Origin of the sequence: Pseudomonas sp. WP18, from assembly GCF_036689585.1 — a bacterium.
Lineage (GTDB): Bacteria > Pseudomonadota > Gammaproteobacteria > Pseudomonadales > Pseudomonadaceae > Aquipseudomonas > Aquipseudomonas chlororaphis_E.
Window position 1 is genome coordinate 4,277,147 of the sequence record NZ_CP144758.1, and the last position, 57,671, is coordinate 4,334,817.

The window sequence follows — 57,671 nt, forward strand, 5'->3', positions numbered from 1 at the left end:
AACCCATCGGCACCGTGCTCAGTTATTCCTACCCAACCTTGCAACCGCTGTTCGACAGCGGCCAGCTACGGCGGGACGACGCCCGTAGCCAGGACCAGGTGCTGGCGAAACTGCTGGCCGGGCGGTATCGCTATGCGGTGAGCAACCAATGGGCGCTGGACTGGTTCAATCAACGGCACGCCGCAGAACGACAATTACAGGAGGTAGCGGTGCTCCAGGAGCGGGAACTGAGCTGTTATGTGCGCAACGATCCGACAATCCCCGCCCAACGCATCCTGCGTACCCTGTTGAAAATGAAACTGTCAGGGGAAATCGACGCGATCATCCAGCTCTACACCGGTCGCGACGTGGAGTCGGCGAGCGACACCCGATCGCCTTGACCGTCCGGCCGCTGCCGCCATTGCGTCGGTGGACTGAAGCCCGTCACCCAGCCCGGCACCCGTTCGGCCGGCATGGGCCGGGCAATGAAGTACCCCTGGGCGACCTCGCAGCCCAGGCGCAACAGCAGTTGCCCATGTTCGAGGCTGTCCAGCCCCTCGGCCACGACCTCGCGGCCAAACGCCCGGGCCAGGCCAATTACCGCTTCGGTCAGCGCCAGGTCATCCTGATCATGCAGTATGTCACGGACGAACGCCTTGTCGATCTTGATGGTTTGCGTGCGCAAGTGCTTGAGGTCATTGAGCGAACAAAAACCGGTGCCGAAGCCGCCCAGTGAAAACCTTACGCCCAGCGCCTGGCAGGCCTGGAGGCAGGCGCTGACATTGACGAGGTTTTCCACGGCGACGGACTCGACGATCTGCAGGTCCAGCAAGCGCGGCGATACCGCCGGATGCCGCTCCAGCACCTGCCGCAGCCGCTCGACGAAGTCCGCTCGCTGGAAATGCCGGGCCGAGATATTGATGCTCACCGGCCACCCCTGCCCCGCTTGCTGCCACTGTTGCAGTTGGGTCAGGACCTGCCCCATGACCCATTCGCCGATCTCGACGATCAGGTCGGTTTCCTCCACCAGCGGCAGGAACTCCCCAGGCGGCACCAGGCCCCGTTGCGGATGCTTCCAGCGCAGCAACGCCTCCAGGCCGACCACGGTGCCACTGCGCATGTTGACCTTGGGCTGGAAGTGCAGGCGCAACTCATCGTTCATCAGTGCCTGCCGTACCCGCTCGACCGTTTGATAGGTGGCGCGCACTTCCTTGTCGCGGGATACATCGAACAGGTGGAAACGGTTGCGGCCGCTTTGCTTGGCCACGTACATCGCCTGGTCGGCGTGACGCAACAAGGTCTCGGCGTCTTCGTCATCCCACGGGAACAGCGTGACGCCGATGCTGGCGAAGACCTTGACGCTCTTGCCATCAATGGCATACGGCATGGAAACGGCGATCAACACCCGGTTCAACGCCGCGTTCAGTTCATCGATGCCGCGCACATGGCGCAACACCAGCACAAATTCATCCCCAGCCAGCCGCGCGACCACGTCCTCGCCACGCACAATACTGCGCAGGCGCCGGGCGACCTCCACCAACAGTTGATCGCCACTGGCATGGCCATGCCCGTCGTTGACGGCCTTGAATCCATCGAGATCGAGCATGCAGACCGCCAGGGGCAGGTTTTCCGCCCGGGAAAACGCCAGGGCCTGGTCCAGCAGTTCGGAAAGGTAGGTGCGATTGGGCAAGCCTGTCAGCACGTCATGGCCGACTCGCCATTGCAACGAGTGCAGCAGCCGGCGCTTTTCGCTGACGTCAAAGCGAATCGCCAGGTAGCGCTCGATCTGCCCGGTATCGTCGTCGATCACCGGCACCAGGGTGGTATCGACCCAATGCAACGTACCGTCCTTGGCCCGGTTGCAGATCTCGCCTTTCCAGACCTGCCCCAGGGTAATGGTGCGCCACATGGCACTGAAGAACTCGTCAGGGTGCTGGCCGGAATTGAGCAGGCGATGGTTCGCCCCCAGCAGCTCGTCACGCGAATAGCCGAACAGTTGGCAGAACGGCTCGTTGACGTAGGTAATGCGCCCGCTCAAATCGGTTTCGGAGAAAATCGCGGCAGCGTCAACGGCTCTGCGGTACTTCTTATCCATCGAAGCAGTCATCCATGAGTCAGGCTCATTTGGCGCGCGCGGTTGCCGCCCTCGCAGAGGCGAAAATCAACTAGGCTCAAAGACCTTGAGGTAAGCTTGATCCGGGCCCTGGCAGCACGATCCGGGGGACCAACCCCCATGCCGTTGGTCACGAGCAGACGTGCATGGCGCATTCTTTTCGCGCATGCCGACCTCTGCAGCAGGTCACCAAATGCCCATACCAAAGGCCGATTCTACGAAACGCATCACATTTTGCAAAGCAAGGTGATGAATCATGCGGTTGCCTAATGCAAAAATCTATCGTTAAGTTCTTGATTCTAAATGGGAATTAAGCGATGCAAATTTCAAGTTTGGGTCCAGCCATCAGACGCTATCGCAAAGTAGCGGGGCTAACTCAGGCTGAACTTGGCGAAAAAACCGGTTTTGACCCCAAAACCATCAGCCGTTTCGAAACCGGCACCTACACCCCCAGCGTCGAAGCCTTGTTCATGCTTGCCGACGTACTGGATGTGCAGTTGAAGGCCTTTTTTAGCGACATGGCCGATGAAGAAGAACAGCGAGCGTATCTGTTCGGTGTCATACACAAAGCCACCCCGAAGGATCTGGGAAAGCTGATCGCAGCGGTTGACCAGGCCATGTCCAAGCCTTGATGCAGTTATGAAACACAAAAAAGCCTGGTTTGCCGGCGAGACGGCAGCCAGGCTTTTGCGTGGGCAATCGGTTGCCCTGCCAGCCGATGTCCGGGCAGCAGAAAGCAGCGACCTGTCGATCGGGCAACTAAAAAAGGGAATTTTACGAACCTTGCGAACGAAGGCTTGAGAGCGTTATGGAGGCAACCCCACCAGCCACACCCCGGCACACAATGTTCCCGCTGTGGCTGCTTCCTTCCGGATCTGACCAGGTTCACGGGTAATCGTTGCGGGGGGACCGATGGGGTCACCATAACGACGCTGCCTGACGGCGAGCCGCGCCATTGTACCTATCTGGCGAGAAGTTACAACCGTTCGCCATGGATTAAAAATCGAAGGGGCTCAAGCACTTGCTGGGGGAGCGGTTGGCGCTTGGGAGGGTGGAGGCGGGTTCGGCATCGGGGTCGCCTGATAGGGGCTTTCGCAAGCGGGGGCTCGCTCTCATGGGGCTCGGGGCCTACAAGCCCGGAACGGGAGCGAGCCTGCTCACGATGGCTCAGGCATATTCGACCTTGAAGGAAAAAGGCCCCTCGCTGTCGCGAGCAAGCTTTGCTCCCCCAAGGCAATGGGACAAACACCTGAAGAATCCATCAGCTATTCAATACGCACGCTTAGGTTGGCGTTCTAAGCTATTTCGCACACACCCTAAACTGCAGTGGAACAGATTAATACCGGACAGTAAGGACCATACTCCGCATTAAGCGCCTGAGCCCTGACTTGAACATTGAACTTAACAGGTTGCGCACCTCCACTGACTTCGATCGTATGCGCATACTGGCCATTACTGTCCGGTTGTATTCTGGCGGCAGGTACGAATTGTTCCTGGCCATTTTCTGTCTTGGTCACTTTAAACGTGTGACTGGCAATTTCATCGGGCCCGACGTTGTCCGAAATCAGCCAGCTCAACATGATGGTGTATCGACCTGCTCCGGCTTGAGCAAGGTTGCGAGGTGCGTTGGGGATGGTTGCACGTTTACCGGGTGTAGCGGGCTTATCTGTTGCCTTATCTTTCATAACACTCTCCCAAATATCTAAAACCGCCATTCACGACTCGTCTCAGAGTAAGGGAAATTTTGTGAGCGAGATACTATCAGAACAGATAGTAACAATTGCCAGCAGTCGCAACACCGACAGGTTATATTCTGCGTCTTTATTACAAAGTTTGTTACACCCAAAAAGTTCGCAGGCTACAACAACACCTCATCCGCCCGACCACCCTCCTCCTGAATCACCAGATGAATGAAATGCAACTTGGTGATGACCGCAGCCGGCACGACGAAGGGGTAGAAGTCCGGCTGGCCCATGCTGCGGGAAAGTTCGTTGAGCATGCCGGCCAGTTCGATCCAGGCGTTGACGAACGAGAGAAAGGCCGCGCCCCCGGCATGCCCCGGGTCATACAGGGTCTCGGGCGGGAACGGCTGGTAGTCGAAATCCATTTCCCGGGCACTCATGCCGAAGCCTAGCGCGGTGTCCACGGCGTCCATCATGTGCAGGTAGTGCGCCCAGGTCTCGGCCCAGTCTTCCCAGGGGTGCATAGTGGCGTAGGCGCTGACGTAGTGCGTTTGCCAGTCCAGCGGCGCGCCCTGCTGGTAGTGGCGATCCAGGGCTTCGGCATAGCTGGCGCGCTCGTCGCCGAACAGCGCACGGAACGCTTCGAGCCAATGGCTGTTGGCGATCAACCGATCCCAGTAATAGTGACCCACCTCGTGACGGAAATGCCCGAGCAAGGTGCGATAGGGTTCGCGCATCTGCTGGCGCACGTATTCGCGATGGGCGTCGTCCGCCTCTTTGATGTCGAGGGTGATCAGCCCACTGGCGTGGCCGGTCATCGGCGGTTTTCCGTCCGGGTCGACACCGATGAAATCGAAAGCCAGGCCGGCCTTTTCGTCGACGGTTTTCGCGACGACCGGCAAGCCGAGGGTGATCAACTGCGCTACCAGGCGACGCTTGGCGATCTCGACCTTGCGCCAGCGCTCGGGGTTCTCCGGGATCGACAGGTCGGGAATGGTGCGGTTCAGGCGGCAGGCGATACACAAGGTGTCGTGGTCGTTGGCTGGCAGCAACCAATTGCACCCGGCCGGGGTGTCCAGATTGGCGCAACGACGGAACAACCCGGCTTGCGGGTCGGCATCCAGGGTCCAGGTGTCGGGTTGTTCGCCTGGTTGCAATGACGAAAGACGACTCTGCTCCGGTTGATACCCCAGCACCGCCAGGCACGCCAGGCATTGGCTGTTGCGAAAAAACAATGACTGCCCGCACCGACACGGCCAGACCTTGCTGTTACGCGAACGGTCCCCCAGGAAAGGCGCGGCGATGCGTGAGCTCAGTTGTTCGAAGAAGCGGTACATGGCGATCTCTCCCGGGAGTCTGCAAGACTAGATCATCCACATCCCCCGATCGTTCCCGTGGCGAGGAAGCTCGCTCCCGCTGGGTGGCGCAGCCACCCCGGTCGCTGCCAGCTAGACCGTGATGCCATGCTGGCCAAGAAACGCGACAAACGCTTCTTCATCCAGCACCTTGAGCCCCAGCTCATTGGCCTTGGTCAACTTCGAACCCGCGCCCGGCCCGGCCACGACACAATAGGTCTTCGCCGACACGGAACCGGCGACCTTGGCCCCCAGCCCCTCCAGCTTCTCCTTGGCGACGTCGCGACTCATCAGTTCCAGCGAACCGGTCAACACCCAGGTGTGACCCGCCTCGGGCAACCCTTCGACGACTTTCTTCTCGCTCTGCCAATGCATGCCGAAATCGCGCAACTGCTGCTCGGCGGCCTGCGCTTGCTGGCGATTCTCGGCGATGGCGAAAAACTCGCGCACGGCGTTGGCCTGTTTTTCCGGCAACGCCTGGCGCATGTCCAGCCAGTCGGCGTCCATGACTGCTTCGAGCGAACCGAACTTATCCGCCAGTTTCTGCGCCCCGCCCGGCCCGACCGACGGCACGTGCAACTTGTCGAGGAAGCCACCGAGGGTGGTACTGGCAGAGAACTCGGCGCCCAGCTCGCCCTGATCCTGGATGTCCAGGCCATGGCGCAGCAGGTCCTTGATCACCTGGCGGTTGTGCGGGTCTTCGAAGAAGCTGTGGATCTCGTGGGCCACTTCCAGGCCGATGTCCGGCAGGTAGGTGAGCACTTGCGGCAAGGCCGCCTGGACGCGTTCCAGGGAGCCGAGGGAGCGCGCCAGTACCTTGGCGGTTTCCTCGCCCACGTCCGGGATGCCCAGCGCGTAGACGAAACGCGCCAGGCTCGGTTTCTTGCTGTCGGCAATCGCCGCCAGCAGGTTCTTGCTCGACAGCTCGGCGAAGCCTTCCAGATCGACCACCTGCTCGAACGTCAGCGCATACAAATCCGCCGGCGACCCCACCAGGCCTTCATCCACCAACTGCTCGACGCTCTTCTCGCCCAGGCCTTCGATGTCCATGGCCCGGCGCGAGACGAAATGGATGATCGCCTGCTTGAGCTGCGCCCCGCACGCCAGGCGACCCACGCAGCGGTACACCGCGCCTTCGCTGATGGTCTCACGGCCTTTGCTGCGCTTGATCAGTTGCGTGCGCTCCACATGGGACCCGCACACCGGACACTGCTGGGGGATTTCCACCGGGCGGGCATGTTCCGGACGCCGCTCGGTGACGACTTGCACCACCTGCGGGATCACGTCACCGGCGCGACGGATGATCACCGTGTCGCCGATCATCAGGCCCAGCCGCGCCACTTCGTCCATGTTGTGCAGCGTGGCGTTGGCCACGGTCACGCCAGCTACTTTCACCGGCTTGAGCCGGGCCACGGGCGTGACCGCGCCGGTGCGACCGACCTGGAACTCGACGTCCAGCAGTTCGGTGAGCTCTTCACTGGCCGGGAATTTATGGGCGATCGCCCAACGTGGCTCACGGGCGCGAAAACCGAGTTCGCGCTGGGAGGCAATGCTGTTGACCTTGAACACCACGCCGTCGATCTCGTAGGGCAGTGCGTTGCGCCGCTCGCCGATGTCGCGGTAGTAATCCAGGCATTCATCGATGCCATGGGCCAGCTTCAGCTCGCGGCTGATGGGCATGCCCCAGGCCTTGAGCTGCTTGAGATTGCCGATGTGCGTGTCGGCGATGTCGCGACTGACCTGGCCAATGCCGTAGCAGCAGAATTCCAGGGGACGGTTGGCAGTGATCTTCGAGTCCAGTTGTCGCAAGCTGCCCGCCGCCGCGTTGCGCGGGTTGGCGAAGGTCTTGCCACCCACCTCCAGCTGCGAGGCATTGAGGCGCTCGAAGCCGGCCTTGGACATGTACACCTCGCCACGCACCTCCAGCACCGGCGGCCAGCCGCTGCCCTGCAACTTGAGCGGGATGTTGCGCACGGTGCGCACATTGACGCTGATGTCTTCGCCGGTGGTGCCATCACCGCGCGTGGCACCGCGCACCAGCACGCCATCCTGGTACAACAGACTGACCGCCAGACCATCGAGCTTGGGTTCGCAGCTGTACTCCACCGCCGCCCCGCTACCCAGCAGATCGCCCATCGGCAAATCGAGGCCTTCGGTCACCCGGCGGTCGAATTCGCGCATCGTGGTTTCGTCGAAGGCGTTGCCCAGGCTGAGCATCGGGATCTCGTGCCGCACCTGGCTGAACGCCGACAGCGCCACGCTGCCCACCCGCTGGGTCGGGGAGTCGCTGGTCACCAGCTCCGGGTGTTGCTCTTCCAGGGCCTTGAGCTCGTGGAACAGGCGGTCGTACTCGGCGTCCGGAATACTCGGCTCATCGAGGACGTGGTAGCGGTAATTGTGCTGATCCAGTTCGGTGCGCAGCTCTAGGATGCGGGTTTCAGCGGCTTTCATAGTGTTCTCTCATAAAGCAAAAGAGCAGCCTAGGCTGCTCAATCTTTTAAAATCGTCGGCAGTTCGCACCCGAACCTACCCATACAGAACCTGTGGCGAGGGGATCTATCCCCTCGCCACAAAAGTCCCTCAGCTACACGTCTCTGATGACTTCAGCGCTTCTGGGTCAACGCCCGACGCTCGAACTCGACGATGCGCTGGCGGTAGTGCTCGATGGTCTGGGCGGTCAGCACGCTGCGCTGGTCATCCTTCAGTTCGCCATTGAGCTCCTGGGACAGCTTGCGGGCTGCGGCCACCATCACATCGAAGGCCTGCTTGGGATGACGCGGGCCCGGCAGGCCGAGGAAGAAACTCACCGCCGGCGTGCTGAAATGGTCGATGTCGTCCAGGTCGAATACACCCGGCTTGACGGCGTTGGCCATGGAGAACAGCACCTCGCCGTTGCCGGCCATGCTCTCGTGCCGATGGAAAATGTCCATCTCGCCAAAACGCAGGCCGCTTTCCAGGATGTTCTGCAACAGCGCCGGGCCCTTGAAGCCGGCCGGGTCGCGGCAGATCACGCTGATCACCAGCACTTCCTCGGCCTGGGCCTGATCCTTGTCGGCGTTCGATGTCCTGTTCTCGTCCGGGAAGTCGTCGTCACGGCTGTTCAGGCTCGGGCCGCCGTCCAGGTCCAGGTTGAGGTTCAGGTCGCCCTGGGATGGCTCGCTGTTGCGCTTGCCGCGCTTGGAGCCAGACTCCCGGGGCTCGCGCACCGGGGCGCTCATCGACGGCAGGTCGTGCTCATCGAGCTGTGGCTCTTTATGCGTGTCGAGCACTCGGGGCGGGCCCAGCAGTTCGGCGTTGCCATCGTCATCCGGCAGGTTCGACAGGCTGCGGTCCAGGCGAAACTTCAGTTTCCCTTTGCCACCGCGCATGCGGCGCCAGCCGTCGAAAAGAATACCGGCAATGACAATGATGCCGATGACGATCAGCCACTCGCGCAGACCGATTTCCATGTAATCCCGTGCCTCTATAAAAATGCTGAAAAATAAGGGGCTTAGCTATTTGCAAACCGCTTTAAAACGTGGCGCCAACTCTATGTTCTGAATGGCCTTTTGCCCACGCATACGAAAAATTGACATTAAACTAGCACGACCAAAGATAACTTTACACCGTCTGTCGCATGGCCTTGTGCCAATCTGTGAAGGCGTCAGGGTAAAAAATACCTACAGCGCTCCAAGTAGATGCCCTACAGGCCCACCCTTCACGCATCCACCATTGCCATGGCCTCCTCCACATCCACTGCCACCAGCCGCGAGCAACCTGGCTCGTGCATGGTCACGCCCATCAACTGGTCGGCCATTTCCATGGCGATCTTGTTGTGGGTGATGTAGATGAACTGCACCGTTTCGGACATTTCCTTCACCAGCCGTGCGTAACGGCCCACGTTAGCGTCATCCAGGGGTGCATCGACTTCGTCGAGCATGCAGAACGGCGCCGGATTCAGTTTGAAAATGGCAAAAACCAGGGCCAGGGCGGTCAACGCCTTCTCGCCGCCGGAGAGCAAATGGATGGTGCTGTTCTTCTTGCCAGGAGGACGCGCCATGATTGTCACCCCTGTATCGAGTAAATCTTCGCCCGTCAGTTCCAAGTACGCGCTGCCGCCACCGAAAACTTTTGGGAAAAGGGCCTGCAAACCGCCGTTGATCTGATCAAAGGTATCCTTGAAGCGGTTGCGGGTTTCCTTGTCGATCTTGCGGATGACGTTTTCCAGGGTCTCCAGCGCTTCCACCAGGTCATCGTTCTGCGCATCGAGGTAGCGTTTGCGTTCGGACTGCTGCTGGTATTCGTCGATGGCCGCCAGGTTGATGGCGCCCAGGCGCTGGATGCGCTGGGCGATGCGTTCGAGCTCTTCCTCGGCGTCCTTCTCGTTCGCGCCGGCCACCAGGGTAGCGAGCACGCCGTCGAGGTCGTAGCCATCCTCCAGCAACTGGTCCTGCAGGGCCTTGCGGCGCACGGTCAGGGCTTGCCATTCCAGGCGTTGCTGTTCCATCTGGGTGCGGATCAACTGGGATTGCTGCTCGGCCTGGCTGCGGCGCTTCTCGGCGTCACGCAGCTCGCGGTCGGCGTCTTCCAGGGCGATCTGCGCGGTCTTGAGTTCTTCGTCGACGGTCATGCGCTTGTCGAGCAACTCTTCGAGCTTGAGGCGCAATTCTTCCAGCGGCGCCTCGCCCTCCTCCAGGTTGAGACTCAACTGCTCGCGTTTTTCGGTCAGGCGCTCGGACTGCATTTCCAGGCGTTCCAGCGCCTGGCGCGTGGAATCGTACTGCGCCTTGAGCGAACCCAGGCGCACGGCCAGTTGATGGGCGTGATCCTTGTGCTGCCGCGCCTCTTGGCGCACCCGGTCCAGGCGCTCACGCAGGCTGTCGCGCTGGGCCAGCAGCAACTCGCGCTGCTCGGTGTCCTGGGCCATGGCGTCGAGGGCTTCCTGCAATTGCAGGCGCGCCTCGCCGATCTGTTCATGCTCCAGCGCCCGCTGCTCACCCAGCTCGGCGATCTCTTCCTCAAGCCGCGTGCGGCGCAGCGCCAGTTGTTCGACCTTGGCCTTGCCGGCTGACAACTGAGCCTTCAGTTCGCCCTGCTGGCGAGCTTCGTCCTGCAACAGCCGTCGCAGGTGTTCGCGGCCGTTCTCCTGCTGACGCTGCTGCGCCCGCAGGTTCTGCAATTCGCTTTCCAGGGCTTCGACGCTTGTCTCGCGCTCTTCACGCTCGGCACCCAGGCGCTGGATTTCCTGGCCCCGGGCGAGCATCCCGCTCTCGGCTTCGCTGGCCCGGCGCACCCGTAGAAAGTGCCGGCCAACCCAGTAGCCGTCGCGGCTGATCAGGCTCTCGCCCGGCGCCAGTTGCCCTCGCAGCGCCAACGCCTGTTCGAGGCTCTCCACCGGCTTGACCTGGCCCAGCCAGGGCGACAGGTCGACCTGGGCCTCGACTTTGTCCAGCAAGCTGCCGGGCACGCGCACCCCGTCGCCCGCCGGGCTGAGCAGGCGCAAATCGCCCTGGCTGAAGCCCGACAGGTCGAAGCCGCCGAAATCGTCCACCAACACCGCTTGCAAATCGGCACCCAGCACGGTCTCCACCGCCAGTTCCCAACCGGCATCGACCTTCAGGCCCTCGGCCAGGCGCGGCCGCTCGGCCAGGTGCTGGTCGCGCAGCCATTCGGCTGTGCCCGTGCCCGGGTCCAGCGCGGCCTGCTGCAAGGCTTCCAGCGAGGCAAGACGGCCATTGAGCCGCTGCAATTCGCCCTGGGCCTGCTGCTGGTTGTGCAAAGCCGCCTGCAAGGCCTGGCGCAACTGCTCCAGGCGCTCGACCTGGGCGTCCTCGCTGGCCTGCAAGTCTTCGAGGGTGGCTTCACTGGTCGCCAGTTGCTCGCTCAGGTCCAGGATCGCCGCGTCTTCCGGGTCCGCCGCCAGCAACGCGCGCTCTTCGGCCAAACGGCGCTGGCGCTCGGCCAGGCGCTCCATGCTGGTTTCCAACTGTTGGATGCGTGACTGCTGGACCTCGGCCTGGCGGCGTGGCTCGGCCGAAGTCAGGTTGAAGCTGTCCCATTGTTCCTGCCAGCCATGCATGGTCACTTCGGCTTCTTCCAGGGCCGCGGCGGCTTCTTCGGCGGCGGCACTGGTGATTTCCTGCTCTGGCGTGAGCCGTTCCAGCTCTTCGCCAAGGGTCAGCAGCAGCGTGCGGTCATGACCCAGGTGGGACTCGGTTTCCAGGCGCGCGCGTTCGGCTTCCTTCAAGTCATCCTGCAACTGGCGCAGCCGCTGCTGGCCATGCTGGATACTCTGTTCGACCCGAGCGATGTCGCCGCCCACGGAATAGAAGCGTCCTTGCACCAGATTGAAGCGCTCGGACAGGTCATGGTGCCCGTCCCGCAGCCGTTCGATGGCCGCGTCGGCGTTGCGCTGCTCGGCCACCAGCGCTTCGAAGCTGACCTCCTGGTTGCCGATGACCGCCTCACGCTGGCCGACCTGTTCGTTCAACGCCTGCCAGCGCAGGGCCGAGAGCTGGGCCTTGAGCTGACGCTCCTCGCCCTTGTATTCCTGGTACTTCTTGGCCGCCTCGGCCTGACGGTGCAAGCGTTCGAGCTGCCGTTCGAGCTCTTCGCGCAGGTCGGTCAGGCGGGCGAGGTTTTCATGGGTGCGGCGGATACGGTTTTCCGTTTCCCGGCGTCGTTCCTTGTATTTGGAAATACCGGCGGCTTCTTCGATGAAGTTGCGCAGGTCTTCAGGCTTAGCCTCGATCAGCTTGGAGATCATGCCCTGCTCGATGATCGAGTAGCTGCGCGGGCCCAAGCCGGTCCCCAAGAAAATGTCAGTGATGTCCCGGCGCCGACACTTGGCACCGTTCAGGAAGTAACTGTTCTGGCTGTCGCGCGTGACCTTGCGGCGAATGGAAATCTCCGCGTAGGCCGCATACTCGCCCACCAGGGTGCTGTCGGAGTTATCGAACACCAGTTCGATGCTGGCCTGGCTGACCGGCTTTCGGCTGGTGGAGCCGTTGAAGATGACGTCGGTCATCGACTCGCCGCGCAGGTTCTTGGCCGAGCTCTCGCCCATCACCCAGCGCACGGCGTCGATGATGTTCGACTTGCCGCAACCATTGGGCCCGACCACCGCCGCCATGTTACTGGGGAAGTTCACCGTCGTCGGGTCGACGAAGGACTTGAACCCCGCCAGCTTGATGCACTTGAGTCGCACGTCAGGCCGCCGTCAGGGCAGAAACCACCAGGTCGCAACTGCGCTGGGCGTAGGCCGTCAGCACGATGCGGATCTGCGGCAAATCACGGGCCAGCACGGCGACGAGCAGGCGCTGGAACAAATCGAGGAACTCGCTCATTTCGGCCTTGCGCTGGTCCAGCGCCAGGAAATAGGCACGGCTCATGGCCGGTTGCAGGTTCTCGACGGTTTCCTGTAGGTACGGGTTGTTGGCAAAGGGGTACGCCGCGCGCATCACGCTGAAGCTTTCATCGACGAAGGTGCGGATGTCCTGGCGCTGGAAGGCGTCCGTCAGGCGCTGCTGGATCGCCACGAACGGCGCCATGTCGGCCGGTTGCTGCCAGCCATGGGCCACGGCATTGCCCAGCAGGATGTACAGCTCGCTCATCAGCGTGCACAGGCTGCGCACCTTGTGTTCAGTGAGTTCGGTGACGTGGGCGCCACGGCGCGGCAGGATCGCCACTAGGTGGCGCCGCTCCAGGATCAACAAGGCCTCGCGGACCGACCCACGGCTGACATTGAGCGCCAGGGTGACCTTCTGCTCCTGGATGCGCTCTCCCGGTTTCATTTCACCGCGAATGATGCGCTCGGCGAGATGATGGGCGATTTGCTCGGCGAGGCTGTCCGGGGCCTTGAACGTCATGGTTTTCCTTCAAACTCTTCGATTTGCACAAGCGGCGCAGTGTAGCGCACTCACTACGTCATGGCGCAGGGCCTGTACCGGGTTTTGGCACGATATAAGCAAAAAAGCAGGGTATGGCCCGAGGGTCAATACTCAATTCACCCCGTTGTAAATCGACAAACCGAATTTTCCTGACCTTTAAGTCAGAAAATCATTGACCGAAAAGTCAGACCTGCTAAATTCGGCCCACGTCGATACAACAATAATGAGTCTGCGAGGCCTTCCGTGATCCAGTTTTTACTCAACCAGGAGCTCCGTAGCGAGCATGCCCTGGACCCGAACCTGACCGTGCTCAATTACCTGCGCGAGCACCTCGGCAAATCCGGTACCAAGGAAGGCTGCGCCAGCGGCGACTGTGGCGCGTGCACCGTGGTGGTGGGCGAACTGCACACCGACGAGAACGGCCGCGAAGGCCTGCGCTATCGCAGCCTCAACTCATGCCTGACGTTCGTCTCGTCCCTGCATGGCAAACAGCTGATCAGCGTCGAAGACCTCAAGCACCAGGGCCAGTTGCACAGCGTCCAGCAAGCGATGGTCGATTGCCATGGCTCGCAATGCGGCTTCTGCACGCCGGGCTTTGTCATGTCGCTGTTCGCCCTGCAGAAGAACAGCGCCCAACCCGACGCCCACAAGGCCCATGAAGCCCTCGCCGGCAATCTGTGTCGCTGCACCGGCTACCGGCCGATTCTGGCCGCCGCCGAACAGGCCTGCTGCGCCAGCCAGCCGGATCAGTTCGACGCTCGCCAGGACCAGACCATCGCCCGCCTCAAAGCCATCGCCCCCACCGAAACCGGCGAACTCAACAGCGGCGACAAGCGCTGCCTGGTGCCCCTGACCGTGGCCGACCTGGCCGACCTCTATGACGCCTACCCCCAGGCGCGCCTGCTGGCGGGCGGCACGGACCTGGCGTTGGAAGTCACCCAGTTCCACCGCACCCTGCCGGTGATGATCTACGTCGGCAACGTCGCCGAACTCAAGCGCGTCGAGCGTTTCGACGATCGCCTGGAGATCGGCGCCGCCACCGCGCTGTCCGACTGCTACGAAGCCCTGAAGGCCGAATACCCGGACTTTGGCGACCTGCTGCAACGCTTCGCCTCCTTGCAGATCCGCAACCAGGGCACCTTGGGCGGCAACATTGGCAACGCTTCGCCGATCGGCGACTCGCCGCCCCTGCTGATCGCCCTCGGCGCGCAGATCGTCCTGTGCAAGGGCCAGACCCGCCGCACCCTGGCGCTGGAAGACTACTTCATCGACTACCGAGTGACCGCCCGCCAGGAAAGCGAGTTCATCGAGAAGATCATCGTGCCCCGGGCCAGCGCCGAGCAGGCGTTCCGCGCCTACAAGGTGTCCAAGCGCCTGGACGACGATATTTCCGCCGTTTGCGCGGCGTTCAACCTGCGCATCGACAACGGCGTGGTCCGCGATGCCCGCGTGGCCTTCGGCGGCATGGCCGCGACCCCCAAGCGCGCCACCCATTGCGAAGCCGTGCTGATCGGTGCGCCGTGGAACGACAGCACCGTCGAACGCGCCTGCGCGGCCCTGGCTGAGGACTTCACGCCTCTGTCGGACTTTCGCGCCAGCAAGGAATACCGCCTGCTCAGCGCCCGCAACCTGCTGCGCAAGTACTTCATCGAACTGCAAACGCCGCACATCGAGACTCGGGTGACCGCTTATGTCTAACCACCACGCCGTAGAGAAGACCCAAGCCGAGCTGGCCGAGCTGTTCGCCCGCGACCTGAGCACCGGTGTAGGCCGCAGCGTCAAGCACGACAGCGCCGCCAAGCATGTGTCCGGCGAGGCGCAGTACATCGACGACCGCCTCGAATTCCCCAACCAGTTGCACGTCTACGCGCGCCTCTCGGACCGTGCCCATGCACGGATCCTGCGCATCGACACCACGCCTTGCTATGCCTTCGAAGGCGTGCGCATCGCCATCACCCACGAAGACATCCCGGGCCTCAAGGACATCGGCCCGTTGCTGCCTGGCGACCCGCTGCTGGCGATCGACGATGTGCAATTCGTCGGCCAGCCGGTGCTGGCCGTCGCTGCCCGGGATCTGGAAACCGCACGCAAGGCAGCCATGGCGGCCATCGTCGAATATGAAGACCTGGAACCGGTGCTGGACGTGGTCCAAGCATTGCGCAAGCGCCACTTCGTGCTCGACAGCCACACCCATCAGCGCGGTGACTCGGCCGGCGCACTGGCGAGCGCCGAACATCGCATCCAGGGCTCGTTGCACATCGGCGGGCAAGAACACTTCTACCTGGAAACCCAGATCTCCTCGGTGATGCCCACCGAAGACGGCGGCATGATCGTCTACTGCTCCACCCAGAACCCCACCGAAGTGCAGAAGCTGGTGGCCGAAGTGCTGGGCGTGTCGATGAACAAGGTGGTGGTGGACATGCGCCGCATGGGCGGCGGCTTCGGCGGCAAGGAAACCCAGGCCGCCAGCCCGGCCTGCCTGTGCGCGGTGATCGCCCACCTCACCGGGCAGCCGACCAAGATGCGCCTGCCGCGGGTCGAAGACATGCTGATGACCGGCAAGCGCCACCCGTTCTACATCGAATACGACGTGGGCTTCGACAGCACCGGGCGCCTGCACGGCATCGCCCTGGAACTGGCCGGCAACTGCGGCTGCTCGCCGGACCTGTCGGCCTCGATTGTCGACCGGGCGATGTTCCATGCCGACAACGCCTATTACCTGGGCGACGCGACCATCAACGGCCATCGCTGCAAGACCAACACCGCCTCGAACACCGCCTACCGCGGCTTCGGCGGTCCCCAAGGCATGGTGGCCATCGAAGAAGTCATGGACGCCATCGCCCGGCACCTGGCGCTCGACCCACTGGCCGTGCGCAAGGCCAACTACTACGGCAAGACCGAGCGCAACGTCACCCACTACTACCAGACCGTCGAGCACAACATGCTCGAGGAAATGACCCGCGAACTGGAAGAAAGCAGCCAGTACGCCGAACGCCGCGAAGCGGTGCGGCGCTACAACGCCAACAGCCCGATCCTGAAAAAGGGCCTGGCGTTGACGCCGGTGAAGTTCGGTATTTCGTTCACCGCCAGCTTCCTCAACCAGGCCGGTGCCCTGATCCACGTCTACACCGACGGCAGCATCCACCTGAACCACGGCGGCACCGAAATGGGCCAGGGCCTGAACACCAAGGTCGCGCAAGTGGTGGCCGAAGTGTTCCAGGTGGAAATGGACCGGGTACAGATCACCGCGACCAACACCGACAAGGTCCCCAACACCTCGCCCACCGCCGCCTCCAGTGGTGCCGACCTCAACGGCAAGGCGGCGCAGAATGCCGCCGAGATCATCAAGCGGCGCCTGGTGGAGTTCGCCGCGCGGCAGTACAAGGTCAGCGAGGAAGACGTGGTCTTCCACAACGGCCATGTGCGGGTGCGCGATCACATCCTGACCTTCGAGGCGTTGGTCCAACAGGCCTATTTCGCCCAGGTCTCGCTGTCGAGCACCGGCTTCTACAAGACCCCGAAAATCTACTACGACCGCAGCCAGGCCCGTGGCCGGCCGTTCTACTACTACGCCTATGGCGCGGCGTGCGCCGAGGTGATCGTCGACACCCTCACCGGCGAATACAAGATGCTGCGCACCGACATCCTCCACGACGTCGGTGCCTCGCTGAACCCGGCCATCGACATTGGCCAGGTCGAAGGCGGCTTCATCCAGGGCATGGGTTGGCTGACCATGGAAGAGCTGGTGTGGAACGACAAGGGCAAGCTGATGACCAACGGTCCGGCCAGCTACAAGATCCCCGCCGTGGCCGACATGCCGCTCGATTTGCGGGTCAAGCTGGTAGAAAACCGCAAGAACCCCGAAGACACTGTATTCCACTCCAAGGCCGTGGGCGAGCCGCCGTTCATGCTCGGCATCGCCGCCTGGTGCGCCATCAAGGACGCCGTGGCGAGCCTGGGGGATTACCGGCACCAGCCGAAGATCGACGCGCCGGCGACACCGGAACGGGTGTTGTGGGGTTGCGAGCAGATGCGTGGGTTGAAGGCGGTCAAGGCTGAGGAAGCTGAAGTCGAAGTGGCTTCGCTCTAGACCGCGGCGCGGCCGATCGCGAGCAAGCTCGCTCCCACATTGGGTCGGTGTTCACAAATACCCTGTGGGAGCGGGCTTGCTCGCGAAGGCCGCCGAACAGACAACAAAGATGTCGAGGTGAACATGTACAACTGGATCAGCGCCCTCGCCGACCTGCAAACCCGCGGCGAACCCTGCGTGCTGGTGACCATCATCGAAGAGCTCGGCTCCACGCCGCGCAACGCCGGTTCGAAGATGGTCATCAGCGCCAGCCAGACGTTCGACACCATTGGCGGCGGGCACCTGGAATACAAGGCCATGGAAATCGCCCGGCAGATGCTTGCCAGCGGCCAGCAGGCTACCCACCTGGAACGCTTCAGCCTCGGCGCCAGCCTCGGCCAGTGCTGCGGTGGCGTAACGGTGCTGCTGTTCGAACCCATGGGCCAGGTGCAGGCGCAGATTGCCGTGTTCGGTGCCGGCCATGTCGGCCGCGCCCTGGTGCCGTTGCTGGCGAGCCTGCCCTGCAAGGTGCGCTGGATCGATTCGCGGGAGGCGGAATTCCCCGAACACTTGCCCCACGGCGTACGCAAGATCGTCACCGAAGAGCCACTGGATGAAGTCGACGAACTGCCCGCCGGCAGCTACTGCATCGTCATGACCCACAACCACGCGCTCGACCTGGAACTGAGCGCCGCGATCCTCAAGCGCAACGACTTCGCCTACTTCGGCCTGATCGGTTCGAAGACCAAGCGGGTCAAGTTCGAACATCGCCTGCGCGATCGCGGCTTCGACAGCGGCACCTTGCAACGCCTACGTTGCCCGATGGGCATCGGCGAAGTCAAAGGCAAGCTGCCTGTGGAAATCGCCATCTCCATCGCCGGCGAAATCATCGCCACCTATAACGCCGACTTCGGCCAGCACACCGCGCGCGCCGAACCGATCGCCAAGCTGCTGCCGGCCTCGCGCCGCAGCCAGGCCAACCGTTGATTCTTCATTGAGAAACCTTTCATGCCCCTGACACGCAAAGCCTACCGCGCCGCCCTGCTCCACAGCCTCGCCGACCCGGCCGAAGTAGGGATCGAAGCCTCCTATGAGTATTTCGAAGACGGCCTGCTGGTGGTGGAAAACGGCCAGATCAGCGCCATCGGCCACGCCCATGACCTGTTGCCGACCCTGGCCGCGGACATCGAGATCAACCATTACCCCGACGCGCTGATCACCCCCGGCTTCATCGACACCCACATCCACCTGCCGCAAACCGGCATGGTGGGCGCCTATGGCGAGCAATTGCTGGACTGGCTCAACACCTACACCTTCCCCTGCGAAAGCCAGTTCGCCGACCCGGCCCATGCCGCGGCCGTGGCCGATCTTTTCGTCAAGGAACTGCTGCGCAATGGCACCACTACGGCGCTGGTGTTCGGCAGCGTGCACCCACAGTCGGTGAATGCCTTCTTCGAAGTGGCCCAGAAGCTGGACCTGCGGATGATCGCCGGCAAAGTGATGATGGACCGCAACGCCCCGGATTACCTGACCGACACCGCCGAATCCAGCTACACCGAGAGCAAGGCGTTGATCGAGCGCTGGCACGGCAAGGGCCGCCTGCACTACGCCGTGACGCCCCGCTTCGCCCCCACCAGCACCCCGGAACAATTGACGCTGGCCGGGCAGTTGCTGAGCGAGTACCCCGACCTGTACATGCAGACCCACATCAGTGAAAACCTGCAGGAAGTGCAATGGGTCAAGGCGCTGTTTCCCGAGCGCAAGGGTTACCTGGACGTCTACGACCACTACCAACTGCTGGGCGAGCGCTCGGTGTTCGCCCACGGCGTGCATCTGTGCGACGACGAATGCGCACGCCTGGCCGAAACCGGTTCGGCCATCGCCTTCTGCCCGACGTCGAACTTCTTCCTGGGCAGCGGCCTGTTCAACCTGCCCATGGCCGAGAAGCACAAGGTGAACGTCGGCCTGGGCACCGACGTGGGGGGTGGCACCAGTTTTTCACTGCTGCACACGCTGAACGAAGCTTACAAGGTGATGCAGTTGCAGGGTGCGCGGTTGAGCCCGTTCAAGTCGCTGTACCTGGCGACACTCGGCGGCGCCAGGGCACTGCGCCTGGAAGAGCGGATCGGGACCTTGCAGCCGGGCACCGATGCGGATTTCCTGGTACTGGACTACAACGCGACGCCACTGCTGGGCTATCGCCTGAAACAGGCCAACGACATTGCCGAGCGGTTGTTCGTGCTGATGACCCTGGGGGATGACCGGACGGTGATGCAGACTTACGCGGCCGGTAAATTGGTGCATCAGCGGTAGATTTCCTTCGCCTGTTACACCGCTTTCGCGAGCAAGCCCGCTCCCACATTTGATCCGCGTATGTCATGACAACACGGTCGAATGCGGGAGCGGGCTTGCTCGCGAAGGGGGGAACTCGGTGCCGCTGACTCAACTCAATCAGAGCTTGGCCGTCGACCGTCCTGGCTTCTTGCTCTGCAACAGGTGCGAGAACACCGCGTGCAGGTCGTCCGAGGCGCTTTCTTCGTCGAGGTTGAGCTTGCTGTCGATGTGGTCCATGTGGTGCATCATCAGGTCCACCGCCAGCGTCGCGTCGCGCGCCTCGATGGCGTCGATCAACTGGGTGTGCTCGTCATAGGAGCAGTGGGAACGGTTGCCGCTTTCGTACTGGGCAATGATCAGCGAGGTCTGGGACACCAGGCTGCGCTGGAAGCTGATCAACGGCGCATTCTTTGCCGCTTCGGCCAGCTTGAGGTGGAATTCGCCCGACAGGCGGATGCCGGCGCCACGGTCGCCCCGGGAAAAACTGTCGCGCTCGTCGTTGACCATCTGCCGCAGCTCGGCAAGCTGCTCGGCGGTGGCATGCTGCACCGCCAGTTCGGTGATAGCCCGCTCCACCAGGCGCCGGGCCATGAACACCTGGCGAGCCTCCTCGACACTCGGGCTGGCGACCACGGCGCCGCGGTTGGGCCGCAGCAGCACCACCCCTTCATGGGCCAGGCGCGACAACGCCCGACGAATGATCGTGCGGCTGACCCCGAAAATCTCCCCCAGTGCCTCTTCGCTCAGCTTTGTACCGGGCGCCAAGCGTTGTTCGAGGATGGCCTCGAAGATATGCGCGTAGACGATATCGTCCTGGGTACCGCTGCGACCGGCCTTACCGGCTCGCGGTTGTTTCTTGAGGGGCTGCAACTGTTCGTTCATGGGCACTCGAGTCGGGAGAACTGCGGCGAATTGACCGTGACTGTAATACGGCACAGCCGGTCGCTGGCAAGTATCGCGTAAAAAACACCTCGATTGTACACAACCTCTGATGGCAACACGACTGTACGGCTGTTTGCGGGCCTGGCTGTATTGCAATCGCTCACGGGGTTGAGTTTAGGCTTAAACCGCAACCCTGTGGCGAGGGCGCTTGCTCCCTCGCCACAGGGTTGTTCCTGGCTTTGCCAAATTTATAACAAGGATCATCGCCCGCCATGACCGAAGTCACGACTACGCCACTTCGTCCGCTCGCCGACACATCGCCATCGGCCGTCGTCGCCGGGTTCATTGCCATGATGACCGGCTACACCAGCTCCCTGGTGCTGATGTTCCAGGCCGGGCAGGCAGCAGGGTTGACCAGCGGGCAGATTTCATCGTGGATCTGGGCGATTTCCATCGGCATGGCCGTGTGCACCATCGGCCTTTCGCTGCGCTATCGCACGCCGATCACCATTGCCTGGTCGACACCCGGCGCGGCGCTGTTGATCACCAGCCTGGGCGGCGTGAGCTACGGCGAGGCCATCGGTGCCTACATCACCTGCGCGGTGCTGGTGACGATCTGCGGCCTGACCGGCAGTTTCGAGCGCCTGGTCAGGCGCATCCCGGCGTCCCTGGCGGCAGCCCTGCTCGCAGGCATCCTGTTCAAGATCGGCAGCGAGATCTTCGTCGCCACCCAGCATCGCACCGGCCTGGTCCTGGGGATGTTCTTCACTTACCTGATCGTCAAGCGCCTGTCGCCGCGCTACGCGGTGCTGGCCGCGCTGCTGGTGGGCACGGCGTTGTCCGGCCTGCTCGGGCTGCTGGATTTCAGCGGGTTTACCCTGGAAGTCGCGACACCGGTCTGGACCACGCCGCACTTCTCCCTGGCCGCCACCATCAGCATCGGCATCCCCCTGTTCGTCGTGGCGATGACCTCGCAGAACATGCCCGGCATCGCCGTGCTGCGGGCCGACGGCTACAACGTTCCAGCCTCGCCGCTGATCACCAGCACCGGCATTGCCTCGCTGCTGTTGGCACCGTTCGGCTCCCACGGCATCAACCTGGCAGCCATCAGCGCCGCCATCTGCACCGGCCCGCACGCCCACGAGGATCGCGACAAGCGCTACACGGCGGCGCTCTGGTGCGGGATTTTCTACGGCATTGCCGGGGTGTTCGGCGCCACGCTGGCGGCGTTGTTCGCGGCGTTGCCCAAGGAACTGGTGCTGTCCATCGCGGCCCTGGCATTGTTCGGCTCGATCATCAATGGCTTGACCATCGCCATGAGCGAAGCCCGGGAACGGGAAGCGGCGCTGGTGACGTTCATGGTCACCGCGTCGGGGTTGACGCTGTTTTCCATCGGGTCGGCGTTCTGGGGGATCGTGGCGGGGGTGTTGACCTTGCTGATCCTCAATTGGCGCAAGGCCTGATTGCCTCTGAAAGCTTCGCGAGCAAGCTCGCTCCCACATTGGATTTGTGTCGTTCGCATGCCCCTGTGGGCGCGGGTTTGCTCGCGAAGGCGGCCTGGCAATCACCCGATAAGCAGGCACAAAAAAGCCGGCACCCCGAAGGGTTGCCGGCTCAGATCATCACGCCTTGGCGTTGATCGGCTTTTCCGGGTACCACACGTCCATCAGCGGGCTGACTTCAACGCTGGTCAGCTCAGGACGCGCCTTGAGCCAGGCCTCGACGGCCGCACGCTGCTCTTCGGAAACCGAGCCACGCTTCTGCAGGCAAACCAGACCGTAGTCGTCGCCGCCCACGTAGCCCAGGCCATTGGCTTCCATGGCTTGTTTCAAGAAAGCGTCGAGGAAAGCGTCAATAGCCTCGTCGGCCAGATCTTCTTTGAAATCCAGGTTCAATTCGAAACCCAGCTCTTGAAATTCATCCACGCACAGTTTTTTGCGCAGACGCTGGGAACGGTTAGTCGCCATTGGAACAATCCTCTTAAGTAATAACGGCCGGCACTTTACCAGTTTGGTGCATCAATTGCCCGACTGTTCGGGGGGATCGACCTACCGTCGGTAAAAAATAGCGTCGCGAAGGGCCAGGGTACGGGCCAAGCCGTTGCAGCTTGGGGCATAATGCCGACACTTTCATGACCGTTGAGGGCGTTCATTTTCATGTCCTCGTCTTTTCCCCCTCGCCTGTAGGGTTTTATTTCAAATGATCAAATCTTTGCGTCCATTGCTTCTGGCCAGCCTTCTTCTTCCCCTGGCCCTCCCTGTTTCCACCAGCGCCGCCACGATCAACACCGCCTTGTCACCCAACGTGCAGAAGGCCCTCAAGACCAGCAAACTGCAAGACAACGCCTTGTCCCTGGTGATGGTGCCGCTCAACGGCCCCGGCACCCCGACCGTCTATAACGCCGACGTCTCGGTCAACCCGGCGTCCACCATGAAACTGGTGACCACCTACGCGGCCCTGGAGATGCTCGGCCCCAATCATCAGTGGAAAACCGAGTTCTACACCGACGGCACCCTCAACAGCGGGATCCTCAACGGCAACCTGTACCTCAAGGGCGGCGGCGATCCCAAGCTGAACATGGAAAAACTCTGGCTGCTGATGCGCGACCTGCGGGCCAATGGCGTGCAGCAGGTCACCGGCGACCTGGTGCTGGACCGCGGTTTCTTCATCCAGCCGCAACTGCCGGAGTTCAACGACGACGGCAACGACGAGAACAAACCGTTCCTGGTCAAGCCCGACGCCCTGCTGGTCAACCTCAAGGCCCTGCGTTTCGTCGCCCGCAATGACGCCGGCCGGGTGCTGGTGTCGGTGGAACCGCCGATCGCCAGCATTCGCATCGACAACCAGGTCAAGGCCGTCAACGGCAAGCAATGCACCGGCGGCGTGCGCTACAACCCGGTGCCCCAGGCGGACGGCAGCGTGACCGTGACCGTCGGCGGCCAGCTCGGCGAGGGGTGCAGCTCCCAGACCTACCTGTCGCTGCTGGACCACGCCACCTACACCGCTGGCGCCGTGCGAGCCATCTGGAAGGAACTGGGCGGCAGCATCCAGGGCAAGGATCGCCTCGCCGCGACTCCGAGCGGTGCAAAACTGCTGGCCCGGGCCTTCTCGCCGGACCTCGCGGAAATCATCCGCGACATCAACAAATACAGTAACAACACCATGGCCCAGCAGTTGTTCCTGAGCCTCGGCGCGCAGTTTCGCAACGAAGCCGACGGTGACGACGCCAAGGCCGCGCAGCGGGTCGTGCGCCAGTGGCTGGCCAAGAAAGGCATCACCGCGCCACACCTGGTGATGGAGAACGGCTCCGGCCTGTCCCGCGCCGAACGTGTCAGCGCCCGGGAAATGGCGGCGATGCTGCAAGCCGCCTGGCGCAGCCCTTATGCCGCCGAGTACATCAGCTCGATGCCAATCGCCGGCACCGACGGCACCATGCGCAAGCGCCTCAAGACCACCGCCATGGCCGGCGAAGCCCACGTCAAGACCGGCACCCTGAACACCGTCCGCGCCATTGCCGGCTTCAGCCGTGACATCAACGGCAACACCTGGGCCGTGGTCGCCATCCTTAACGACCCCAAACCCTGGGGCGCTTCGTCCGTACTGGACCAGGTCCTGCTGGACCTGTACCGCCAACCGAAACTGCCACAGACCGCCTCGGTACTCTGACCGGGGACCGCCCCCGGCTGCCAATGGGTCGCCGGGGGCAACAAAACTCGGAACTCACCCCAATCCAATGGTGGGGGCGGGCTTGCTCGCGAAACCGGTCTGCCTGCACCGATGATGTTGGCTGGGCCGGCGCCTTCGCGGGCAAGCCCGCTCCCACAGGGACCTTTGCCAGGCGCAGGTTTTATGGACATCCCCCATTTAATGGTGGGAGCGGGCTTGCTCGCGAAAGCGGCCTGTCTGGACCGATGATGTTGGCTGGGCGGGCGCCTTCGCGGGCAAGCCCGCTCCCACAGGGATCTTTGCCAGGCGCAGGTTTTATGGACATCCCCCATTTAATTGTGGGAGCGGGCTTGCTCGCGAAAGCGGTCTGTCTGTTCAGGTGATGTTTATCAGTGAGCAAACACTGCCCTCAATCGTTGGGCGATGTGTTGCTGAGCCTCTTCGGCGTCGTCGACGATGGCGCCCATGCGGATGAAGTCATGGGTCATGCCGGCATACACCTTGAGTTCAACCGCCACCCCGGCCTGTTGCAGGTGCTGCGCATACGCCACGCCTTCGTCATGCAGAGGGTCGCATTCGGCGAGGATCAGCAGCACCGGCGGCAGGTTCGGCGGGATCTCGCCCAGCAGCGGTGAGAAGCGCGGGTCGTGGCGGTCGGTGGTGTCGCGTTGGTAATGGTTGTAGAACCATTCCAATGATGCCTTTTCCAGCAAATGACCTTCACCGTAACGCTCGATGGACGGCCTGCTGCGGCTGGCATCCGTCACCGGATAGATCAGCACCTGCAACAGCGGCGCGGTGTCCAGCGGCTGCGTCGCCAGCACCGTGGCCAGGCTGCCGCCGACGCTGTCGCCGCCCACGGCCAGGCGCCGGGTATCGATGCCGAGCCTGTCCGATTCGGCCACCAGCCACGTCCAGGCGTCCATGGCATCCTCGACGGCGGTGGGAAAACGAAACTCCGGCGCCCGTCGATAAGCCACCGACACCACCACGCAGTCGGCCATCGCCGCCAGGTTGCGGCACAGTGAATCATGGGAATCGAGGCTGCCGACCACATAGCCGCCCCCATGGAAATACAGCAGCGCCGGTCGGACCAGCCCTTGCTCCAGCGAGCGCCGGCTGTACAGCCGGGCTGCCAGCCGGGCACCGTCGCGGGTTGCAATGTGCAGGGGCTCGACCACCTCCAGTGCCTCGCCACCGGCATCCATCAACTGCGACGACTGATCGAATTGTTCACGGGCCTGGTCCGGGCTCATCTGGTGCATGGGCACGCGTTTGCCACTGGCGCGGCCATTGCCCACCAGTTCCAGGAATGCAGCGATATCAGGGTTCAACGACATTGAGCACACTCTCCACGCCGACCGGGCACAACGCCCGGCCGGCTACAGGTTCAGGACAAGACTTCTGATTCAACGATCTCGGCAAGGATTTCTTCAGCCCTGGCCAGGAACCGTTCATCCCGGGGAATCTGGAAGTGACCGCAGTCGATCCGCTCACCCTGCACCGGCTGCCCCACCTGCGCAGCCAGTTCCAGCCCTTCGGCTTCGCGCCCCGGCGTCCACCAGCACGTCGGTTCCACCGCCACCGTCGGGCACCGGTCCAGTTGCAGCGACAGGTGCTTGAGGTGGCGGGCGACGCAAAAGACATGGGCCAGCTCATCGGCACCCAAGGCCAGGTAGGTGGAGGCAACGCCCTCGCCGGCCATCGCCGTCGCCAGCAACGCGCGCAGGTTCGTCACCGTTTCCTCGCCCTCGATCAACTGCGGCAACCTGGCGTCGGGCAACGTCACCCGCACGAAATCCCGCAGGTCGACGCGCCAGTCATCCACTGCGTGGCGATCCACCGCGGCCGAAGGCACGAAGCTGTCGACCAGGCCGACGAACTCGACCTGCTGCCCTTCGCGCTCCAGTTGCGCGGCCATCAACAAGGCCAGGGTGCCGCCCAGGGACCACCCCAGCAGCGAATAAGGCCCTTGCGGTTGCCGTGCGCGGATCTGGGCCACGTAGGCGCTGGCCATCGCCGGCAGCGATGCGTCGCGCCACGCCGGATCCAGCAGCATCGCCGACTGCACTGCCAGCACCTGGCGCACACCGCTCAAGCGCCGCGCCAGCGGTTCATAGTCGAACACCGTGCCAAACCCGGCATGGATGCAGAACAGCGGTGCCGTGCCACGCACCTCGGCGTTCATCGCCAACACAGTGGAAGGCGTCGAGGCTTGGCCCTGCAAACCCGCCACCAACTGGGCAATGGTCGGTTTCTGCATCAGGTCGCGCAGCTTAAGGTTCAAGCCCTGGGCCTTGAGCCCCCGACTGCGGGCCACCACTTGCAGGCTGAGGATCGAGTCACCGCCCAGTTCGAAGAAGTGATCGGTCACCCCGACCCGCTCGACTTTCAGCACGTCCTGCCAGATCTCCACCAGGGCTTTTTCAAGCGCGCTGTCCGGTGCCACGTAGCCCTGGCGCGCCGGATCGGCGCCCGGCGCCGGCAGTGCCTTGCGGTCGAGCTTGCCGTTGGGTGTCAGCGGCAGGCGTTCGAGCAGCATCAGGTGGGCCGGCACCATGTAGTCCGGCAGGCTCGCCTTGAGCTGTTCGCGCAGGCCCTCGCACCACTCCCCGGTCGATGTCGAATCGACGGGCAGCACGTAGCCGACCAATTGCTTGCCGCTGGCGCCGTCACGCGCCACCACCGCCGCGTCACGCACCCCTGGCAGTTGCTTGAGGCGGGCCTCGATTTCCCCCGGTTCGATACGGAAGCCCCGGATCTTCACTTGCTGGTCGATACGGCCCAGGTAGTCAAGGGTGCCATCCTCGCGTTGTCGCACCAGGTCGCCGGTGCGATACAGGCGGGCACCGGCGCCGCCGAATGGATCGGCGACAAAGCGTTCGGCCGTGCCGCCGGCGCGCCCCAGGTAACCCCGGGCCAACGCCCCGCCCAGGTACAACTCGCCCGCCACGCCGACCGGCAGGCGATTGAGGTCGTGGTCCAGCACGTAGCCACAACGCTGGCCGACGAGCGTGCCGATGGGAGCATACGCCGCGCCGCACGTCTGCTCGGCGCCCGCCTTCCAGATCAGCGGCGTGACCACGGTTTCGGTCGGACCGTAGCCGTTGATGATGTAGCGCGGCTTGAGGGCCCGCCTGGCCAGCTCGAAACTCGCTTGCGGCACCGCATCGCCACCGAAGCAGTAGACCCGCACCGGCGGTGGGTTGCCCTGTTGCTCGGCGTGCTCGGCCAGTTGCTGCAAATACACCGGCGGGAACGCCGCCACCGTCACGCCATGCTCATGCATGGCGTTGAAGGTCTGCTCGGCAGTCCAGAGGCTGTCGTCGCGGATCAGCAACCGCGCACCATGGGTCATCGGGGTCAGCCAACGCTCATGGGCACCGTCGAAGGCGAACGACATGAAGTGCAACTCGCAATCGGCCGTGCTCATTTCATAACGCTGGCCGATGGCCTGGCAGTGCATCGCCAAGGCACCATGGCCCACGCCCACGCCCTTGGGCAAACCGGTGGAGCCGGAGGTGTAGATCACGTAGGCAAGGTTTTCCGGCTGCACCGTCACCTGGGGCGCCGTGCCCGGCAGGTCGTCGAGGTTCAGACGGTCCAGCGCCAGCACATGAAGATTGGCCCGGGTCGGCAATACGGCGTCCAGGCGCGAGTCGCTGAGCAACAGGGCAATGCCCGAATCGTCCATCAGGTAACTCAGGCGCTCCCGTGGATAAGTGGCATCCAGCGGCACGTAGGCACCGCCCGCCTTGAGCACCGCCAGCAAGGCGACAATCATCTGCTCGCTGCGGGGCAAGGCCACGCCGACCCGCACGTCCGGCCCGACCCCTTCGGCTATCAGGGCGTGGGCCAGGCGATTGGCCCGGGCCTCGATCTGGCCGTAGCTGAACCGCTGGCCGTCGAAGATGACCGCCGTCTGCTCACTGTCGCGGGCAGCCCATTGGCCGATGCGCACGTGCACTGGCACTGACGCCGGCGATGGCTCGGCCGCCGGAGCCGCCAGTGCCTGCCCGGTGACCAGGCCGAGACGGCCCAGGGGCCGTGCGGCGTCCTCGCACAGCGCCGCCAACAGCCCTTCCATGTTGGCGCGGATGCCTTCCACCGTGGCACGGTCGAAATGCTCGCGCAGGAACATGTATTCGATCACCAGCCCGTCTTCGAGGGTGACCATCAGGTCCATCGGGAAGTTGGTCAGGCCGGCAGCGCTGCTCTCGCCAAACTTCAACGAGTCATCGCGCCACTCGCGCAGCGCCTGGTCGATGGGGTGGTTCTCGAACACGATGATGCTGTCGAACAGCGATTGCCCGGCGCGCCCGGCCCAGCGCTGGACGTCGGTCAGCGGCGTGTATTCGCGCTCGCGCATGTCCAGGTTGTAGTCCTGCAGGTCGCGCAACCACGGCCCCACCGGTTGCTCGGCGCACACCTGCTTGATCACCGGCAGGGTGTTGATGAACAACCCCAGGATCGATTCCGACGCCGGCAGGCTGGCGGGGCGGCCGGCCACCGTGGCACCGAACGCCACGCAACGCTGGCCGCTGTAGCGACTGAGCAGCACCAGCCAGGCGCCTTGCACCAGGGTATTGAGGGTGACTTGCTGGTCCCTGGCAAACGCCTTGAGCTGTTCGGTCCGGGCTTCGCCCAGGCGGCTGTAGAGCGCTTCATGCCCCCTGCCCTGACCTTCTTCTTTGCGCGGCACGGCGTCGGCCAGGTAGGTCGGTTCGTCGAGCTCGGCCAGGTGCCGGCGCCAGAAACGTTCCCCGCCGCTGGCATCCTGCTGGGCGAGCCAGTTGATGTAGTGACGGTACGGCACCGCCTCGGGCAGATCGCGCCCCGAGTAGAGGCTGAGCACCTCACCGATCAACTGAGAGCTGCTCCAGCCGTCGATCAGGATGTGGTGGTAGGTCCAGATCAGTTGATAGCTGTCCGCGCCGATCCGCACCAGCAGCAGGCGCTGCAACGGTGGGCGATCCAGGTCGAAGCCCCGGGCCCGTTCACGGTCGGCCAAATGTTGCAGGGCCTGGGCCGAAACGTCCTGCTCGCGCCAGTCCAGCAGGCTGATGGGCAACGGCGCATCGGCGAGGACGAACTGCAACGGCTCGGCCATGTCCTGCCAGAGAAAACCGCTGCGCAGGATGTCATGACGCCGGCTCACCGCCTCCCAGGCAGCCTGGAAACGCGCCGGCTCCAGGCCCTGGACCGGGATGCTCAACTGGTTGATATACAGGTCGGCTTCCGGCGAATTCAAGCCGAGGAACAACATGCCCTGTTGCATCGGGGACAGACGGTACAACCCGTCCAACTGCCCTTGCGGCAGCGGCAACTGGCGCACCTGCTGCTCGGTCAGGCCGTGCAGCGGCATGTCCACCAGGGCGCTGGCCGCCGAAGTGACAGGTTCCGCCGACATGATCCGCTCGGCCAGTTGGCGGACGGTGGGGTGCTGGAAGATGTCTTTCGGGCTCAGGTCGATGCCCTGTTCACGGGCGCGGCTGACCACCTGGATCGAGATGATCGAGTCAGCGCCCAGGTTGAAGAAATTATCCGTGACGCCAACGGATTCGACGCCCAACACGCCCTGCCAGATCTGCACCAGCGTGCGCTCGGTGACATTGGCCGGCGCCACGTGCTCTGCGGCGGCCAGCTCCAAGGCCGGCAGGCGCTTGCGGTCGAGCTTGCCGTTGGGGCTCAGCGGCATCTGCGCCAGCCATACGCGGTGTGCCGGGACCATGTAGTCCGGCAGGCTTTCCCCCAGCCAGGCGTCGAGTTGCCCATTGAGTGGGGGATGGCGTGCCGGCTCGGCCGGATCGACGGCCACCAGGTAGGCCACCAGTTGCTGGCTGCCCGCTACGTCACACGCCACGACGACCGCTTCACGCACCGCCGCATGGGCCATCAGCCGCGCCTCGATTTCCCCCAGCTCGATGCGCAGGCCGCGCAACTTGACCTGGTGGTCGATACGGCCGACGTACTCGATCACCCCGTCGGCGCGATACCGCGCCAGGTCACCGGTGCGGTACAGGCGCTGGCCGCCGCCCAACGGGCTGGCGACAAAACGCTCGGCGCTCAGGCCCGGCCGACGGTGGTAACCCCGGGCCAGGCCCACGCCGCCCAGGTACAACTCGCCGGCCACGCCGACCGGCAACGGGTTCAGGCCGCTGTCGAGGATATGGGTCGACAGGTTGGCAATCGGCTGGCCGATGGGCACGCTGTCGCGGCCTTCTTCGCGGCAGGTCCAATGGGTGACGTCGATGGCCGCCTCGGTCGGGCCGTACAGGTTGTACAACCCGGCCCCCGGCAGCTTGGCGAACACCTGCACCTGCACCTGCACCGGCAGTGCCTCACCGCTGCAAACGATGCGGGTCAGGCTGGTGCAACGCTGGACGTCGGCAGCCTGCAAGAACGCCTGGAGCATCGACGGCACGAAGTGCAGCGTGCTGACCTGCTCGCGCTCGATCAACTCAATCAGCCGCGCCGGATCCCGATGAGCCCCGGGCGCCGCGACCACCAGCCGCGCACCGACCATCAGCGGCCAGAAGAACTCCCACACCGACACGTCGAAACTGAACGGGGTCTTCTGCAAGACCGTGTCCGCCGGCGTCAGCCCGTAGGCCTGTTGCATCCACACCAACCGATTGACCAGCGCCCGGTGGGCATTACCGGCGCCCTTGGGCTGGCCGGTGGAACCGGAGGTGTAGATCACGTAGGCCAGGTTCTCCGGCTGCACCGCCACCTCGGGGTTCGCCCTGGGGTAAGCATCGAAGGCCTCGCCCGCGGGTGTCAGGCACAGGCTTGGCAAGCCCTGGGGCAGCGGCAAGGCGTCGAGCACCTGCGGCTGGGTCAGCAGCAGGCCGATGCCGCTGTCCTGGATCATATAGCCGAGCCGCTCACGCGGGTACTCCGGGTCCAGCGGCACATAGGCGCCGCCGGCCTTGAGGATCCCCAGCAGGCCGACCACCATTTCCAGGCTGCGCTCCATCGCGATGCCGACCAGCGTGTCCGGCCCGACCTGACGCTCGATCAGCGCGTGGGCCAGTTGGTTGGCCCGTTCGTTGAGCTGGCGGTAGTCCAGTGCCTGGTCGCCGAACACCAGGGCAATGGCGTCGGGCGTGCGCAGGGCCTGGGCCTCGATCAGACGGTGCACGCCCTGGTCCAGGGCGAACGGCTGGGCAGTCGCGTTCCACTGTTCGATCACTTGCACCTGCGCACTGTCCAGCAACGCCAGTTCGCCCAAGGTCGTCTCGGTCGACTGGGTCATTTGCCGCAGCAGGTTGCCCAACAGGCTGCTCAACTGCTCGACCACGCCCTCGGCGAACGCTTCGCGTCGATAGCTGTACTGCAACGCCAGGGTCTCACCGGCGTTGACCACCACAGTCAGCGGGTAGTTGGTTTGTTCGTGATTCTGGATGTGGCTGAAGCGCAGTTGCCCGGGGGCGCCCCGCTCTAGCGCCTGGGACACCGGGTAGTTCTCGAACACCAGGATGTTGTCGAACAACGCCTCACCGTTCTGGCCGGCCCAGCGCTGGATGTCGAACAACGGCGTGTGCTCATGTTCACGCAGCGCCAGGTTCTGCGCCTGGACACTCTGCAACCACTGGCCCACGGTCTGCGCCGGCAGCGGGCTGGCGATCACCGGCAAGGTGTTGATGAACAGGCCAATCTGCTGCTCGACCCCGGCCAGTTCGGTCGGACGGCCGGCCACGGTGGCACCGAACGCCACGGTCTGCTGCCCGGTCAGGCGTTGCAGCAACAACAGCCACGCGGCCTGGACCAAGGTGTTGAGGGTGACCTTCTGCTGGCGGGCGAACTCACTCAACAGGCGCGTCTGCAGCGCATCGATCAGTTGATGACGCTCGCCATGGCCCTCACGCGGCTGATCGTCGGCGGGCCGCTGGATCGCGTGGGCCAGGCGTGTCGGCTCTTGCAGGTCGGCCAGTTGGCTGGCCCACCAGGCCTGGCTGAGCTGCGGATCCTGGCGCTGCAACCAGTCGATGTAGTCGCGATAGCGCCCCGCCGTGGCCGGCACCGGCTGGCCGGCGTAGCGCTGCAACACTTCGCCCAGCAGCTGCGAGTTGCTCCAACCGTCCATCAGGATGTGGTGGTTGGTGTAGATCAGGTGGCAACGCCGCTCATCCAGTTGCACCACCGTCATGCGCAGCAACGGCCCCTGGGTCAGGTCGAAGCCCCGGGCCTGTTCGGTCTCGGCCAGTGCGTCGAGGCCGGCGTGGGTGTCGCCGCGCTCACGCCAGTCGAGCACGGTGAACGGCATCGCCAGTTGCTTGTGCACCACTTGCACGGCCCGCTCCAGCCCTTGCCAGACGAAGCTGGTGCGCAGGATGTCGTGGCCCTCCACGGCGGCCTGCCAGGCCTGCTGGAAGCGTTGCGGGTCCAGGTCTTCGACGTCGAGGCGCACCTGGTTGATGTAGTCGCCGGCGGCATGTTCATAGAGGCTGTGGAACAGCATGCCCTGCTGCATCGCCGACAGCGGGTAGACATCGACCACCTGCCGCGCCGGCATCGGCAACCCGTCGAGCTGCGCCTGGGTCAGGCCGGCCAGGGGGAAATCCGATGGCGTCAGGCCGACGCTGCCAGGCTTCATGCAATGGCCGATCAACAGCGCCAACTCCTGGGCGTACTCGTCCGCCAGGCGTTCGAGGGTCGCAGGGTGGAAGCGCTCGCGGCTGAAGTTCCAGGCAATGCTCAGTTCGCCGCCATAGACCTGGCCGTTGAGGGTCAGCCAGTTGCCCATCGGCGCATCGGCGCTCTGGTCGAGGCCGGCGTTTTCCTGGGCCGGAGTGAACAACGCGCCGTCATCGCCGGCGAAACTGCCGTCGAACTGGCCGAGGTAGTTGAAGGTGATGCGCGGCGTGGGCAGGTTGGCAAAAGCTTGCCGGGTGGACGCATCGCCGAAGTGGCGCAGCACGCCAAAGCCGATGCCCTTGTTCGGGATCGAGCGCAACTGTTCCTTGATCTGCTTGATCGATTCGCCCGGCCCATCCAGCGGGGTCAGGCACACCGGGAACAGGCTGGTGAACCAGCCCACTGTGCGCGTCAGGTCGATGTCGTCGAACAGCGCTTCGCGGCCGTGGCCCTCCAGTTGGATCAGCACCGAAGGTTGCCCGGTCCAGCGCCCGATCACCCGCGCCAGCGCGGTCAACAGCAGGTCGTTGACCTGGGTGCGGTAGGCGCTCGGCGCCTCTTGCAGCAGTTGGCGGGTCAGGTTCGCATCGAGGCGAGTCATGACCGTGGCTTGCAGCCGGTTCTGCTGGCCGGCGTCGAGACGCTCGCACGGCAGGTCGTTGCCGCAGGCACCCAGGCCGTCCAGCCAGTACGCCCGCTCCTGCTGCAACGCCGGGCTGGCGGCGTAGCTCTGCAACCGTTCGCTCCAGTCCTTGAAGGCATGGGTCTTGACCGGCAGTTTCAAGGCTTGGCCCTGGTGCACCTGTTGATAAGCGTTTTGCAGGTCTTCCAGCAGAATGCGCCAGGACACGCCGTCCACCACCAGGTGATGAATCACCAGCAACAGACGCTGGCTGCCGTCGGCAAGGTTGGCCAGCACCGCCCGCAGCAGCGGGCCGTCTTGCAGGTCAAGGCTGCGCTGGGCCCGGTTGCCCAACGTTTCCAGTTCCGCGCTGTCGGCCACGTCGGCCTGCCACAGCCAATCGTCGGATGGCTGCTCAAGGGGTCGATACACCGCCACCCAGCCGGATGGCTGCTGGGTAAAGCCCAGGCGCAGCGCGTCGTGGTGATTGACCAGGGCACGCAGCACCTGTTCGAGCTTGTCCGCCTCCAGGGCGATGCGAGGCTTGAGCAGCACCGACTGGTTCCAGTGATGACGCGTGGGGATCGCCTCGTCGAAGAATTGCTGCTGGATCGGCAGCAGCAACGCCGGCCCCTCGACCGGTTGCTGGTCAATCCCGGCCTGATCGTCCTCCAGCGTCGCCACCAGGGCCAGGCGCCGCACGCTCTGGTGCTGGAACAGGTCTTTGGGGCTGAGGCGAATACCGGCCTGGCGGGCACGGCTGACCACCTGGATCGAGATGATCGAGTCGCCGCCCAGCTCGAAGAAGTTGTCGTCCAGGCCCACTTGCGGCCGTTTCAACACCTCTTGCCAGAGGCTTGCCAGACGCTGCTCCAGCTCGCTTTGCGGGGCCTGGTAAGCCTGCGTCACGGTGCCGGTGTCCGGCGACGGCAATGCATTGCGGTTGAGCTTGCCGTTGGCGGTCAGCGGCAGTTGCTCCAGCAGCACCAGGTGCGCCGGCAGCATGTGCTCGGGCAAGGTCGCCCGGAGTTCGGCGCGCACTGCATCGCGCCACTGGCCTTGGCGCGACGGGTCGCCCGCCAAGGTGGCGTCGGTCGGCACTAGGTAGGCCACCAACTGCGGCCCGCTCAGGCCGGGTACCGCCAGCACGGCCGCGGCACGGATCGACGCCAATGCCAGGAGCCGGGCTTCGATTTCCCCCAGTTCGATGCGGAAGCCGCGGATCTTCACCTGATGGTCGATACGCCCGACGTATTCGATCATGCCATCGGCGCGGCAGCGCGCCAGGTCGCCGGTGCGATACAGCCGGCCACCCTCGCCGCCGAACGGGTCGGGGACAAAGCGCAGGCAGGTCAGGTCGGCACGGTTCAGGTAGCCCCGCGCCAGGCCCGCGCGGCCGATGTACAACTCGCCGATGCACCCGGCGGCCACCGGGTTCAGGTCGCCGTCGAGCAAGTACCACGACAGGTCGCCAATCGGCTCGCCGATCGGGCTGCTGACGTCGCGCTGCAAATCGGCTTCGCCCAGCGGACGGTAGGTCACGTGGACCGTGGTCTCGGTGATGCCGTACATGTTGATCAGTCGCGGCGCGCGGTCGCCGAAGCGCTCGAACCATGGCCGCAGGTGCTTGACGTCCAGCGCCTCGCCGCCGAACACCACATAACGCAGCGCCAGGGCTTGCGCATCCGTGGCTGAGGCGCAAGCCACCTGCATCAGCGGCTTGAACGCCGACGGGGTCTGGTTCAGCACGGTGACGCCTTCGCGGCAGAGCAAGGCATGAAACTCTTCCGGCGAACGGCTGGTGTCGTACGGCACCACCACCAACCGGCCGCCGTACAGCAACGCACCGAAGATTTCCCAGACCGAGAAGTCGAACGCAAAGGAATGGAACAGGGTCCAGACGTCATGTGCGCCAAACTCGAACCACTGCGCGGTGGCCTCGAACAACCGCAGCACATTGTGATGAGCCAGCAACGTGCCCTTCGGCTGCCCGGTGGAACCGGAGGTGTAGATCACGTAGGCCAGGTTGTCCGCAGACATGGCCACGCCCGGGTTGGCGTCGCTGTAGCCGAGCGGGTCCTCATCCACCCGCAGGCAGCGCACGCTGTCGGGCACCGGCAAACGGTCGAGCACCTGGGCCTGGGTCACCAGCAGCCCGATCCCGCTGTCGGCGATCATGTAGGCCAGGCGTTCCTCGGGGTAGCTGGGGTCCAGCGGCACATAGGCGCCGCCGGCCTTGAGGATGGCCAACAGCCCCACCACCAGTTCCAGGCCGCGCGCCATGCCCAGCCCGACGCGCACGTCCGGCCCGACACCGGCCTCGATCAGCCGATGGGCCAGGCGATTGGCCCGGGCGTTGAGCTGGTGATAGCTCAGGTGCTGGTCCAAATGACTCAACGCAATGGCGTCGGGGGCTCGCAGGGCCTGGGCCTCGATCCGCTGGTGCAGGCATTCATGGCTCGGGAAATCCGCCCGTTGCGGGTTCCACAGGCCCAACATGGCCTGCTGTTCGGCAGCATCGAGCAGCGGCACCTGGCTGATGCGTTGTCCACAGTCGGCGACCAGCGCCTGGAGCAGGTTCGTCCAGTGCCGGCCCATGCGTTCGATGGTCGCGGCCTCGAACAGGTCGGTGGCGTAAGTCAGTTCGGCCCAGAGCTGGTCCGCCGATTCGTAGGTGTCCAGGGTCAGGTCGAACTTGGCGGTGTCGCTGTCCCAGGTCAGGGCCTGGACATCGACGTGCGCCAATTGCGCCACCGAACCGCGGGGCTGGCGCGCCTGGTGGTTGTGCAACACCTGGAACAGCGGACTGTGGCTGAGGCTGCGCTCCGGTTGCAGCGCGTCCACCAGTTGTTCGAACGGCAAGTCCTGGTGGGCCTGGGCCCCGAGCACGTTGTCGCGCACCTGCTGCAACAGGCTACGCAGGCTTTGCTGGCTGTCGATGTCGGCCTTGAGCACCTGGGTGTTGACGAAGAAGCCGATCAGCCCTTCGGTTTCGACCCGGTTACGGTTGGCCACGGGCACGCCAACGCGAATGTCGGCCTGGCCGCTGTAGCGATGCAACAGGGTCTGGAACGCCGCCAGCAACACCACGAACAAGGTGACGTTTTCCCGCTGGGCCAGTTGCTTGAGGTCGGCGGCCAGGGAGGCACTCAAGGGCACTTGCAAGCGTGCGCCGCGATGGCTTTGTTCGGCCGGTCGCGGCCGGTCGGTGGGCAATTCCAGCAACGGTGGGTTATCACCCAGGCGTTGGGTCCAGTAGCTCAACTGACGCTCGCGCTCACCGGCGTCCATCCAATGTCGCTGCCACGCGGCATAGTCGGCGTACTGCACCGCCAGCGCTGCCGAAGCCGGTGCCTGGCCGGTGCTGAAGGCAGCGTAGGTGTCCATCAGCTCATCGACCATGACCTGCATCGACCAGCCATCGGAGACGATGTGGTGCTGGGTCAGCACCAGCACGTGGTCCTCAGCCGCCAGACGCATCAGCGTGACCCGCATCAGCGGGCCCTGGTGCAGATCGAACAGGCCGCGGGTTTCTTCCGCCACCCGCATCAAGAGCGCCGCGTCGTCGAGGTCGGCGGGCAACGTCTGCACAGTGATGTCCAGCGAAGCAACAGGGTCGACGGTCTGCCACGCCTGCCCATCGTGCTCGACGAAGCGCGTGCGCAAGGATTCGTGACGGGCCAGCAGCGCATCGAAACTGCGCTGCAACGCCGGCAGGTCCAGCGCCCCGCGCAGGCGCAACGCCGCCGGGATGTGATAGGCGGTGCTAGTGGGCTCCAGTTGCCAGAGAAACCATTGGCGCTCCTGGGCATACGACAACGGCATCAACGGCTGTCGCGGCAACGCCACCAGCGGCGGCTCCCGATGCGCTTGCTCCACGCCCAGGGCCGCGACGAAATCCCTGAGCACGCTGTGTTCGAACAAGGTGCGCAGCGGCACCTGGACCTTCAACGCCTGGCGCACCCGGGTCATCACCTGGGTGACCAGCAACGAGTGGCCACCGAGTTCGAAGAAGTGGTCGTCCAAGCCCACCCGCTCAAGCTTGAGCACGTCTTGCCAGATGCCGGCCACGATGTGCTGGGTGGCGCTGCGGGGGGCCGCGTAAGTGCCTTGCGACGGGCTGGCTTGCGGGGCCGGCAGCGCCTTGCGATCGACCTTGCCGTTGGGGGTCAGCGGCAGGTTCGCGAGGAACACCAGGTGCGCCGGAACCATGTATTCCGGCAACTGCGCCTTCAACGCGGCCTTGATGTCGTTGCGCAGCGCCTGTTGGTTTTGCGCATCCGGCATGGCCTGGTCACGGGGCACCACATAGCCCACCAGTTGCGCACCGGTCGCCCCTTCGTGGGCCACCACCACGCTTTCACGCACCTGGGCGAGGGCCAGCAGCGCCGCCTCGATTTCGCCCAGTTCGATGCGCAGGCCACGGATCTTCACCTGATGGTCGATGCGGCCGATGTACTCGACCACGCCTTCGGCCCGATACCGGGTCAGGTCACCGGTGCGGTACAGGCGCGCGCCGGTGCGGGAGAATGGGTCCGGCACGAAGCGCTCCGCCGTCAGGGCCGGGCGCTGGAAATAGCCGCGGGCCAGGCCGTCGCCGCCGATCAGCAACTCACCGGGAGCGCCGGGCGGGTTGAGCGCCAGATCGCTGCCGACGACGTACAGCGCGGTGTTGTCCAGGGGGGTGCCGAGGAACGGCCGGCTGTTGTCCAGGCTCAGCGGATGCACGGCCGACCAGATCGTGGTCTCGGTCGGGCCGTAGAGGTTCCAGACCTTCGGCGACAGGGCCAGCAGCCGTTGCGCCAACGCCAGCGGCAAGGCTTCGCCGCCGCACAGCAAGGTGCGTCCGGCCAGTCGTGCCGCGTGTTCATGGTCCAGCAACATGCGCCAGCTCGATGGCGTGGCTTGCAGCACCGTCACAGCGTGGCGCTCGACCAGCGCCAGCACCGCTTGCGGGTCCTGGTGAACATGCTGCCCGGTCAACACGACGCAGGCCCCGGCGGACAACGGCCCGTAGATTTCCAGGCCAAAGATATCGAACGAAAACGTCGTCAGCGACAGCATGCGGTCACTGGCGTCCAGGCCCGGCCGGGCGATCATGCTGCTGATGAAATTGCCCAGCGCGCCATGGCGCACCATCACGCCCTTGGGCTTGCCGGTGGATCCGGAGGTGTAGATCACGTAGGCCAGGTGCTCGGCATTCAGCGACACTACCGGACAGGTGTGCGGAGCCTGCTGCAACGCCGCGTCGGGCTGGTCGAGCAACAACGTCGGCAAGCCAGCCGGAATCGGCAGCACGCCTTGCAGGCGGGCCTGGGTCAACAGCAACCGCAAGCCACTGTCCTCGATCATGTAGGCCAGGCGATCCTCGGGGTACGCCGGGTCCAGGGGCACGTAGGCGCCCCCGGCCTTGAGGATCGCCAGCATGCCGACAATCATCTCGGCGCTGCGCTCCACCGCGATGCCCACCGGCTGGTCGGGCGTCACGCCCAGCGCAATCAGCCGATGGGCGAGCTGGTTGGCGCGCGCCTCCAGTTGACCGTAGGTCAGGACCTGCTCTTCGACGATCAGGGCGACCGCCTCCGGCGTGCGGCGTGCCTGTTCGGCGATGCGCTGGTGCACGCAGGCGGCGTCGCCATGCTCGACCGTGCGCAACCAATCCTGCCGGGCCACTTGCTGCTGGGCCGCATCGAGCAACGGCAGTTCGCCGATGCGTTGCTGCGGCGCCTCGACGATGCCGCGCAACAGGTTCAGCCAGTGCCCGGCCAGGCGCTCGATGGTCCGGGCGTCGAACAGGTCGGTGGCATAGGTCAGTTCGGCGGCAACGCCTTGCTCGGTTTCATAGGTGCCCAGGGTCAGGTCGAACTGAGCGGTGCGCCCTTCCCACACCAGATCCTCGATGCTCAGTTGCGGCAGTTGCCGTTGCCGGGCCTGTTCTGCGCTGGCGCTCTGGTGGTTGAACATGACCTGGAAGATCGGGCTGTGGCTGAGGCTGCGCTCCGGTTGCAGGGCTTCGATCAATTGCTCGAACGGCAGGTCCTGGTGCGCCTGGGCGGCCAGGGCCGACTGCTTGACCTGGTCGAGCAGCCGGTCGAACGGCAACTGCCCGTCGACCTCGGCACTGAGCACCTGGGTGTTGACGAAGAAACCGATCAGGCCTTCGGTCTCGACCCGGTTGCGGTTGGCCACCGGCACGCCGACGCGAATCTGCGACTGGCCGCTGTAGCGGTGCAGCAACGCCTGGAACGAGGCCAGCAGCACCATGAACAGGCTGGCCCCTTCACGCTGGGCCAACTGCTTGAGGGCCGCGCCCAGCGCGGGTGGCAGGTCCAGGTCCAGACGGGCGCCGCGAAAGCTTTGCACGGGCGGGCGTGGCCGATCGAGGGGCAGCTCCAGTACAGGCTGTTCACCGCCCAGGGTCTCGACCCAGTAGGCCAGTTGCCGCTCACGCTCACCGGCCTCGAGCCAGTGCCGCTGCCAGATCGCGTAGTCGGCGTATTGCACCGGCAGTTCCGGCAACGCCAGGGCCGCATCGGCACCGTCGGCGGCCGTGAGGAACGCATAGTGGCGCACCAGTTCATCCACCAGCACCTGCATCGACCAGCCATCGGAAATGATGTGATGCTGGATCAACACCAGCACATGGTCGTCCTCGCCGACTTCCAACAGCGACATCCGCAGCAATGGCCCCTGGCGCAGATCGAAGGGACGCGCGGTTTCATCTTCGACGAAAGCCTTGATGCGCTCGTCCTCGCTGGCCGGCGCACCGCCCGCCAATGACTCGATCGCAATGCGCAGCGACAGGTGCGGGTGGATCACCTGCACAGTCTGCTCGCCGTGTTCGATGAAGGTGGTGCGCAGGCTCTCGTGGCGCTCGACCACGGCGTTGAAGCTGCGCTCCAGGGCCGGAACGTCGAGGCGGCCCTTGAGGCGCAAGGCCGTGGGGATGTGATACGCCGGGCTGTGGGGGTCCATCTGCCACAGGAACCACTGGCGCTCCTGGGCGTAGGACAGCGCGATGTGCTCGAACCCGGAACGCACCTCGGGAATCGGCAGGTTGGCCGGCGAGACGCCCTCTTCGAGCATCTTCTCCAGGTACAGCCTGCGTTTGTCCAGCGGCAGAGTGATAAAGCGCTTGGCAATCCTCAAAGCAACACTCTTGTCCATCAGACTTCCTCCATTTCATCAAGCAGGGCTTCCAGCTTGTTCAGTTTCTGTTCATTGATTGGCCCGTCCGCGGTGTCCAGTTGCGCGACAAACGCCTTGAGGACGGGGTGCTGGAAAATCAGTTGGGGGGTCAGGCTCAGCCCCAGTTCGAGGGCCATGCGCGAGACGGCATTGACCGCCAGCAGCGAATGGCCGCCCAACTCGAAGAAGTGATCGTCGCGGCCAACACGCTCCACCGTGAGCACCTGGGCCCAAATCGCGGCCACCTGCTGTTCGAGTGCGCTGGCCGGCGCGACATAACCGGCCTGGGACAGGCCAGCGTCCACCGCCGGCAACGCCTTGCGGTCGAGCTTGCCGTTGGGGGTCAGGGGCAGTTGGTCGAGGAACAGCAGGTGGGCCGGGATCATGTAGTCGGGCAAATGGGCCTTGAGTTGATCGCGCAAGCTGCGCGCCTGCTCGCTGGCGTCCCGGTCGAGTGCCGGGACGACCACGTAGGCCACCAGTTGCGGGCCGCCCGGAGCGTCCTGGGACAACACCGCCACTTCGCGCACCTGGGGTTGCTGCTGCAGCCGCGCTTCGATTTCCCTCAGCTCGATGCGGAACCCGCGGATCTTCACCTGATGGTCGATACGGCCCAGATATTCGAGCACGCCATCGACGCGATAACGGCACAGGTCGCCGGTGCGATACAACCGCTCGCCCGCAGTGGAAAACGGATGGGGCACGTACTTCTCGGCGGTCAGCGCAGCCCGACCCAGGTAACCCCGGGTGATGCCTGCGCCGCTGAGGTACAGTTCCGCCGAAACACCTTGGGGCACCGCTTGCAGGTCGGCATCCAGCAGGTAACTGGCGGTGTGCTTGAGCGGGCGGCCGATGTTCGCCGTGCCACCGACGGTGCGCCGGGTCCAGGTGGAATAGGTGGTGTCCTCAGAGGGGCCGTAGAGGTCGTAGACATGCTCAAGGGTCGGCGACTCATACAGCGCCTCCACCAGGCTTTGCTTCAGCGGCTCTCCCGCCAGGTTGATGATCCGCACACTGGCCGGAATCTCACCGCTGCGCTGCAACGCGGCAATCGCCGACGGCACCGTGTTGATCAAACGCACCTGATCCCGGGCCGGCAGTTGCGGCAGCTCCAGCGCATTGCGGGCGATGATCAGCGAGCCACCGTTGGCCAGGGTCACGAACAGCTCCCACACCGACAAGTCGAAGCACACCGAGGTGGACGCCAGCACACCCTGGATATCTTCGCGACGGTACACCGCGCGCGACCAATCGATCAGCGCCAGCACGTTGCGATGAGCAATCGCCACGCCTTTGGGCAGGCCGGTGGAGCCGCTGGTGTAGATCACATAGGCCAGGTTGTCCGGGGTCACGCCGGTGTGGGGGGCAGCGAGGGAATAACCGTCCAGGTCGAGGCGGTCGAGCATCAGCACCGCCGTCGCCTCAGGCACCGACAAGGTCGCCGCCACTGCCTGTTCAGTCAGCAGTACCCGCGCACGGCTGTCGTCGAGCATGTAAGCCACGCGCTCGGCCGGGTAATCCGGATCGAGAGGCACGTAAGCACCACCGGCCTTGAGCACCGCCAGCAAGGCGATCAGCAACTGCTCGGAACGCGGCATCGCGACGCCGACGCGGACTTCCGGGCCAACGCCCAATTCGATGAGCTTGTGGGCCAGGCGATTGGCACGGCCATCCAGCTCGCTGTAGCTCAGTGACGTGTGGGCGAAGGTCACGGCCAAGGCATCCGGCGTGGCTGCCGCCTGGCGGGCGATCGCCTGGTGAATGCACAGGCTGTGCTCGAACGACCCGTCGACCGGGTTCCAGTCGTGGATCAGGCGTTGGTACTCGTCGGCTTCGAGCAGTGTCAGCTCAGCCAGCCGGCGCTCGCCGCCATCGACCATCTGCGCCAACAGTTGCGCCAGGTGCGCGGCCAGTCGCGTGACGGCGGCCGGCTCGAAACTCGAGCGCTGGTAACTCAGGTGCACCGACAGTTGCCGCTCCAGGCTCACCAACAGCGTCAGCGGGTAGCTGGTTTGCTCCCGGGTGGCCGCCGGGCCGAAGCGCAAGCCGTCCGGCGCGCCCTGTTCCAGGGCCTGGGCAATCGGGTAGTTCTCGAACACCAGCAGGCTGTCGAACAACGCTTCACCGCCCTGCCCGGCCCAGCGCTGGATGTCCAGCAACGCCGTGTGCTCGAATTCGCGCAGGGCCAGGTTCTGCTCTTGCACCGCGTGCAGCCAACTGTCCAGGGTCTGCTCGGCCCGTGGGCTGGCGATCACCGGCAGGGTGTTGATGAACAGGCCTATTTGCTGCTCGATGCCGGGCAACTGCGCCGCACGCCCGGCCACGGTGGCGCCGAAGGCCACGGTGTCCTTGCCGGTGTAACGCTGCAACAGCAGCAGCCAGGCGGCCTGCACCAGTGTATTGACGGTGACTTTCGAGGCGCGGGCAAAGGCCTCCAGGCGCCGGGTCAGCGCTTCGTCCAGGCCATGCACGTGATCGCCATACCCCGTCTCATCCATCGCCGGTTTTGCCAGCACCTCGGCCAGCCGGGTCGGCGTCTCCAGGCGGCGCAGGGCCGGCGTCCAGAACGCCTCGCTGGCCGTCACGGCCTGGCGTTGCAGCCAGGCGATGTAATCGCGGTAGCGGCTGACCGGCACGGGCACGTCCTGGCCGCTGTAGCGTTGCAGCACTTCGCCGAGCAATTGCGAGTTGCTCCAGCCGTCCATGAGGATGTGGTGATGGCTGTAGATCAGGTGATAGCGCTGTGCGTCGAGGCGCACGATCGCCAGCCGCAGCAGCGCCGGCGCGCCCAGGTCCAGTTGCCGGCGTTCGGCCTCGGCCAGGGCCGCCACGGTTTCATCGCGCTGCGGATCGTTGCGCAAGTCGTGCAGGCAGTAAGGCAATGCCAGGTGTTTGCTGACCACCTGCACCGGATCAGGCAGGTCGCCTTGCCAGACGAAACGCGTGCGCAGGATGTCATGGGCGTCCACTGCCGCCTGCCATGCCTGGTGGAAGCGGTCCGGGTCCAGGCCTTCGACGTCCAGGCGCAACTGGTTGATGTAGGCGCCGCTGGCCTGGCCATAGACGCTGTGGAACAGCATGCCCTGTTGCATCGGCGACAACGGATAGAGGTCGGCGATCTGCGCCGCCGCCATCGGCAGGCCGTCCAGTTGTCGCTGGTCCAGGCGAGCCAGCGGGAAGTCCGACGGCGTGACGCCGCCATGGGTGCCGTCACAGCAATGCTCGATCAGCCCTTGCAGCTCCCGGGCGTAGTCATCGGCCAGGGCCTGCACGGTGGCCGCGTCGAACTGCTCGCGGCTGAAGGTCCAGCCCAGGTTCAGTTCGCCGCCGAACACCTGGCCGTTGAGGGCAAGGGTGTTGGACAACGGCGCATCGGCGTGCAACTCGTCGCCGGCGCCTTCGCTGGCCGGCACGAACAAGGCCCCGTGCGCCTCATCGAAACTGGCGTCGAACTGGCCCAAGTAATTGAAGGTCAGGCCCGGCGTGGGCAGCCCGGCCAGGCAGGCTTGCGCCGTGGCATCCCCTAGTTGAGCCAGGGCCCCGAAGCCCAGGCCCTTGTTCGGGATCGAGCGCAGTTGCTCCTTGACCTGTTTCAGTGAATCCCCCAGGTCCGCCGTCGGCGTCAGTCGGGCCGGGTACAGGCTGGTGAACCAGCCGACGGTACGGGTCAGGTCGACGTCGGCGAACACCGCTTCGCGGCCATGGCCTTCGAGCTGGATCAATGCGCTGTCGGTGCCGGTCCAGCGCACCATCACCCGGGCCAACGCGGTCAGCAGCAGATCGTTGACCTGGGTGCGATACGCCTTGGGCGCGTCCTGCAGCAATTGGCGGGTCAGCGCCGCATCGAGGCGGGTACGCACGGTGAGGGCAAGGCGGTTCTGCCGTCCGCCCTGGGGGTTGTCCAGCGGCAACCGGCCGTCAGCACCGTCGAGGTGCGCCTGCCAGAACGCCAGTTCCTCCTGTAATGCGGCACTGCGGGCGTAGCCTTGCAAACGGTCGGCCCAGGCTTGTGCCGAGGTGGTTTTTGCCGGCAGTTGCAGCGCCTGGCCGGCAGACAATTGGCGGTAGGTGCTCTGCAGGTCTTCCAGCACAATCCGCCACGACACACCGTCCACCACCAGGTGATGGATCGCCAGCAGCACGCGCTGGCTGCCATCGGCGAGGGTCGCCAGCGCGGCCCGCAACAACGGCCCGGCTTGCAGGTCCAGGCTGCGTTGCACTTCGTTGGCCAGGTGTTCCAACGCCGCGGCATCGGCCACCTCCGCCACCCACAGCAGACCCTCGGGCTGCTGGGCCAGCGACCGATAGCTGGCCTGCCAACCTTTGCCGTCATCGACAAAGCTCAAGCGCAGGCCGTCGTGATGCACCACCAGGGCGTCCAGGGCCTGCTCCAGCGCACGGGCGTCCAGAAGCTGGGTCGGCTTGAGCAACACCGACTGGTTCCAGTGCTGGCGCTCGGGGATCGCCTCCTGGAAAAACAGCCGCTGCACCGGCAGCAGCGTCAGCTCGCCGGTCACCGGTCCCTGGTCGACCCCTTGCGCGGTTTCGCCCTGGCGCGCCATCGCGGCCAACGCTTCGATGGTCTGGTGCTGGAACAAATCCTTGGGCGTGAAGTGAATCCCGAGCTGGCGGGCGCGGCTGACCACCTGGATCGAAACGATGGAATCGCCACCCAGCTCGAAGAAATTGTCCCGCAGGCCCACCTGCCCCAGCTTGAGCACGTCCTGCCAGATGGACGCCAATTGCTGTTCCAGCAGGCTGCGCGGCGCCACGTAGGCGTGTTGCAGTTGGCTGACGTCGGGCTTGGGCAGGTTCTTGCGATCGAGCTTGCCGTTGGGGGTCAGCGGCAGGCGTTCGAGCACCAGCAGATAGGCCGGGACCATGTGCGCCGGCAGGCTCGCCTTGAGCTGCGCGCGCAGGTGTTCGGCGAACGCTTCGTCCCGAGGGGCTGGCGCGTCGGCGACCACGTAGGCAACCAGGCGTTTGCCGCTGCCGGCGGTGCCTTCCTGGGCCACCACGACCGCCTCGCGCACGCCGGCCAACGCTTGCAGGCGGGCTTCGACCTCGCCCAGCTCGATACGGAAGCCGCGGATCTTCACCTGGTTGTCGATACGATCCAGGTAATCGAAGGTCCCGTCGGCGCGCTGGCGCACCAGGTCACCGGTGCGGTACAGCAGGCCGCCGCGGCCACCAAACGGATCGGCGACAAAGCGCTCGGCGGTCAGGCCCGGACGGTTCAGGTAACCCCGGGCCAGCCCGCTGCCGCCCAGGTACAGCTCACCGGCCAGGCCTTGGGGCAACAGGTTCAGGTCGGCGTCCAGCACGTAGGCGCTGCGATCGCCGATGCGGCTGCCGATGGGCGCGTAAGCGGCGCCACAGCTCACCTCGCGGCCGGCCTTCCAGATCAGCGGCGTGACCACGGTTTCGGTCGGGCCGTAGCCGTTGATGATGCAGTCCGGGTCCAGGGCGCGCTTGACCCGCTCGAAACTGGCGTTGGGCACCGCGTCGCCGCCGAAGCAGTAGATGCGCACCTTCGGTGGGTTGCCTTCGCGCTCAGCGTGTTCGGCCAACTGTTGCAGGTACACCGGCGGGAACGCCACCACCGTCACGCCGTGTTCACGCATGGCGTTGTAGGTCTGCTCCGGGGTCCACAGGCTGTCGTCGCGAACCAGCAGCGAAGCGCCGTGGGTCAGGCTGGTGAGCCAGCGTTCATGGGCGCCGTCGAAGGCGAAGGACATGAAGTGGAACTCGCAATCGCTGGCCAGCATCTCATAGCGCTCGCCGATGGCCTGGCAGTGCATCGCCAGCGGACCATGGGCCACGCTCACCCCTTTGGGGTTGCCGGTGGAACCGGAGGTGTAGATCACGTAGGCAAGGCTTTGCGGATCGATGGACACGACAGGGGCGTCCATCGGTTGCCGGCTCAGGTCGAGGCCATCGAGTTCCAGCACCTGGGCGACGCCTTCGAGGGGCAGTTGCGCCGACACCCGGGAATCGGTGAGCAACAGCGCCAGCCCGCAATCCTCGATCAGGTAGGCCAGGCGCTCACGGGGATAACCGGTGTCCAGCGGCACATAGGCAGCACCGGCCTTGAGCACCGCCAGCAGTGCGACGATCACCCCTTCGCTGCGCGGCAAGGCAACGCCGACCCGGCTTTCCGGGCCGACGCCACGAGCCATCAAGGCATGGGCCAATTGGTTCGCCCGGCGATCGATGTCGCCGTAGCTGAACGATTCGCCGTCGAACTTCACCGCCGTACGCTGCGGGCTCAACGCGGCCCACTGGGCGATGCGCTGGTGCACGGCGACGTCGGTCGGGTACGGCTGTGGCGCATTGGCCGCCAATTGTCGGGCCTGCTCTTCGGCGCTGACCAGGGCAATGTCCCCCAGTTGGCGCACGGCTGACTCGGCGAAGCGCTCCAGCAGATGCACCAGTTGGGCGGCGATGCCCTCGATGGCGGCCAGGCTGAACTGCATGCGGTCGAAACACAGGTGCAACGCCAGCGTCTGGCCGAGGGTCACGGCCACGCTCAACGGATAATGGGTCTGCTCCAGGTGGCTGACCTCGCCGAACACCACACCGTCTTCGGCACCTTGTTGCAGGGCCTGGGCAATCGGGTAGTTCTCGAACACCAGGATGTTGTCGAACAGTGCCTCGCCGCCCTGCCCGGCCCAGCGCTGGAGATCGGCCAGGGGCGTGTGCTCGTATTCACGCAGGCTCAGGTTCTGCGCCTGCACGGCTTGCAACCAGGCCGCGACCGACTGGTCCGGGCGCGGCGCGGCGATCACCGGCAAAGTGTTGATGAACAGGCCGACCTGCTGCTCGATGCCCGGCAGTTCCATCGGACGTCCGGCCACGGTGGCGCCGAAGGCCACGCTGGCATGGCCGGTGTAGCGCTGCAGCAGCAACAGCCACGCCGCCTGCACCAGGGTGTTGAGGGTGACTTTCTGCGCGCGGGCGAATTGTTCCAGGGCCTGGGTTCGCGGGGCATCCAGGGTCAGGTAATGATCGCCATGACCACTCTCGGCTTCAGCGCCGGGCAGCACCCGCGCCAACCGCGTCGGCTCTTGCAAGGTGGCCAGTTGCGCCGTCCAGAACGCTTCACTCTGGTGCGCGTCCTGGCGTTGCAGCCAGGCGATGTAGTCGCGATAGCGTCCGCCACTGGCCACGACTGGGCGAGCGCTGTAGCGCTGGAGCACTTCACCCAGCAATTGGACGTTGCTCCAGCCGTCCATCAGGATGTGGTGATGGGTGTAGATCAGGTGCCAACGATCGGCAGCGGTCTGCACCAGCACCAGGCGCAGCAACGGCGCCTGGGCCAGGTCGAGACCCTCCCGGCGTTCGGCTTCGGCGCGTTCATCCAGGGCATCGGCCAGCCGCTCGTGCCCGCGCCAGTCGAGGTGCGTGAACGGCAATTGGACCTGGCGCAGGACGATCTGCACCGGCTGTTCGAGGTCACCCTGCCAGGCAAAGCCGCTGCGCAGGATGTCGTGGGCCTGGAGCGTGGCCTGCCAGGCCTGGCGAAACCGTTGCGGATCGATGCCGTGCACGTCCACCCGCAACTGGTTGATGTACGCCCCCGCCGTCTGCTCGTACAGGCTGTGGAATAACAAGCCCTGCTGCATCGGCGAGAGCGGGTAGAGATCGTCCAGTTGCCCGGCGTCCACCGGCAGGCTGTCGAGCTGCGCCTGGGTGAGGCGCGCCAGGGGGAAGTCCGACGGGGTCGCTTGCGGCGCTTGCAGGCCACAGCAATGCTCGATCAGCGCGCTCAGCTCGGCGCGATACGCCGCCGCAAGGGTTTCGATGGTCTGGTGCTTGAACATTCGCTCGCTGAAGCCCCAGTTCAGCGTCAGCTCGCCACCGTAGACCTGGCCTTCGACCGTCAGCCAGTTCGCCAGCGGCGCGCGGGCATGCTGGGCGGCGCCGCTGCCTTCGCTGGACGGCACGAACAGCGCGCCGTCGTCGAACTGACGGTCGAACTGGCCCAGGTAGTTGAACGTGATGCGCGGCGCCGCCAGGGCCGCCAGCTCGGCGCGCACCGCCGGTTCGCCCAGATAGCGCAGCACGCCATAACCCAGGCCCTTGTCCGGCACGGCGCGCAGTTGCTCCTTGATGGCCTTGAGCGAGGCGCCCAGTTCGGCGGCCGGTCGCAGGCTGACCGGGAACAGGCTGGTGAACCAGCCGACGGTGCGGGTCAGGTCAACGCCGTCGAACAGGTCTTCGCGGCCATGCCCTTCCAGTTGGATCAGCGCGTGGTCCTGACCGGTCCAACGGCACAGAGTGCGCGCCAGGGCGGTCAGCAACAGGTCGTTGACCTGAGTACGGTAGGCCTTGGGGGCCTGTTGCAGCAGTTGGCGCGTCTGTTCGGCGTCCAGCTTCACCTGGACCTTGCGCTCGTCGCGAGCCTGCAGGGCCACCTGCGGGTAGTCACACGGCAAGTCATTGCCGGTGCCCGCCTGGGCACGCCAGTAGTCGAGGCTGTGCATGAACCGGTCGAGGTCGCCGTGCAGCCGGCTCGACCACGCCCCGTAGGCGCTGGTCCTCGCGGGCGCCTGGAGCGGCTGGCCGGCGTGTAGCTGGGCGTAGAAACGTTGCAGGTCGTCCAACAGCACGCGCCAGGAAACACCGTCCACCACCAAGTGATGGATCGCCAGCAACAAGCGCTGACTGCCGTCGGCCATGTCCACCAGCAACGCCCGCATCAATGGCCCGTCTTCCAGGTCCAGGCTGCGCTGGGCGTCATCACACAGGGCGTTGAGCTGTTCCACCGAGCTCGCCTGGCGTTGCCACAATAGGCTGGCCGCCGACGGTTCGGCATAGGCCTGCTGCCACTGGCCATTCATCTGGGTGAAACGCAGGCGCAAGGCGTCGTGATGCCCCGCCAGGTGAGTCAGGGCCATGTCCAGTGCAGGTGCGTCGAGCCATTGGCTCGGCACCAGCAACAGCGACTGGTTCCAGTGTTGGCGTTCGGGGATGTCACGCTCGAAGAACCAATGCTGCACCGGAGTCAACGGCACCACGCCCGTGGCCGGGCCCTGCTCGACCACTTGCTGGTCGCCCGCGCCTGCCACCTGCGCCAGGCTACGCAGGGTCTGATGTTGAAACAGCGCCTTGGGGTTGAGCGTGATCCCGGCTTGCCGCGCGCGGCTGACCACTTGCATGGAGACGATGGAGTCGCCGCCCAACTCGAAGAAGTTGTCGTCCAGGCCGATCTCGGCGAGGTTCAGCACCGACTGCCAGATCGCTGCCAGGGCTTTCTCAACGGGGCTGCGCGGCGCCACGAACGCGCGCTGCTGGTCGCTGCCGTCCACGGCTGGCAGCGCCTTGCGGTCGAGTTTGCCGTTGGGGGTCAGCGGCAGGCGTTCCAGGAACACCAGGTACGTCGGCACCATGTAGTCGGGCAAGTGTTCGCGCAAGGCAACCTTGAGGGTTTCGCGCAGGTGCACCTGGGCTTCGGCCTGGGTCAGCACGGCAGCGTCGCTCGGCACGATGAACGCCGCCAGTTGCTGGCCCTGCTCGCTGTCCTGGGCCAGCACCGCCAGCTCGCGCACCTGGGGCTGCTGCAACAGCCGCGCTTCGATCTCCCCCAGCTCGATGCGGAACCCGCGGATCTTCACCTGATGGTCGATACGGCCCTGGTATTCGAGCACGCCATCGACGCGATAACGGCACAGGTCGCCGGTGCGATACAACCGCTCGCCCGCAGTGGAAAACGGATGGGGCACGTACTTCTCGGCGGTCAGCGCCGCCCGACCCAGGTAACCCCGGGTGATGCCGGCACCGCTGAGGTACAGTTCCGCCGAAACACCTTGGGGCACCGCTTGCAGGTCGGCATCCAGCAGGTAACTGGCGGTGTGCTTGAGCGGTCGGCCGATGTTCGCCGTGCCACCGACGGTGCGCCGGGTCCAGGTGGAATAGGTGGTGTCTTCGGAAGGGCCGTACAGGTCGTAGACATGCTCAAGGGTCGGCGACTCATACAGCGCCTCCACCAGGCTTTGCTTCAGCGGCTCTCCCGCCAGGTTGATGATCCGCACACTGGCCGGAATCCCGCCGCTGCGCTGCAACGCGGCGATGGCCGACGGCACCGTGTTGATCAGGCGCACCTGATCCCGGGCCGGCAGTTGCGGCAGCTCCAGCGCATTGCGGGCGATGATCAGCGAACCGCCGTTGGCCAGGGTCACGAACAGCTCCCACACCGACAAGTCGAAGCACACCGAGGTGGACGCCAGCACGCCCTGGATATCTTCGCGACGGTACACCGCGCGCGACCAATCGATCAGCGCCAGCACGTTGCGATGGGCAATCGCCACGCCTTTGGGCAGGCCGGTGGAACCGCTGGTGTAGATCACGTAGGCCAGGTTGTCCGGGGTCACGCCGGTGCGGGGGGCAGCGAGGGAATAACCGTCCAGGTCGAGACGATCGAGCATCAGCACCGCCGTGGCCTCAGGCACCGACAAAGTCGCCGCCACTGCCTGTTCGGTCAGCAGCACCCGCGCACGACTGTCGTCGAGCATGTAGGCCACCCGCTCGGCCGGATAATCCGGATCGAGAGGCACATAAGCACCGCCGGCCTTGAGCACCGCCAGCAAGGCGATCAGCAACTGCTCGGAGCGCGGCATCGCCACGCCGACGCGGACTTCCGGGCCAACGCCCAATTCGATGAGCTTGTGGGCCAGGCGATTGGCACGGCCATCCAGCTCGCTGTAGCTCAGTGACGTGTGGGCGAAGGTCACGGCCAAGGCATCCGGCGTGGCTGCCGCCTGGCGGGCGATCACCTGGTGAATGCACAGGCTGTGCTCGAACGACCCATCGACCGGGTTCCAGTCGTGGATCAGGCGTTGGTACTCGTCGGCTTCGAGCAGCGGCAGTTCACCGATGAGCGCACGGCTGTCGGCCACCATGCCTTGCAGCAAGCGCGTCCAGTGGCGTGCCATGCGGGCGATGGTGGCGGCGTCGAACAGGTCATCGGCGTAGGTCAGCGCCGCGTGCAGCTTGCCGGCCTTTTCCCAGGTGTCGAGGGTCAAGTCGAACTGGGTGGTGCGGCTCTGCCACGCCAGCATCGACAGCTCCAGGCCCGACGCGGTGTGCAGGCTGGCGATGTCGGCCACTTGCGGCTGGTGGTTGTACATCACCTGGAACAGCGGCGTATGGCTGAGGCTGCGCTCCACGTTGAGCGCTTCCACCAGCCGCTCGAAGGGCAGGTCCTGATGGGCCTGGGCGCCCAGCGCCGTGTCCTTGACCGCGCGCAGCAGCTCATCGACACGGGTCTGGCCGCCCAGCTCGGTGCGCAACACCTGGGTGTTGACGAAGAAGCCGATCAGCCCTTCGGTCTCGGCCCGGTTACGGTTGGCGATGGGCACGCCGACGCGGATGTCGGTGTGGCCGGTGTACCGATGCAACAGCACGTTGAATGCGCCGAGCAGGAGCATGAACAAAGTGATGTTGTGCTGCTGGGCGGTGGCGCGCAATTGCTCGGCCAGGGCCGGTTCCACGTCGAACGTGTAACGGGTGCCACGGTAGCTGGGCATCGCCGGGCGCGGATGATCGAGGGGCAACGCCAGCACGGGCTGCTCGTCGCCCAACTGGGCCTGCCAATACGCCAGTTGTCGCGCCTGCTCGCCCGCCTCCAGCCAGCGCCGCTGCCAGAGGGCGTAGTCGCTGTACTGGATCGGCAACTCGGCCAGTTGCGGCGTGGTGCCTGCCTCGAAGGCGTCGTAGCAGCGGATGAATTCGTCGATCAGCACGTTCATCGACCAGCCATCGGAGACGATGTGATGCAAGGTCAGCAGCAGCACGTGCTCCTGGTCTTGGAGCGCGAGCAGTTCGACGCGTAGCAAAGGCCCTGTGGACAAGTCGAAGGGACGCATCGATTGCGCCTCGGCCGCACGGCGCACCGCGTGCTCGCGCTCGGCGGCTGGCAAGGCTCGCAGGTCCTGCCGCTCGATCTCCAGGGCAGCGCTGGCGGGCACTTGCACCAGGCTGTCGTCGGCCTGGCGCTGGAACACCGTGCGCAGGGTTTCATGGCGCGCCACCAGGCTGGCGAACGCCTGCTCCAGCGCCGACAGGCTCAACGCGCCCTTGAGGCGCACCGCGCCAGGCAGGTTATAGGCGCCACTCGCCGGCTCCAGTTGCCAGAGAAACCACATGCGCTGCTGGGCATAGGACAGGGCCTGGCGGTCTTCGGCCTCGACGCCCCGAGGGATGGGAAAGCCGCTGAACGCCACGCCCTCCTTGTCCAGCGCCGCCAGGAACGTACGGCGCTTTTCCAGGGGCAACCCGATAAACCGGCGAGCAAGTTTCAAGGCGTCTTCAGCATTCATTTGAGGGGTATCCGGAATCAGTGGGCACAAGGCACAGAGGCAAGTCGTCCCTATAAAACGAATGCAGACCGGAAAAATTAGCGTTTGAGAATAGGTATCAGGAAGGGCTTAAAACGAGGGGCACGGATTGATAGAGAAATGGGAACCAGCCTGCTCGCGAAAGCGCTGGGTCAGCCAGGGAGGCGGTGACTCAGAGATGCTTTCGCGAGCAAGCTCGCTCTCACCGGGGAGGATGCCGGGAATAATGATCAGGCGCTGATTGCCAGCCCGTGGCGGCGATGATGCACGCTCAGTTGATCCTTGATCAGCCGCAGCACCCTGGCCTCGTGCTCATGGATAAAGAAGTGCCCGCCGGCCAGCATGTCCACCGAGAAACTGCCGGACGTCTCGCGGCTCCAGCCGATCAGTTGTTCGGTGCTGGCCCGGTCGGTGGTGCCGCCGAGCACGTGCACCGGGCAAGTGAGCGGTGGGCGCACCCGCGGCTGGAAACGCCCGCACAGCAGGAAGTCTGCGCGCAGCACCGGCAGGGTCAGGGCCATCAACTCTTCGTTGGCCAGCACCTCCTCGCTGGTGCCGTTGAGGGTGCGCAACTGGTCGATCAGTTCGGCGTCGGTTTTCGGCTCGGCGAAACCCCGGTCGTAGTCGGCTCGCATCGTTGGCGCCGCGGTGCCCGAGGCAAACAAGGCCACCGGCTCCGGGCAACCGAGTTCGCGCAAGGCATGGGCCATCTCACAGGCCAGCAGCGCCCCCAGGCTGTGGCCGAACAAGGCATAAGGCGCCTGGAGGGTCGGGCGCAGCTCCCGCGCCAGTTGCATCGCCAACGGCCCCATCTCGGTGTGCAGCGGCTCACCGAAACGCGCCCCGCGCCCCGGCAACTCCACCGGCTGCACGCCCAGCCATTGCGGCAACTTGCGCCGCCAGCGGCTGTAAACCATCGCGCTGGCGCCGGAATAAGGCAGGCACAGCAGGGTCAGTTGAGTCACTGCGGTTTTCTCCGATCGGTCGTGTGTAGAAGATAACGAAGCAACATGACAAAAAATTAGTCACCCGCCAAGCGCTCGCGCTATCGCCTTCGCACCCCCTTATACTGACGACCCTGGACTCACGCCGACCTTGAAGGAGAACGCCATGAGCTGGTCCGCCAGACAGTACGTCACGTTTGAACAGGAACGCACCCGCCCCGCCCGGGACCTGCTGGCCGCCATTGCGACCCGCGAGGCACGCTCGGTGATCGACCTAGGCTGCGGCCCCGGCAACTCCACCGAACTGCTGGCGGAACACTTCCCCGGCGCAACGGTGCGCGGCCTGGACAGCTCCGGTGACATGATCGAGGCCGCTCGCCGCCGCTTGCCCGCCGTGACCTTTGATATCGCCGACATCGGCCAATGGCATGAGCCCGGACCGTTCGACGTGATCTTCGCCAACGCCGCGCTGCAATGGCTGCCCGACCATGCCACGCTGCTGCCCGCCCTGGTGAACAAACTCGCCCCCGGCGGCAGCCTGGCGATCCAGATGCCCGACACCCTGCACCAGCCCTCCCATCGCCTGATGCGCGATATCGCGGCGAACGGTCCCTGGGCCAGCCAACTGGCGCAGGCCGCGCAGAGCCGCACCGAGGTCGAAGACCCCAGCACCTATTATTCGATCCTCAAGCCCCACTGCGCCCGCGTCGACGTCTGGCGCACGGTCTACCATCACCCGCTGGCCGACGGCGCGGCGGGCGTGGTGGAGTGGTTCAAGGGCAGCGGCCTGCGGCCGTTTCTCGCCCCTCTGGATGAGCCGCAGCGCGAGCAGTACCTGGCCCAGTACCTCAAAGCCGTCGAACAGGCTTACCCGACCCTGGACGATGGCTCGGTGCTGCTGCCGTTCCCCCGCGTGTTCATGGTGGCGACGCGTTGAAGCAAAGGCCGGCGCGGGACTAAATTCCTGAACCAGGCGCTCGTCCTCTGCTAGGACCCAAACCCACAAGAGTGAGCGCCGTGGACCTGCAAACCATCCTGGGCAAACTGTTCGCCAATGCCGGCGCCGTCGGTATCGAGGGCGTCTTCCAATTTGTGTTCGGCCCGCACCAGGCGTACTGGTCCGAGGTCAAGGCCGGCAGCCGCACCCAGGCCGGTCGGCACACCAGCCCCGACGTGACCATCGACGTGGCAGAGAAGGACTTTCTCGCAATCATGGGCGGCATGGCCAACGTCGAAGAATTGTTCGCCAGCGGGCGCCTGAAGATCGGCGGCAACATGGGCCTGGCGACGTTGCTGCCGCAGATCATCGACCATGCCCGGCATGGGGGTGGCGTGGTAGAAAAAGTCGACATGAACAAGCGCTACCCGACCCCGTCGCGCTTCAGCGAAAAACTCACCGCCAGCCTGCCGGTCCAGCGCAGCGTGGAGCGTCGACCGCGCAGCGGTTTGTCGGTGCAGGAGTTTCGCGCTCGCTATCTGCCCCACGGCATCCCGGTGGTCATCAGCGATGCGCTGCAGGACTGGCCGTTGTTCAAGCTCAGCCGCGAGGAGTCCCTGGTGCACTTTGCGCAACTGCAAGGCATCACCCGCCATGGCGACTACGTGAAGAAAACCTTCTCCACCGAACGGGATTTCCGCTCCACCTCCATGGCCGACTTCATCGCCTCCCTCGACAGCCCCGCGGCCAAGAGCGCCAACGGTGAGCCACCGGCGTACATGGGCAACAACATCCTGCCCGCGCAATTGCTGGAGCAGATCAAGTACCCGCCCTACTTCGACCCGGCGCTGTTCATCCCGCCGCGCATCTGGATCGGCCCCAAGGGCACGCTGACACCGCTGCACCGCGACGACACCGACAACCTGTTCGCCCAGGTCTGGGGCCAGAAAACCTTCACCCTCGCCGCGCCCCATCACCGCGAAGCCCTCGGCACCTGGTCCACCGCGCCCCAGGGCGGGCTCGACGGTTGCGACTTCAACCCCGACGCGCCGGACTACCAGCGCTTCCCCCACGCCCGGGACGTCACATTCATGCGGGTGACACTGGAGGCCGGGGACTTGCTGTTCCTGCCTGAAGGCTGGTTCCACCAGGTAGCGTCGGTGTCGACTTCGTTGTCGGTGAATTTCTGGGTGAATTCGGGGCGGGGTTGGTAGCGGCAGATACCTTGGCACAATGCTCTTGTGGCTGATCACTCTTTCAACCGCCGATAACTCTGCACCGCCGCGCCCAACACCACCGCGCCGGCCACTATCGCCAGCCAGAACCCACTGCGCGCGCCAAAGGTGTCCACCAGCCAGCCGGAGCCGGCCGCACCGATTGCCACGCCAATGCTCAGGCCGGTCACCAGCCAGGTCAGGCCTTCGGTCAGCCTGGCCGGCGGCACGAGGCGCTCCACCAGGGCCATGGCGACGATCAGCGTCGGCGCAAAGGACAGCCCAGCGACGAACATCGCCGCCGACAACCCGGTGATATTGGACGCCAGCAACAACGGCAGCGTCGTCAACCCCGTACCTGCCCCACCGTACAAAAACAGCAGCGGCAAGGGCAGCTTTGAACGAAGCGCACCGAAGGCCAATCCCGCCAGGCACGAACCGAAGGCATACACCGACAGTACGATACTCGCCGCCGCCGGTTGCCCCTGTTGCTGGGCGAACGCCACGCTGACCACATCCACCACGCCGACGATGATGCCCATGGCTATCATCAACAGCAGCAACAACAGCACGTCACCCGAAGCGATGATCGAACCTTGGTGCTGGGCCTGATGCGGGTGCACCGGTGGCTCGGTGCCGCGCTGCAAGACAAACGCCGTCACCCCAAGCGCCAGCGCCAGCACCGACGCCAGCGGCCCCGCCTCCGGAAACGCCACCACGCACAGACCCACCGACAGCGGCGGCCCGACGATGAAACACACTTCATCGAGCACCGACTCCAGCGCATAGGCGGTGCGCAGTTGCGGCTGGCCACGGTACAACTCGGTCCAGCGCGCCCGCACCATGGCCGACATGCTCGGCATGCAACCGGCCAGGGCGGCGAACACGAACAGCGTCCATTGAGGCGCCTGCAAGTGCGTGCACAGCAACAGCAGCGCCAGCGCCCCGCCACCGAGTAGCGCGGCGATCGGCAAGACACGTCCTTGGCCGAAACGGTCGACCAGGCGCGACACCTGCGGTGCACAGAACGCGGTCGCCAAGGCAAACGTCGCCGCCACTGCACCGGCCAGGCCATAGCCGCCCTGCAATTGCGAGAGCATGGTGATCAGGCCGATGCCTGTCATGGAAATCGGCATGCGCGCCACCATGCCGGCCAGCACGAACCCCAGGCTGCCGGGGGCGTTGAACAGTTCGCGATAGGGGTTTGCCATGGGCTACGGGCCTTAACAGGGGGCCTGCAACTTGCCACAAAGGACGACCACGGGGGAAGCGCCCAAATGTGGTGAGAATGTGAAGACTGTCTGGCACGAGTGAACTCTCCAGGCCTCACGCCAGTCAGCCTATAAAGCCGTCCAGTGAAGGTGCCCATTCATGCAGATTTCCCTCGCCCAACAAGTCGCCCTCGTCACCGGCGCCAGTTCCGGCATTGGCGCCGGTGCCGCCAGGGCGTTGGCGCAAGCCGGTGCCGCCGTGGTGCTCAACTACCATTCCAGCGCCGGCCCGGCCGAAGACCTGGCTCGCGAGATCAATGACAACGGCGGGCGCGCCCTGGCCGTGGGGGCCGATGTCTCCCGGGAAGAGGATGTCGAACGGCTGTTCGCCAAGACCCTGGAGGCCTTTGGCACGCTGGATATCCTGGTGGCCAACTCCGGCCTGCAAAAAGATGCGGCCGCCGTCGACATGAGCCTGCAAGACTGGAACACCGTGATCGGCACCAACCTCACCGGCCAGTTCCTCTGCGCCCGCGCCGCCCTGCGCATCTTCACTCGCCAGGGCATTCGCCAGGGCGTGTCCCGGGCAGCGGGCAAAATTATCCACATGAGCTCGGTGCACCAGCGCA

26 protein-coding genes and 1 other RNA gene (2 of these 27 running past the window's edge) are annotated in these 57,671 nt (G+C 64.8%); 12 read left to right on the forward strand and 15 right to left on the reverse strand.

The features are described from left to right. Window positions 1-380 carry the 3' portion of a transporter substrate-binding domain-containing protein gene (locus V5F23_RS18840; protein ID WP_042728035.1) on the forward strand. It extends 388 nt beyond the left edge of the window, so the window shows 380 of its 768 coding nt (coding positions 389-768); the start codon falls outside the window, past its left edge; it ends in the stop codon at window positions 378-380. On the opposite strand, the gene V5F23_RS18845 is transcribed toward V5F23_RS18840, so the two are convergent. Then, a complete protein-coding gene (locus V5F23_RS18845; RefSeq protein WP_338496044.1) occupies window positions 332-2,074 on the reverse strand; it encodes an EAL domain-containing protein in 1,743 nt (580 codons plus the stop codon). The two genes, V5F23_RS18840 and V5F23_RS18845, sit on opposite strands and share 49 nt — an antisense overlap. 335 nt (window positions 2,075-2,409) lie before the next feature. Here V5F23_RS18845 and V5F23_RS18850 point away from each other — a divergent pair, with 335 nt between their 5' ends. Then, complete coding sequence (locus V5F23_RS18850; protein WP_042728037.1) at window positions 2,410-2,724, forward strand: helix-turn-helix transcriptional regulator; 315 nt, start codon at window positions 2,410-2,412, stop codon at window positions 2,722-2,724. 7 nt (window positions 2,725-2,731) lie between these two features. Next, window positions 2,732-2,893 carry a hypothetical protein gene (locus V5F23_RS18855; protein ID WP_160310726.1) on the forward strand — a complete coding sequence of 54 codons (162 nt, stop codon included), beginning with the start codon at window positions 2,732-2,734 and terminating at the stop codon, window positions 2,891-2,893. A gap of 17 nt (window positions 2,894-2,910) precedes the next feature. Here V5F23_RS18855 and ffs read toward each other — a convergent pair. The 7 genes from ffs to V5F23_RS18890 all read right to left on the reverse strand — a co-directional run bounded on the left by ffs (window position 2,911) and on the right by V5F23_RS18890 (window position 12,976). Next, window positions 2,911-3,007: signal recognition particle sRNA small type (gene ffs / locus V5F23_RS18860), an RNA gene on the reverse strand. Window positions 3,008-3,408: 401 nt separating this feature from the next. Continuing rightward, window positions 3,409-3,807, reverse strand: coding sequence for a hypothetical protein (locus V5F23_RS18865; RefSeq protein WP_338496047.1), 399 nt, complete (start codon window positions 3,805-3,807; stop codon window positions 3,409-3,411). Between the two features lie 143 nt (window positions 3,808-3,950). Next, the gene (locus V5F23_RS18870) at window positions 3,951-5,111 is read right to left on the reverse strand and encodes a putative zinc-binding metallopeptidase (protein ID WP_042728038.1); all 1,161 of its coding nucleotides are present in this window, start codon (window positions 5,109-5,111) and stop codon (window positions 3,951-3,953) included. Between the two features lie 111 nt (window positions 5,112-5,222). Next, the gene (gene ligA, locus V5F23_RS18875) at window positions 5,223-7,580 is read right to left on the reverse strand and encodes an NAD-dependent DNA ligase LigA (protein ID WP_338496050.1); all 2,358 of its coding nucleotides are present in this window, start codon (window positions 7,578-7,580) and stop codon (window positions 5,223-5,225) included. A 152-nt stretch (window positions 7,581-7,732) separates the two neighbouring features. Beyond that, window positions 7,733-8,578 (reverse strand): cell division protein ZipA, encoded by an 846-nt coding sequence (gene zipA, locus V5F23_RS18880; RefSeq protein WP_042728040.1) that lies wholly within the window; start codon window positions 8,576-8,578, stop codon window positions 7,733-7,735. A gap of 248 nt (window positions 8,579-8,826) precedes the next feature. Continuing rightward, the gene (smc, locus tag V5F23_RS18885) at window positions 8,827-12,315 is read right to left on the reverse strand and encodes a chromosome segregation protein SMC (protein WP_338496053.1); all 3,489 of its coding nucleotides are present in this window, start codon (window positions 12,313-12,315) and stop codon (window positions 8,827-8,829) included. 1 nt (window position 12,316) lies between these two features. Next, window positions 12,317-12,976: a GntR family transcriptional regulator gene (locus tag V5F23_RS18890; RefSeq protein ID WP_042728042.1), complete on the reverse strand. Its 660-nt coding sequence runs from the start codon at window positions 12,974-12,976 to the stop codon at window positions 12,317-12,319. A gap of 264 nt (window positions 12,977-13,240) precedes the next feature. Here V5F23_RS18890 and xdhA point away from each other — a divergent pair, with 264 nt between their 5' ends. The 4 genes from xdhA to guaD all read left to right on the forward strand — a co-directional run bounded on the left by xdhA (window position 13,241) and on the right by guaD (window position 19,379). Then, window positions 13,241-14,695, forward strand: coding sequence for a xanthine dehydrogenase small subunit (gene xdhA / locus V5F23_RS18895; RefSeq protein WP_042728043.1), 1,455 nt, complete (start codon window positions 13,241-13,243; stop codon window positions 14,693-14,695). After that, on the forward strand, window positions 14,688-17,087 hold the full coding sequence (gene xdhB / locus V5F23_RS18900) for a xanthine dehydrogenase molybdopterin binding subunit (protein ID WP_338496055.1): 2,400 nt from the start codon (window positions 14,688-14,690) through the stop codon (window positions 17,085-17,087). The genes xdhA and xdhB overlap by 8 nt, the downstream gene beginning before the upstream one ends. 123 nt (window positions 17,088-17,210) lie before the next feature. Continuing rightward, a complete protein-coding gene (gene xdhC / locus V5F23_RS18905) occupies window positions 17,211-18,053 on the forward strand; it encodes a xanthine dehydrogenase accessory protein XdhC (RefSeq protein WP_042728053.1) in 843 nt (280 codons plus the stop codon). Between the two features lie 21 nt (window positions 18,054-18,074). Continuing rightward, window positions 18,075-19,379, forward strand: a complete 1,305-nt coding sequence (gene guaD / locus V5F23_RS18910; RefSeq protein WP_042728045.1) for a guanine deaminase — start codon at window positions 18,075-18,077, stop codon at window positions 19,377-19,379. 138 nt (window positions 19,380-19,517) lie between these two features. Here the strand turns inward: guaD and V5F23_RS18915 are convergent, their stop codons facing one another. Beyond that, window positions 19,518-20,282, reverse strand: a complete 765-nt coding sequence (locus V5F23_RS18915; protein ID WP_042728046.1) for a GntR family transcriptional regulator — start codon at window positions 20,280-20,282, stop codon at window positions 19,518-19,520. 272 nt (window positions 20,283-20,554) lie between these two features. Between V5F23_RS18915 and V5F23_RS18920 the strand changes: the two genes are divergently transcribed. Beyond that, the gene (locus V5F23_RS18920; RefSeq protein ID WP_042728047.1) at window positions 20,555-21,745 is read left to right on the forward strand and encodes a benzoate/H(+) symporter BenE family transporter; all 1,191 of its coding nucleotides are present in this window, start codon (window positions 20,555-20,557) and stop codon (window positions 21,743-21,745) included. 159 nt (window positions 21,746-21,904) lie between these two features. Here the strand turns inward: V5F23_RS18920 and V5F23_RS18925 are convergent, their stop codons facing one another. Next, window positions 21,905-22,249 carry a YggL family protein gene (locus tag V5F23_RS18925; RefSeq protein WP_042728048.1) on the reverse strand — a complete coding sequence of 115 codons (345 nt, stop codon included), beginning with the start codon at window positions 22,247-22,249 and terminating at the stop codon, window positions 21,905-21,907. A 232-nt stretch (window positions 22,250-22,481) separates the two neighbouring features. Between V5F23_RS18925 and dacB the strand changes: the two genes are divergently transcribed. After that, window positions 22,482-23,948 carry a D-alanyl-D-alanine carboxypeptidase/D-alanyl-D-alanine-endopeptidase gene (gene dacB, locus V5F23_RS18930; RefSeq protein WP_042728049.1) on the forward strand — a complete coding sequence of 489 codons (1,467 nt, stop codon included), beginning with the start codon at window positions 22,482-22,484 and terminating at the stop codon, window positions 23,946-23,948. A gap of 389 nt (window positions 23,949-24,337) precedes the next feature. On the opposite strand, the gene V5F23_RS18935 is transcribed toward dacB, so the two are convergent. The 4 genes from V5F23_RS18935 to V5F23_RS18950 all read right to left on the reverse strand — a co-directional run bounded on the left by V5F23_RS18935 (window position 24,338) and on the right by V5F23_RS18950 (window position 53,701). Then, window positions 24,338-25,288, reverse strand: a complete 951-nt coding sequence (locus V5F23_RS18935; RefSeq protein WP_338496059.1) for an alpha/beta hydrolase — start codon at window positions 25,286-25,288, stop codon at window positions 24,338-24,340. Window positions 25,289-25,338: 50 nt separating this feature from the next. Continuing rightward, complete coding sequence (locus tag V5F23_RS18940; RefSeq protein ID WP_338496062.1) at window positions 25,339-40,377, reverse strand: non-ribosomal peptide synthase/polyketide synthase; 15,039 nt, start codon at window positions 40,375-40,377, stop codon at window positions 25,339-25,341. Continuing rightward, the gene (locus V5F23_RS18945; RefSeq protein ID WP_338496065.1) at window positions 40,377-52,718 is read right to left on the reverse strand and encodes a non-ribosomal peptide synthase/polyketide synthase; all 12,342 of its coding nucleotides are present in this window, start codon (window positions 52,716-52,718) and stop codon (window positions 40,377-40,379) included. Before V5F23_RS18945 ends, V5F23_RS18940 begins: the two co-directional genes overlap by 1 nt. A gap of 248 nt (window positions 52,719-52,966) precedes the next feature. Then, a complete protein-coding gene (locus tag V5F23_RS18950; protein ID WP_042731904.1) occupies window positions 52,967-53,701 on the reverse strand; it encodes an alpha/beta fold hydrolase in 735 nt (244 codons plus the stop codon). 145 nt (window positions 53,702-53,846) lie between these two features. Between V5F23_RS18950 and tam the strand changes: the two genes are divergently transcribed. After that, complete coding sequence (gene tam / locus V5F23_RS18955) at window positions 53,847-54,617, forward strand: trans-aconitate 2-methyltransferase (protein WP_338496067.1); 771 nt, start codon at window positions 53,847-53,849, stop codon at window positions 54,615-54,617. 80 nt (window positions 54,618-54,697) lie between these two features. Beyond that, entirely contained in the window at window positions 54,698-55,831 is a 1,134-nt protein-coding gene (locus V5F23_RS18960; protein ID WP_338496069.1) for a cupin-like domain-containing protein, read from the forward strand. A 35-nt stretch (window positions 55,832-55,866) separates the two neighbouring features. Here the strand turns inward: V5F23_RS18960 and V5F23_RS18965 are convergent, their stop codons facing one another. Then, window positions 55,867-57,042, reverse strand: a complete 1,176-nt coding sequence (locus tag V5F23_RS18965; RefSeq protein WP_042732814.1) for an MFS transporter — start codon at window positions 57,040-57,042, stop codon at window positions 55,867-55,869. Window positions 57,043-57,202: 160 nt separating this feature from the next. Here V5F23_RS18965 and V5F23_RS18970 point away from each other — a divergent pair, with 160 nt between their 5' ends. After that, window positions 57,203-57,671, forward strand: the 5' portion of a protein-coding gene (locus V5F23_RS18970) for an SDR family oxidoreductase (protein WP_123579742.1). It continues 332 nt past the right edge of the window; 469 of the gene's 801 nt are visible here — the first part of the coding sequence; its start codon is at window positions 57,203-57,205; its stop codon lies off the right edge, out of view.

What these genes read in the sequence shown, in the direction of transcription:
- V5F23_RS18845 (WP_338496044.1), bottom strand. Translation starts at nt 2,074, where the DNA reads ATGGATAAGAAGTACCGCAGAGCCGTTGACGCTGCCGCGATTTTCTCC.
- V5F23_RS18850 (WP_042728037.1), top strand. Translation starts at nt 2,410, where the DNA reads ATGCAAATTTCAAGTTTGGGTCCAGCCATCAGACGCTATCGCAAAGTA.
- V5F23_RS18855 (WP_160310726.1), top strand. Translation starts at nt 2,732, where the DNA reads ATGAAACACAAAAAAGCCTGGTTTGCCGGCGAGACGGCAGCCAGGCTT.
- V5F23_RS18865 (WP_338496047.1), bottom strand. Translation starts at nt 3,807, where the DNA reads ATGGCGGTTTTAGATATTTGGGAGAGTGTTATGAAAGATAAGGCAACA.
- V5F23_RS18870 (WP_042728038.1), bottom strand. Translation starts at nt 5,111, where the DNA reads ATGTACCGCTTCTTCGAACAACTGAGCTCACGCATCGCCGCGCCTTTC.
- ligA (WP_338496050.1), bottom strand. Translation starts at nt 7,580, where the DNA reads ATGAAAGCCGCTGAAACCCGCATCCTAGAGCTGCGCACCGAACTGGAT.
- zipA (WP_042728040.1), bottom strand. Translation starts at nt 8,578, where the DNA reads ATGGAAATCGGTCTGCGCGAGTGGCTGATCGTCATCGGCATCATTGTC.
- V5F23_RS18890 (WP_042728042.1), bottom strand. Translation starts at nt 12,976, where the DNA reads ATGACGTTCAAGGCCCCGGACAGCCTCGCCGAGCAAATCGCCCATCAT.
- xdhB (WP_338496055.1), top strand. Translation starts at nt 14,688, where the DNA reads ATGTCTAACCACCACGCCGTAGAGAAGACCCAAGCCGAGCTGGCCGAG.
- xdhC (WP_042728053.1), top strand. Translation starts at nt 17,211, where the DNA reads ATGTACAACTGGATCAGCGCCCTCGCCGACCTGCAAACCCGCGGCGAA.
- guaD (WP_042728045.1), top strand. Translation starts at nt 18,075, where the DNA reads ATGCCCCTGACACGCAAAGCCTACCGCGCCGCCCTGCTCCACAGCCTC.
- V5F23_RS18915 (WP_042728046.1), bottom strand. Translation starts at nt 20,282, where the DNA reads ATGAACGAACAGTTGCAGCCCCTCAAGAAACAACCGCGAGCCGGTAAG.
- V5F23_RS18920 (WP_042728047.1), top strand. Translation starts at nt 20,555, where the DNA reads ATGACCGAAGTCACGACTACGCCACTTCGTCCGCTCGCCGACACATCG.
- V5F23_RS18925 (WP_042728048.1), bottom strand. Translation starts at nt 22,249, where the DNA reads ATGGCGACTAACCGTTCCCAGCGTCTGCGCAAAAAACTGTGCGTGGAT.
- dacB (WP_042728049.1), top strand. Translation starts at nt 22,482, where the DNA reads ATGATCAAATCTTTGCGTCCATTGCTTCTGGCCAGCCTTCTTCTTCCC.
- V5F23_RS18935 (WP_338496059.1), bottom strand. Translation starts at nt 25,288, where the DNA reads ATGTCGTTGAACCCTGATATCGCTGCATTCCTGGAACTGGTGGGCAAT.
- V5F23_RS18940 (WP_338496062.1), bottom strand. Translation starts at nt 40,377, where the DNA reads ATGGACAAGAGTGTTGCTTTGAGGATTGCCAAGCGCTTTATCACTCTG.
- V5F23_RS18945 (WP_338496065.1), bottom strand. Translation starts at nt 52,718, where the DNA reads ATGAATGCTGAAGACGCCTTGAAACTTGCTCGCCGGTTTATCGGGTTG.
- tam (WP_338496067.1), top strand. Translation starts at nt 53,847, where the DNA reads ATGAGCTGGTCCGCCAGACAGTACGTCACGTTTGAACAGGAACGCACC.
- V5F23_RS18965 (WP_042732814.1), bottom strand. Translation starts at nt 57,042, where the DNA reads ATGGCAAACCCCTATCGCGAACTGTTCAACGCCCCCGGCAGCCTGGGG.